The following is a 57671-nucleotide window of genomic DNA, read 5'->3' as shown; positions in this document are numbered from 1 at the left end:
TTTATGTCACCGCTGAAAATCTTTGAATATATGTCGGCAGGGAAAGCTATAATTGTTAGTGATATGCCGGTGCTGAAGGAAGTTTTATCTCCAAAACAGGCCATTCTTGTTGACCCGGAAGACTCACAAGCCTGGATTGAAGCGTTGGACCGATTGGAAAGCAATCCGGCTCTCAGAAAAGAACTTGGTTCGGCAGCTCTTGAAACTTTTATGAAAAAATATACCTGGGATCAGCGTGCCAGGGAGATTGTAGAGTGGTGTTCATCCCGCCTGAATTGATTAGTTTGGCATTAAAGATGCTTTTTAGATCGGGCTCTTTGATGTAGGATGTTTTAAAGACGAGACAGATGAGAGTGTTAATTGTAATAGAAAGCCTGAGAGACGGGGGCAAACAAAGGCAGGTGGAAGAGTTGGTTAGAGTATTGGCTCTCAACCCGAAATACCGGATTTTGGTGTTTATCCTGAAAGATGAAATTCATTTCAACAGGTTACTGGATATGGATCGGGTGGAGGTTAAATATCTTCATCGGGCGCATAAAAAGGATCCGTTGGTGTTTGCCAGGTTTTACAAAGAAGCATCAAAATTCCGACCTGATGTAATTAATAGTTGGGGGGGGCTGCCCAGTATGGTGGCGCTTCCATTTCGAATTTTGAAGGGTGTGCCGCTGGTTAATGAGATGGTGCAGAATTCGAGACTTCCGGTCTTTTCCACACAGTGGTTCCGGGCAAAAATCTCGTTTCTGTTTTCCAACGTCATCATCGGGAATTCTCAAATTGGGATGGAGGTTTATAAAGTACCCAAAGCAAAAGGAAGGTTGATTCGTAACGGAATGAATATCGACAGGATAAAAAAACTGAATAATCATGCCCTGGTGAGACGGGAATATCATGTGTCTGCCGATAAAAAGATAGTGGGAATGGTTGCAACTATTGACTGGCGTAAGAATTTTCCTATGTATCTCAGGGCAGGAATTGCCTTGTTGGAAAAGCGCCGTGATGTGGTTTTTTTTGTAGTGGGAGATGGACAGGATCGGGCTAAGCTGGGAGAAATGATTCCGGACGAATTGAAGCATTTCTTTGTGTTTACGGGTCGAATCAATGATGTGGAGCAGGTGGTTAATATTTTTGATGTGGCGGTACTGGCATCTTTTGGAGAAGGAACCTCCAACAGCCTCCTGGAATATATGGTTCTGAGAAAGCCTGTGGTGGCCACCGATGTTTTTGGAATTAATGAGGTGGTTAGGGAGGGGGTTACGGGGCATCTGGTGCCGCAGGATGATTTCATCAGGATGGGAGACAAAATAAGTGAATTGCTTGATAATCCCGGACTGGCGCGGAAAATGGGGGAAAATGGTTATGAGTATGTGATTAAAGAGTGTTCTATCGAAAAACTGGTGTCGGAACATGAGGTTGTATTCAGAGAAGTAACAGGAAAAGCTTAATAGGATGATGGTGAAAACGTATTGGAAAAATATAGTTGTATTTCTTTTTCTGGCAGTTATTCCAGTTGCTTCAAGTGGCCAGAATATCTTTCCTGGAGCCGAGGGGATGGGAACTCAATCACCGGGGGCCTATGGCGGAAGCGAACTGCCACAAATTGTGGTTGTGGATAACCTGCACGATTCAGGCTCCGGCTCACTCCGGCATGCCCTTAATCGCCCATTCCCAAGGATTGTTGTGTTTGAAGTCTCAGGAGATATTTTTCTGGAGAGTCCTATTGTGGTTAGGGTTCCTTTTTTGCATGTTGCCGGTCAGACTGCTCCGGGGAAGGGAATTGCGGTATGGGGACATCCTTTTGTAATTGGAACCCATGATGTGTTGATTCAGGATATGCGTTTTCGATTGGGCTCAGGGCACCAGAAACAATCCGATTGTGCAACCGTACGGGGAACTTCTTTGCGCACTTTCAATGTGGTTTTCGACCATTGCTCTTTTGCTTTTGGCCTTGATGAAACGCTTACCATTCTGAATGCCGGACCGGGGATTACCATCAGCAACTCAATAGTGGGTTATTCACTTGATGGGTTGGAGCATTCCTGTGGTCTCCTGGTGCTTAATTCTTTCAATGTGAGTCTGATACGAAATGTGCTGGCTTTCAATGGCGACCGGAACCCTACCATACGCGGGGATTCGCGCAAGGTGGAGGTTATCAATAATCTGATATACAATTCTGAATCACACGCCATATACCTAGGAAGCAGAGGCCCACGAAATTATCCTGTGGATGTTATCCTGAAGAGCAACCATTATATTACAGGCCCCGATAATATGAATCGTTTCCTGCTGTCGGTGCATGAGCAAGTGGCTGATTCACTAAATGTTTTCTGGTCCGACAATACCACATTGCATAAAGGCCGTTTGCAGAGAAGTTATGATTTGCAGCTTTTTGATAAGTCCAATCGGTTTACACCGGTCAGCCAGACTCCATTCACCAGTTCAGTCGATCTTGTTATTTGCTCTGATGTTCTGGAAGATAGCTTGTTGTCCTCCTCGGGGGCCCGCCCACGGAATCGGGATGCGGTGGATAGCCTTTTGGTATCCAATATCAGACAAAGAGAAGGGAATATAATTAAGGATGAGGAAGAACTGGGAATTCCGATGACTCTCCCTAATGAAACAAAAGGATTTGAAATACCGGACGATCCACATCTGAAGGATGCAAATGATTTTACCAGGTTGCAGAACCATCTTCAGAAGATGCTGGAAGATAAAAGTAACCCATTCGCAAGGGAGAAATAGCTGAAAGCTGAAAGATGGGAAATAGAAGTTCGCGGCCGGCAGTAGCAATTAACCGCGGAACGGTGACAGCACGGCAGAAGAAAGATTTAACGTAAAAATAAGCTGTGGAGCTGCGGCAGATGTTAGTTGCTCGAAGCTGGAAGGGAAATTAAAGTCCATTTTGCGACATACCCGAAAGACAAATAGAATATACAAGGGTTATGTTTTCAGGGGGCTGGAATTTCACCTGGATAAAAGATAAGATAGAGAGGTTATTTGGTTGCCCAATAGAAAATCACAGACTCAGTTCACAATCATTTAAGCGGCAAAACCATGCAAAAAGAGATAGTCATAGCGTTCGAAAATTCTTCCGTTGCTCCATGGTTTGCAACGGCTCTGAAATTTTATGCCCGAAACAGGAGTGTGAAAATTTTCCTGTTGCTGATGAGCCCAAAGAGACGAGGACAGTCCTGGGTGGAAAAAATATTTTTTCGCCGTTTTTTTACGATTTTTGGATATGAAAATATTGCAGAATCCTTTGATACGTTGGAGGAAAACATAGATATTCCGCTACTGGGATTTGTGTCAGGCAGGTCGCAAAATTTTCTTACAGCAACTCTTGGTCCGGAGAAATGTTTTTTTGTGGCAAAGGGGAATTTGTTTACTTCGCCTGGTTTCCGGGGCTTTTGGCATTATATTGTTCAGTTCTTCTCGTTCGGACGTCCATTGGTTTTTGAGGATGCGGAAAAGAAATGTTTTTATCATGCCTGGTTTCAAACCAGGGCATTCAGGTTTTCCCGAAACGTAAAATATCTGTGTTTCAATATTGAGAAGATCCTCGACTATATGGTCTTTGGCACTCCTCTGGGGTATCCCGTTTCCGACCGGCAATTTCCGAAAATGAATCTCTTGAAGAAATTTGCGGCTTATCCTTTCTGGGAGTTTTATCACAAAGGGAGGAATAAACTCTTCAAACCCCGCTGGCATCTGGTTCAAACAACCGTTGGTGCTTTACGGGACAACAAAAGGTTAAAAGGAAAATATCTGGATTCACTGGACGATGGGGGGTGGGCAGATCCGTTCCTGATATCGCACGAGGGAAAAATATTCCTTTTTGCCGAGCATATTGTTAATGGGAAAGGACAGCTTGCAATTTCGCAATACAATCCGCAATTGCACAGAATTGAAGGTAAGCCTGTCACCATTCTGAAAACAGATACACATTTGTCGTATCCCTTTGTTTTTCGGGTGAAAGATGACTGGTATATGATGCCCGAGAGCAGTGAAGCCAGGGAACTGGTTATTTACAAGGCAACTGATTTTCCTTATAAATGGGAGCGCTTCAGAGAGGTTTTTAAAGATGGTGACTGGCTGGATACTACACCTTTTTATTATCATGAGAAATGGTGGATTTTTTCAAATCATAAACCTTCGGAGAATGCTTCCACCTATCAGGAGTTATATCTTTTTTATTGTGATGATATTCTTCAGGACCAATGGATTTCACATCCCCAAAATCCTGTTGTTTCGGATAACCGGTGTGCCCGTCCGGCGGGGCCGCTGTTTGTTCGTGATGAAAAACTTTACCGGCCCGGACAAAACTGCTCCCGAATTTACGGGGGAAGGGTGAGTCTGTGCGAAGTAATAAAACTTACAGAAACAGAGTACCAGGAGCACTGTGCAGAGGAAATTTATTTCCCGTGGTACAGTCGAAAGACTTCCTTTCACACGCTAAATATCATGGGTGATTTGGTAATGGGAGATTGTAAATTTTAACCGAACCGGACTGATTTTTTTCTATGGTAGTAGCAGTATTTATTAGACAATTGAGTTTAGGTGGGGCCGAGAAGCAAAGTTTGTTGCTTACTCGTGAGTTACGAAAGCATTTTCCTGCTTTTCTGGTGGTTTGGACAAATAAAATTGTCGCCCCCGAATATCAGCGGCTTATTGAGGAGGATAAATTGCCTGTTGTTTTTCTTAAAGGTTCATCAATAAGCAAGTTTATTCAGTTTTTTAGGTTGATGAGGAGTGAAAAGGTTTCACATCTTTTTAATTTTTTATTAATAAATAATTTTGCAGGCGGTTTGGCCGGACGTCTGGCTGGGGTAAGAAAAATATTTGGTGGCATCCGGAATTGCGACATTGTTCCGTCCAAATTGCGTTGGCAGAAGTTTCTACACAATCACGTTTCGCATCACACCATTTTTAATAATCATGCAGGGGCAGAAAATCTGGCTCTTCGTGGTTTCAGAAAAGAGAAGATGCTGGTTATTCACAATGGAATTGATGTGAATGGTATGGCCCATAAGGAGGGTGGAAATGCTAAACTCACAATACTGACCGCTTCGAGATTCCTGCCTCAAAAAGACCATTATACCGCTCTTTTGGCTATCAAGGAACTGGCGCAAAAGAACAGTGGCTTTCGGTATGTATTGGCTGGATATGGGGCTCAGGAGGAAGAAATCAGGCAATGGATAAAGGTATTGGACATTCAGGACTATGTGGAATTGCTTATTGCACCTGATAAGCTTCCGGAAATTTTTCATAAGGCATCGGTTTATCTTAGCACTTCCTTACGGGAGGGACTTTCCAATTCTCTGATGGAGGCACTGGCAGCTGAGCTTCCCGTGGTGGCTACCAACGTGGGCGACAACAAATATCTGGTGGAGGAAGGAAAAAATGGTTTCCTGACCAATGTGGGCGATGTAAAGGCTATTGCTGATGCTCTCGCCCGGTTGCTGGATGACAAGGAGCTAAGACTGAAAATGGGCCGTTATGGATATGAAAAGTTGAAAGCAGAATTTTCAACATGCTCTTTTATTAGTCATTATCTGAGTCTCCTTGAAACAGGCCGTTAGAAGAAATCTAAACGCCAAGTAATACAACGCTGAAGCGACGGATTCCAAAAGACGCAAAGATTTTATCGGTAAGGAGTTGAAATTAATAATTGATGCCTTGCAAGTAGGGGATAGTCAGCCGCTTTAAGCCCTGTCCTCCGCGATTAAATAAACTATTTGAACGAAGTTATGGTTAAAAACAAAAAAAGCGAAAAACCCAGAATAGCAGTTATCGGATTGAAGGGACTACCTGCATACGGTGGTTCAGCAAGGGCAGGGGAAAATATGATGTACTTTCTGAAAGACAGTTTTCATTTTGTGGTGTTCAATACCGATACACATACCTCTCGGAAATCGGGTGTTTACGGTGGCATTGAGCAGATAGTTTTTAAAAGGTTTTTTATTTCCCGACTCAATGCCATGTACTATTATTTTGTTTCTACTTTTTATTGTTTGTTTAAAGGCGATTTTGATGTCGTGCATGTTTTTCACGTTGATGCGGCTTTTATTGTTCCTATGCTGAGGTTGCGTTACCGGGTGGTTTCGGGACATCGGGCCCGTCCGCAATTTGCTGCCAAATGGCCTTACCTGGTGAGGCAGTATTTTGTTTTCATGGAGTGGCTCTTTTTTAAAATGCCTGCCGATGTGGTTACTTCTGTTAGTAAACCGGTTGCGGAGCTGTTTCGTGATCGTACCAGCCGGGAAATATTATTTATCCCCAACGGAATCGTTTTCGACAATGAGCCTTTGCCCGAAATTGCTGAAAAAGATTATGTATTGTTTGCCTCCGGACGTGTTATTGCTTCCAAAGGTGTTCATGTGATGCTGGAGGCCTTGATTAAACTTAATTATCGTGGGCGTGTGCTGATTATTGGCAACAGGGAACATTCTCCCGACTATTCCAGGAAGCTTGGAAAAATGGCCCGGACTCTTGATGTTCGTTTATTGATATCATTAAGGATAAAGCTCTTCTAATGGCCTATCTGAAGAATGCCAGGATGTTTATTTTCCCCAGTTATCATGAAGGAATGTCCAATATGTTATTGGAGGCTGTGTCGGCTCAGGTACCTGTAATCTGCAGCGATATACCCGAAAATACTCAGGTGTTTGAGGAAGGCGAGGTGTTGTTCTTTGAAGTAGGCAATGCCGACAGATTATCGGACAGGATAAGTTATCTGCTTGATAATAAAGAAGAGGGAGATAAAATAGCACAACGGGGCTATCAGCGATTGTTGCGCGATTATGACTGGAAGATAATTGCCGGAAGGTTTGCTGACATCTATTACTGGCTGATTGAAAATAAAAAACCCCTGAAGCGCCGTAATGATGCACTCCAGGGGTAATCTTCAGTTTTACTATTTCAACAATTCGGTATTGTTTACAGGGCGTAATCTCCTGCAAGTTCGTTTAAATACATCTCCAGATTGGTATAATAGGGAGAAAGTGTGTAAGCAACGGCATCGTTACTCGAATCAGGATTCAAATCTTTGCTGATTTCCCACTTGTCGGGGATGCCGTCTCCATCACTGTCGGCAGGAACAGTGCCCTGGAATTGTGATGGATAACCACCCCTGTCTCTGGGTGAGTCAACAAAGTCTCCTGAATGAGTGCGTGTTTCGTTTATGATTCTTCCATCAACATCATCCACTATGGGAACTCTTGTGCCCACGTTATTCAGTACATAACCTTCCACTTCACTAATGCTCTTGATGTTGGAATACTCTGATTCCCATCCGGCAGGTGCTTTAGTCATCATGAAGCCAGCAAAGAAATCTGGATTATCAAGGAAAGAGGTACTAACCTTTTTAAGTGGGTTGATGTTTCCACCATCGTCCAGATAGTTTTGGTCGATAAAGAAGGTTGAACCATCCACCAGATACCAGTTCCCGGTACGATACAATGGTACGTCAGAACTAACACGTCCTTTACGATACATGTTTCCGTAAATGACTGCATCGTTGATGGGGATTTGGTCTTTAAATATCTGAGTATGTGTTCCATATCCGGGACGCATGGGTCCCCAGTTGTAGATCAGGTTATTGACCACATGGACATTTCTTGTGTTGCTTGAAATAAGTGGATTCCGACCGTAATTGTGAGCGAAAAGGTTATTTACAATCGAAATGTTGTCCAGGTCATTAAGCATCAAAAGTCCTTTGGAATGCTCACCTTCTTCATGAAGACTGTTGGATAGTGCTTCTGCAACGATACAGTTTTGCATGGTAAGGTTATTGGTGCCTGTCGAAAAAGAAACGTTTTCATCAATTCCCCATGTAAAAGAAACATGGTCGAGCATAATATTGTGACAATTTCTGTCTTTGTAAATGAAAAGTGCATCTCTATCGGTAGGAGGTGTCCCGTTTTGATCATCTCCCGGCCTGATTCTGATGTGACGAATAATTACATCGTGAGTTTCAATCTGAATGCCCGAGTTTTTCAGGGTTATGCCTGAGCCGGGAGCCGACTGGCCCGCAATGGTGATGTACGGGTCTTTGATTTTTACCCATGTATCCAGTTCGATAATTCCTGATACTTTGAATAATACGGTTCGTGGTCCGGTGGCTACCTCTAACGCGTAGCGTAAGGTACCGGGGGCACTGCTGTCATCCAGAGAAGTCACGTATATTGCCCGACCTTCACGTCCACCTCTGGTGAAGCGACCGTATCCTTCTGCGGATGGAAAAGCTTTGGTTTCAGAAAAAGCGGGTACCATATAGCTATCGTCAGAAGTGCTTGTAGTATCCTGTGGTGTTTCCTCTTGTTCTTCTTCCTGTTTTTGAGTTTCTTGTTCAATACTTTCTTTTGTCATCGGATCAGTCACCGGAGTGATATTTTCCAGTTCGCAACTCCATATTAACCCAATTACCCCAATGGACACAATGGTCCTGTTCAAAAAGTTGTTCTTCATGGCCTTTTTTAAGTTTTTGATAATTCAATTGGGGTTTATTACGGAGAAGTACGAAAAATGTTATTTCGTCAATTATAATATTAGGAGAAATGTGTGTGATATATTTTTGAGAGGCGTGAAGGTATTGACCTTGGAAGAAGTTTGTTAAAAATGGTTAAAAATACTTGTCTTATAAAATGAGCTATTCGTCAAAAAGCACTGATTTTTACAAAAATAGAGCATTTTGTTTTATAGCATTTCCGGCATTCGTTAAATTTTATTTTGTCTTTCATTATCTCTGATTGGTCAAAAATTACTGGACAATTATACCTCAGAACCTTACTTTTCAGGCATTGTAAGTATGAAAAAAAGAAAAGTCATGAAGAAAAGATTGAAACTGCTTTTTAGTATATTATTTGTTATGATTGTATTTTCTAATTGTCAAAATTCTAATTCCGGTGATATGAAAGACCAAAACAAACAAAGCGTGATATTTCTGCATCATAGCACAGGGAAAACCGTTTGGCAGGGAGGCAATAACTTTGTTACAAAGGTGAAAGGAAAACTTGGGATGAAAAGTGCTGTGGAGAAGTGGTTTAACCGATACAATAAGGAAAATCAAACATCCTATGAAATAAAAGATTTGGAGTTTCCAAAAAAGCAACCTTATGGATGGAAAAACTATCCGTTCGATTATTATAATATCTGGGTGAAGAACGGAGACCAGGATTTTTATATGGGGGAGCCAACTCTTAAAACGCTAACACCGGAATATGATCTGATTGTTTTGAAACATTGCTTTCCGGTGAGTCGGATTGTTTTTGACGGCGAGGTTTCGGTTGATGAGGAAATAAAAAGATTTGAGAATTATAAACTTCAATATCAGGCTTTGAAAGCAGAGATGTTGAAGTATCCGGATACAAAGTTTTTGTTGTGGACCCCATCGGCTCTTACCAAAGAAAGTACAACACCTGAATCAGCAGAGGCTGCAACATCCTTTTCAAAATGGGTAGCTGAAGAATGGGATCAATCCGGAGACAATATTTTTATCTGGGATTTTAGGTTGTTGGAAACGGAGGGGGGAAATTTTCTTTTGCCAAAGAATTCGGTTGGACCTAAAGATTCACACCCGTCACACGCATTTGCACGTCGGGTTTCTCCTCTTTTTTGTAAAAGGATGGTGGATGTGCTGGAAAACAGAGGCGATCAGGAAAGTACCACAGGGGAATAAAAGGTGGGGGTTAGGATGAAGTCATCAATGAGTGTAGAATAAAAAGTTATATCTTTTGTCATAACTAAGGCTTAAATTAGTGAAGAGTCTGACATTTAAGATGCTTTTTTTAAAGGACTCATCAATCTCTCCAAATTCAAATGTATGCAAACCAAAGCAACATCAGAATGAAGTTATTAGTGAAACTAATTCTCAGACTTTCAAGAATTCTGCCTTCAAGTTCATTGCGGATATGGATGTTGAGAAAAGTGGGGGTTAAAATTGGGAAAAATTGCAGGCTGTTTAAAGCCGATTGGGGTACAGAACCCTATTTGATAGCCCTGGGAGATCATGTGGCCGTGTCCAACAACGTTCGATTTTTGACTCATGATGGAGCCGTCTGGGTATTTCGACCCGAATACCCCAATCTTGATATATTTGGCTCTATTAAGGTAGGCAATAATGTGTGCCTGGGCTTTAATGTCCTGTTGTTGCCCAACACCGAAATTGGCGATAACTCTATTGTGGCTGCCGGAGCTGTGGTAAAGGGGAAGATACCTCCCAATTCAGTGGTGATGGGCAATCCTGCTAAAGTTGTAATCTCAATTGATGTGCAAAAACGTCTGATGCTCATGAGCCGCTTTAAGTTTGATTCTAAAGGAATGACATATAAACAAAAGAAAAAGATGCTTTCCGGCTTTTTTTGGCCGAAAAATAGCCAGGGCTGAAAAGTTCTGTTGTCACTATTTAGAACCATTTCATGTAAATATTTGGTTCTCCTGACAAATAAGGCTGGAAAATGATGGCCACTCCCTTTAACTTGCTTTTAATATTAATGCTTTTTAATTCTCAATTATCCACTTTTATTATGTCTATGAAGGAAGAAATAAGGGACTACATTGCTGAAACATCTTTTACCGATGCCCAACAGATCAAAGAGGAGACGATGCTTTTTGAGGAAGGAATTTTTGATTCTATGGGATTGCTCAATCTGATTGCTTTTCTGGAAGAAAAATATGGTGTCAGAACGGAGGATACCGATCTAATGGAAGAAAATTTTCAAAACCTTAATGCGATAGAAAATTATGTGATACAAAAAAAACGGTAGTGTATGTGTGGAATCGTTGGTTTTTCCGGAGATGCAGGGGGGAATGACCGGGGGGCTTCTGTTCTGAACAGAATGTTGTCACGGATAAGGCACCGGGGGCCTGATGAAGCCGGTGTCTTTTTGTCACGCGACATAAACCTGGGGAGCGTGCGCCTGAGTATTATCGACCTGGTTTCCGGACAACAACCTTTGTGTGATGATTCCGGACGTTACTGGATTACTTTTAACGGTGAGATTTTTAATTATCAGGAACTCCGGATCCAGCTGGAGCAGTTGGGATGTCATTTTAGAACCCATAGTGATACGGAGGTATTGCTTTTGGCCTACCGTGAATTTGGAGCTGATTGCCTGAATAAACTTAATGGTCAGTTTGCTTTTGCCATCTGGGACACCCAGAAACAAAGCCTTTTTTTAGCACGCGACAGGGTCGGTATTCGTCCCTTGTTTTATACCATCCACGATCAACATCTGGTCTTTGCTTCCGAAATTAAGGCGCTATTCGAGTTCCCCGGAGTTCAACGACACCTGGATTTCTATTCTTTGCAGCAGGTTTTTACTTTTTGGACAACTTTATCACCACGGACAGCATTTGAAGGGGTGCACGAGTTGCCTCCCGGTCATTTTATGTTTTTTGAAAAAGGCCATGTCCAATTGAAAAAATACTGGTCTCCTGCTTTTCCGGGATCAGAGGAACGTTTTAAGGGAACAATGGATGAAGCAGGAGAACAACTGGAATTTTTGCTGACAGATGCTGTAAAACTACGCTTGCGTGCCGATGTACCTGTTGGATCTTATTTGAGTGGCGGACTGGATTCCTCAGTGATTGCTTTGTTGATTCGGGCAAATGCACCAAAAGAGTTGTTGCAAACTTTTTCTATTGGTTTTTCCGATAAAGATTACGATGAGGGTGCTTATCAGGATAGCATGATTGATTTGTTGAAAACCCGCCATCATAGAACTTCTTGTTCTTCTGATGATATTGCAAAGGACTTTCCAGCGACGGTTTGGCATACGGAAATGCCTTTGTTGCGAACCGCTCCATTACCTATGATGCTTCTTTCCCGTCTGGTTCGTGAAAATAATATTAAGGTGGTAATGACCGGGGAAGGTGCTGATGAAATGTTGGGGGGATACAATATTTTCAAAGAGATGCAGGTTCGTCGATTCTGGGCCCGGGATTCGGGGTCGTCTCTGAGGCCATTATTATTGGGGCGTCTTTATCCTTATTTGCCCCAGCTGAAGAAGATGTCTCCAAATGCCCTGAAGTTGTTTTTCGGATATCGCTTACAGGATACCAGTTCAGTTCTTTATTCTCACCTTCTTCGCTGGAACAATACTTCTAAAATACGGAAACTGATGCGCCCCGGCCTTGAAGATGGGCTACGTTTGGTTGAAAAACTTGAGCAGGAGTTGGCTCCACTGTTGAGCAATCAGACAGACCTGGCTAAAGCCCAATATCTGGAATCAACCATTTTCATGTCCGGTTATCTGTTGTCGTCCCAGGGCGACCGGATGGCCATGGGCAATAGTGTGGAGGGACGCTACCCGTTCCTGGATTACAGAGTAATGGAATTTTGCCATTCGTTACCCGACAACTACAAACTGAATGGATTGAAAGAGAAGGTTCTGCTCAAACACCAATTTGGAAACCGACTGCCCCGGCACGTTGTCGAAAGAGCCAAACAGGCTTACAGAGCGCCCCTTGCAGCTCCTTTTTTGCAATCTTCTAATACTTACGATTATGTTTCGGAGTTGTTGTCTGCTGATGTTTGTAGAGCAGCCAGTGTTTTCGATGAGCGTAGTGTGCAAATGTTGACTGCCAGACTGATGCAGGGAAATAATCATTCCGAAGCCGACCAGATGGCTTTGGTGGCTGTGCTCTCTACTCATTTGTTGTGGAAACAATTTGTCGATGATTTTAAACCGCTGAAAGCCAAGGATATTGTTAATGCCGAAGTGCGCAACTTGCAAACCATAAAATCCTGATAAAATGGGTCAAACTAAAGTTTTTTCCAAACAAATACTGAAGATAAAGAAGCCCGAAGTTCTTCTAGATAAGATATGTGATAAACTCAAAAACGATGTTTTTCAACGTTTTCGTCGGCAGGGAGGAGTGGTTGGCATCAGTGGCGGAATTGATTCTTCGGTAACTCTGGCTATTGCAACTCGTGCATTTGGCGCGGGAAAAGTTTTGGGTGTTTTGTTGCCCGAGCATGATTCCAGTCCCGATAGTAAAAACCTGGCTCTTGAACTGGCCGGTAAATATGGGGTGAAAACCGTTGAAGAGAATATCAGTAAAGCCCTGGATGGTTTTGGCTGCTATCGGCGACGCGATGAGGCTGTGAAAAGTATCGTTCCGGAATACAACCCTTTAACGGATAAGATGAAGATTGTTATTCCAAAAGAAATTTTAGAAAAGAAGTTGCCTCCCGTATTTTATGTAACCGTAATTTTTGCCAATGGCAATCAGGTATCCAAACGGCTGAGTCCATCAGCCTATCTGCAAATTGTGGCGGCTTCAAATTTTAAACAACGAAGCAGAATGTCCATGCTCTATTATCACGCCGAAGCAAATCATTATGCGGTTATTGGAACACCCAACAAACATGAAGTGAAACAGGGTTTCTTTGTAAAATTCGGGGATGGGGGAGCCGATGTGATGCCTATTGGAAGTTTGTATAAATCCCAGGTGTATCAATTGGCCCGATATCTTGAAGTTCCGCAAAGTATTATTGACCGCACACCCACCACCGATACTTATACCGCCGAACAGACACAGGAAGAATTTTTCTACCAGATGTCCTTTGAGAAAATGGATTTGCTGTGGTATGGATGGGAAAACGGGTATTCTGCTGAAGAGGTAGCTTTGACATTGAGTATGACTGAGGATGATGTGTTGAACAACTATGCCAACTTTGAGCGTAAAGTGAAAACAACCGATTACCTGAGAAGTTCACCTTTACACGATTATGACTTTCTGGACTGAGGATGGGCAGATGCGGTAAGTCCTGTGAATCTCTGAACTCTATATTTACGGGACATAACAAGGGTTTTTACATGAGTTGTGAGTTCCATCCGATCTTAACAATCCAATTTTATAACGATGAATGCTGTCGATTATTTTTTCCATAAAACCTACTTCCTTGAAAAAGAGGTGCTTGTTTCCTCCCGGGAGAAAAAAAGCTACAGGGAACTTTCAAGCATGGTTAACGCCCTCTCGCTTTGGTTGAGGGAGAATTATGAGCAGGGAACTCCGGTTTTGCTGCTGTCTCCCAATAATGTCTTTTTTGTCGTTGCTTATCTGGCCATTATGAAGGCAGGATGTGTTTGTGTTCCCGTTAATCCGATTGTTGAATCGGCCGGGTTTCTGTTTGTTACAGAAAAAACTAAAGCCTCCATTGCGTTTTTGCATTCTACGGTGGCAGCACGACTGAAACCTGAGATTGCGTATTTGGATGAACAGAAAACCGAACAACTTCTGAATTCCCTGGAGCAGGGAACTTATTTGCCCGGGCCGGAATTGGAGACAAATGCACTGGCACAGATTATTTTTACTTCCGGTTCTACCTCGGTGCCCAAAGGGGTCATGTTAACTCACGAAAACTTGATTGCTAATACCACCTCCATCCTGGATTATCTTCATCTTACCGAAGATGACACTATGCTGGTGGTGTTGCCGTTTTTTTATTGTTACGGTTTGTCTTTGCTGCATACGCATTTGAAAGTAGGAGGAACCCTTGCTTTGAACAATAATTTTATGTTTCTGGGAAATGTTTTGAAAGACCTGCAGAAGTATCGTTGCACTGGCTTTGCAGGCGTTCCAAGCCATTTTCAGATTTTGTTGAGGAAATCAGACTCTTTTCGCAACGGTCATTTTCCCGATCTCAGATATGTAACCCAGGCAGGGGGAAAATTACACAAGGCATTTATTCTGGAGTTTACAGAACTCTTCCCGGATATAGCGTTTTTTGTGATGTACGGGCAAACAGAGGCAACGGCACGCTTGTCGTATTTGCCACCCGAATTCTTGCCGGAGAAAGCCGGCTCCATCGGAAAAGGGATTCCCGGTGTCGAGTTGAAAGTGGTGGATGATAAAGGTTCTCCGGTGAAGCCCGGACAAACCGGTGAGATTATTGCTTCGGGGAAGAATGTGATGAGGGGATATTATGAGGATATGGAAGCTACAAGAGCCACGTTGAAGGATGGCTGGTTACATACCGGCGACTTGGGCAATATCGACGAAGATGGTTTTATCTATCTGACAGCCAGGAAGAAGGAGATAGTGAAGGTGGGCGGCAAAAGGGTGAGTCCCAAAGAGGTAGAAGAGGTTATCGTGAGTATGCCCGGAGTGATTGATTGCACCGTACAGGGAGTGGAGCATGCGGTTCTGGGGGAGGCATTGAAGGCCACGGTGGTGACCAGGTCGCAAAATGCAGTCTCAGTAGAGGAGGTAAAGGCCTTTTGTTCAGGCAGACTGGCTGCTTTTAAAATTCCGGAAGAAATTATCTTTAAAGATCACATGGATGTCAGTTCCACAGGAAAAAAAGTGAAGGGGAATCTGTGATAATTCCGTCAATGATTCCTGGTCATTCCTCAAATCCAACGGGCGTGAACGGTGTTTTGACTAATCCAAGTAGAATTGATTCTAAAGACCTAATTCTTGTTGTTAGAGGAGATTTTTATCCTAAATTACGTCATTTTTTTTATTCTGTTGGTGTAACATTGCTGGACAAACATTTTGATGCATTGTAAATTGCTTCTGTACAAAAAGGGGAGGTTAAGATTCGTTTAGTACTGTAAAATGTGAATGACATTTAAATCTATCAAGGGCCATGAAATTAAAAAATACTGAACTTCTTTCAAGGGCGACTATTGACTGTATTCCAAAGGAACAGCTTAGTCTCCGTACTCCTTTTGTCAAACCCAGTATTGATAAAAACAAAGAAACCCTGCTGAAAAAAACCAGTGTCGAGGTTTATCAGTTTTTTGTGAATCACCTGGTTCCCGAACGCCATAACGTTAGTCTTATTAACACCAATACCAGAGAGGGCGTCAATACATTTGTCAAAGAGAACACCAGGTCTATAATTAATCTTAGAAAACTGAACGATGTTCGTTATGTAAATAAGTTTCTGATTCATATCAATAAGTCGATGCCTGATGCTGGTTTTTTTATTGGTTGTGTTGAGCCTGTTAAAAACCTTAAAGCCCGAAAAAAGGAAAAATTTAAATGGTCATTTTTATTCTCTTCCTATTGGACGTTGATATTTCTTTTTCATCGCATTATGCCAAAGATAAAATATCTTCAGAAGGTATATTTTTTTCTAACCAAGGGTAAGTATCGGTATCTTACAATGGGAGAGACGCTTGGACGTGTGGTTAGTTGTGGCTTTGAGATAATTGAATATAGGGAGATTGAGGGGTTGTTGTATTTCGCTGTTATGAAGACCAGTGATCCTGTGCCAAATATGAAACCCAGTTTTGGACCATTGTTTCCAATGAACAGGTTAGGGAAAAACGGCAAAATGATCAAGGTGTATAAACTAAGGACCATGCACCCGTTTTCTGAGTTTTTACAGGATTACATTACAAAACTTAATGGTTACAACGAGACAGGAAAGCCGGCTAACGATTTCCGTGTTGCATCCTGGGGAAGGTTCTATCGCAAATACTGGCTGGACGAATTACCTCAGTTGCTGAATGTCCTTAAAGGTGAATTGAATATTGTAGGTGTTAGGCCTTTGAGTCCTACGCGCTTCAATGAATTGCCCGAAGATATTCAACAGCAACGTATCCGCTTTAAGCCAGGATGTATTCCTCCTTATGTTGCACTTTTGATGCCAGACGCACAGGGGAATATTGAAGCCGAAAGAATTTACCTGGCCGAAAAAATGAAAAGCCCCTTCCTTACAGATGTGAAATATCTGTTTATGGCGCTTTACAATATTTTTTCAGGAAAGATTAAAAGCTCATAGTTGATTTTCTTGTAATGATTTATTAGCTTGTCCGTCAGAGGCTAATGCATAATTGGGTTTTTGTATTCCATAAGTGGCTCACCTCCCTGAGGGAGTTGTCACTTTTTGTTATGCACAAAACCCTTTTTTTATGACACTAAAGGAACTTGTAAAACGAACCCCATTTTTGTTCTTTGCATTTTTTCTTGGATTGGGTATCTGGCTTGCTCGTTTTTTAGGGGAGCAGTTTTTACCATTTTCCTGGATTCCGGTGGCTGTTGTCTCAATTCTTTTTCTCTACATTCTTTATACTTCACGTTTTTTCATCCGGTATAGAAGTCGTTGGCTGCCGGGTGCGTGCTTTTACCTGTTGCTTCTTTTAACAGGGGTTTATTTGGCTGTTTTTTATCGTCCCATTCGCATAAAAAATAGTTTCCGGGTAGAATGTACTGCCCGTGTTATAGAGGCCAATACCACCTATTCAGGGTTTCACAGTTATACTGTAGAGCCCCGGAGGTTAAAAGCGGATACGATTGTTTCTGACTTTCGCACAATGAAATGGCGGTTAATTGTGGAGCCCTCCGATTCACTCCTGATGCCATTGGCCAGACCCGGAAATCTGGTGAAATTATGCACCTCAATTTCCGGTCATGAAAAACCCTCAAATCCGGATACTTTCGATTATGGAAAATACCTCTTTCGTCAGGGCATTTCAGGATGGGGGTTTGTTGAGAAAGAGCAATTTCGCCTTGTGAAAAAAAGCAGGCTACAGGGCATCAGAGGCTACATGAACGAGATGCGTGGCAAAACCATGGAAATATATCGGAAGAATGGGATTGTCGGTGAAGAGCTACAGGTATTGTCAGCCCTGACGCTTGGGGAGCGTGGAATGCTCGATGATGAAATAAAAAACTGGTTTATTCATTCCGGAGCCATTCATGTGCTTGCGGTATCGGGTCTTCACACGGGAATAATATTTCTTCTGGTCAACTGGTTGCTCGATTTGTTTTTACCCAAAAGAAATAGAGTGAGAGTGGTCATTGTTGTGGGGGTGCTTGTGTTTTATGCGTTGCTTACCGGTGGGGCACCATCCGTATTCAGAGCGGTGGTAATGCTTTCCGTAATCCAGATTGGAGGGTATTCTCAAAAAACCAGCAACGTTTACAATTTGTTGGGTGTTTCTGCTTTTATCATTCTTTTGGTTCATCCAATGTCGTTGTACCATATAGGCTTTTGGTTATCTCATTTGGCTGTGGCAGGGATTGTAACCTTCTACCCTGTTTTTGTAAAGGTTTATTCTGATAGAAATCTTTTTGTGAGGTGTTTGGGAGATCTGGCAGCAGTTTCGTTGTCGGCACAGATAGGAACTTTACCCCTGTCACTGTTTACTTTCCGGGCTTTTCCCACCTGGTTTTTGTTATCCAATTTTTTTGTGTTACCGCTAGTGGCTCCCATTCTTGTGCTGGCCAAGCTTTTGGTGGTGTTTTCGGAATTCCGGTTTTTATCACTTATGCTGGCAGGAGTGCTGAACGATTTGTTGGGCTTTATGCTGGGGGTGGTGGAGTGGCTTGATTCTTTACCCTATTCCTATGCGAGGGGGTTATGGATTAATGAATTGTCGGTTTGGGTTTTATATCTTGGAATTATTGCTTTTATGATTTGGTACCATACCCGGCTTCGTTCCCTGCTTAAAGGAACTCTTTTTCTGATGCTCATTTTTATGATTATTGTTCATCTGGACTATTTTCGAAAATCCCAGACCACTGCTTTTGTGGTTTTTGATGTGAAACGCCAAAATGTTTTTGGTATGATAGAATCGGGACAGGGAATAATTATTGCTGATACAACAACTACTGACCGACAGATTGATTTTGCCTGTAGTGGTTTTTTTGCAAGGAATTCTTTTAATTTAAAACGAATGATTCTTTCAGATTGTTGGAATGAAAAAGCCGAAGCAATGGTTTGTTCTGTCGGAAACAGACAATTTCTGGTTTTGGGAAATGTTAATGTGAACAAGCTGGAGTTTCAAACCAAACCTCAATTTGAAAGTGTTGTTTTTTCAGGAAACGTGAAAGGCAATGTGGCAGAGTTCTTGTCTCAAATCAACAGCAAACTGCTGGTTGTGGCCAAAACTTGTCCACCCTGGTGCATAAAAAACTGGCAGGATGAGGTAGATAAATCAAAGGTGGAAGTTCATCTTATTGCCGAAAAAGGAGCCTACTTATTTAACTGACAGGTGATTTTTGGCGTATTGAAAAGGAAATAAAGCAATTTCCGCAATCAACCGTGTGATTAATTCTAAATTCCATCTTTTATCTTATATATTTGTTCTCTGGAAAGAAAATGTCTTTTCAAAGTAGTAAAGGAGTGACCTAGGGGGTATAGCCCTAAATAGAGTTAACGGACAGACAAACAAATTATAAAATGAAGATTCTGATTGCCGGTGCCGGTGAGGTTGGTACACATTTGGCAAGGCTTTTTTCCAATGCCGACCATGATGTAATCCTGCTTGATGATGATGAAGTCAAGTTGAGACGATTGAGTCGAATTTTGGATGTGATGCCGGTTAAAGGCTCGGTAACTTCCATCAGCGATTTGGTGGAAGCGAAGGTGAAATCTGCCGATCTTTTTATTGCGGTTCCACCTTACGAGGAAGTGAGCATTTTGTCTGCCATGCTGGCTAAAAAGCTGGGTGCTAAAACTACTATTGCCCGCATCAATAATTATGAATACCTCGTACCCGAAAACAAAGAGTATTTTAAGCAGTTGGGCGTAGATGAAATGGTTTATCCAGAGCATCTTGGTTCTCAGGAAATTATTGCTTCTCTTAAGCAGGTGGGTACCCGCCAGTTATTTGAGTTCTCTGATGGCCGGTTGTTGTTACTGGCACTTAAAATTCGGGATAATGCACCTATTGTAAATCTTACTCTTTCGGAAGCTGCCGATTTGCATAAAGTGAACGATTATTATACCGTTGCCATTTACCGCGACGGAAAGACCATTATTCCACGTGGAGACAATCGCTTTAAGCATGGTGACCTTACCTATGTGATTACAACACGCCCCGGAATTCCTCAGGTTCTTGCCGATGCAGGAAAACAGCAATTCGAAATTCATAATGTGATGATTCTTGGTGGAAGCCGTATTGGAAAAAAAGTTGCCAAAGAATTGGAACATCATTACAAAATTAAATTGATTGAACTTAACCGCGAGAAAACGATGCGTCTTGCTGACTTTCTTGAAAACACCCAGGTGGTGAGCGGTGATGGACGAAGCCTTGAGTTATTGAAAGAAGAAGGTATCCACAAAACGGATGCTTTTGTTGCGGTTACCGATAATTCGGAGGTTAATATTCTGGCTTGTCAAATGGCCAAAAAAATGGGGGTTCGCAAAACAGTGGCCGAGGTGGAAAATATGGATTACATCGATTTGGCCGAGAATATTGGAATTGGAACCCTAATCAATAAAAAACTTATTGCTGCCAGTTATATTTACCGTTACACGATGAAGGCAAGTGTGTCGCACGTGAAGTGTCTGACTGCAACCGATGCTGAGGTGCTCGAACTTACGGCACAGCCTAATTCCAAAATTACCCGTGGAGCATTGAAAGATATAGATTTGCCCAAAGATATGAATGTGGGAGGTGTAACACGCGGGAAGGAAGTTTTTATTGCCAATGGAGATACCCGTATTCAGCCAGGCGATAAAGTGGTGGTTTTCGCATTGCCGTCAGGACTGAAAAAAGTGGAGAAGATGTTTTCTTAACCTGGATTATTCATGAGTTTTCGTTACGAGATGTTTAAATACCAATGAATTCAGGCAACCGCAGAGAAAATTGATGAAGGAAACGAGCATGGCAACGATTATCGCAAGAGAACATGTATAAGATTTTGCATGCGAGTTACCTCCGGCCATAATAAGTAAATTTTTACGGATGAAATAGTGGACTATTTTCAAGTCAGTTTTATTGAGGACACCTGAATTTAGCAGGTAGTTGAGTATCGTACTAGAATTATTTATGAATAATTAAGGTTAAATACCGGAGCGTTGAATTTCCCGGACCTGGAACATCTTTAGAATTTTTTCCCCGGGCGACATTGGTTTTCTTTTAATTGACTAAAATTGCAATTTCCCCCAAATTTTATACTTGTATGATTTTGTTGGTTTCCTGGGGCTGTCAGGGCCTGGAAACTCAATTCGTGACCACTTTGCTTTCACCAATGAATCGGGCAAAAGGCTCCGGTTTTTAGGTGCTAAAATACCTTTATCAGGGTTCATAACAAATACTACTATATTTTTCTTAGTCCACTAAGTTGGTGGTGATTGATCTCTCTAATGGTTCTTATTCTAGGGTTCCGACTCTGGGAATTATCTCTGAGGTAAATGGTTCTCTTCCTGAAAAAAATGGATACCATTTTTTTTTGATGTTTCATGTATCAGATCTTCCTGTTTGTCACAAATTGTTTGACTTTTATTTTATATCAGAGGAACTTATGTTTCGTAAATTTTGGTTTGTGGAACTGCTCTTTATGAGATTGTTAATGAGATTGGTGTTGAAAAATATCTTGTGTAAGGAATAATCTCATTAGAATCCCGAAGTCCAAATTGACCTTTTGAGTATTGTTGAGTGTTTTTGATTGAACTTTTTCGCTTGTCAGTCTGGGAAAATGTGACTGACCAGGCGAAGCCGTAGAATCAATGAATGGAATTATTATTATTTTAGATATTGGTTTTAGTGAAATTTTCTCATCTGCATAGATAAAAGAATGAGAAATTTTTTTGGCCGGTTAGATTATCTTATATGAAAAATCCCTTCGAGACAGGTTATTATTGTGAACAGGATTTAAAAGAGATTGGTTTTAAATCCATTGGCAAAAATGTAAGAATTGCCAGAAATTGTACCATTATGGGCCTGGAGAATATTTCTATCGGGAATAATGTAATTATTGATGCCTATTGCACCATTGTTGCCGTAAAAGAAGGATTTTTGGATGTTGGTTCTTATGTTCACATTGGAGGGTATTGTCTTTTATCGGCTGGAGATGGGATCGTATTTCACGATTTTAGCGGTTTGTCTCAGGGAGTTAAGGTTTATAGCAGAACGGATGATTACAGTGGAAATTTTCTTACCAACCCCACTGTCCCTGAACAGTACATCGGGTTGAAAAGAGGTTTGGTCGAGATTATGCCTTATGTGGTGGTTGGCGCTCAATCGGTAATTCTACCCGGTGTAAATATTGGTGAGGGTTCCTCGGTGGGCGCCCTGACCTTGGTTAGCCGATCTTTGCCCGAATGGGGGATATTTTTAGGAAATCCCTTGCGGCGAATAGGTGATAGATCAAAAGATTTACTGAAGTTTAGGAATCAATTGTTGGGGTCTCATAAGGGGCTTTAATTTTTTGAGTATAATACACTACTGCAATAGTTCGTTAAGCTTTTGTAATTACCTAAGTCTTAATTTCTTATAAATTCTCAGGCGTTTAACTTAATAGTCAGATTATCAATACCATAGGATTTCTCTTGAATTTTATATCTAAAAATCTAACGATCTATTGCTACTGAGTACTTATTAATTATCAAAAAGATGACCCAGGTTTAATGAATCAGCTGAAAACGGGAGCAGTTTTATCTTATGTTTTAATTTTTGTTACTACAATCGTAGGCCTTGTTTTAACCCCGTTTATTGTAAAGTCTTTGGGGAAAGCTGAATACGGTCTTTACACAATGATTGGGGCCTTGGTTGGCTACATGACCGTTTTGGATTTTGGGTTGACCAATACCATTGTTCGGTTTGTTGCAAAATATAGAGCCGATAGGGATATAAGAGGAGAGGAAGATTTCCTTGCCCATAGTTTTATTCTCTACAGTTTAATTGGCGTAATCATTGTTTTTGGAGGGCTGATTGTCTTTTTTAACCTTGAAAATCTGTATGGTGATACCCTGTCGACATCACAGATGAGCAAGGCTCGTAAGATGTTTATTATTCTGATTTTTAATCTTGCGGTATCTTTGCCGGGTGGTGCATTCCAGGGAATTTGTAGTGGATATGAAGAATTTGTTTTTCCGCGACTTGCAAATATCATTCGGTATATATTGAGAAGTTTATTGGTTTTTGCACTGTTGCTATATGGGGGAGATGCATTGGGAATTATTTTGGTGGATACAGGAATGAATATAATGTATATCTGGATCACCGCAATTATTGCTTTTAAAAAATTGAAAGTAAGAATTTATCTTCATGAATTCCGGTTTTCCTTATTAAAAGCAATTTTAAGTTTCTCCGTTTGGATATTTGTGTTTTCTCTGGTAAACCAGTTGCGTTGGCAGGCAGGACAGCTTGTTTTGGGTGTTTCTTTTTCAACTAGTGTAGTGGCTATTTATGCCGTGGCAATAACCCTGGGGGGGTATTATGGTGCTTTCTCATCAGCAATTGCTTCTGTTTTTTTACCCCGGGCCACACAAATGGTTACGTTTAATGCTTCTTCACGCGAATTAACAGATATGTTTATTCGGGTTTCAAGGGTTATACTTTTCGTGATTTTGTATGTTTTCGGAGGATTTGTTTTGGTAGGCAGGAGTTTTGTGAACTTGTGGGTCGGCAATGATTTTGCAGAGGTTTATTATTACGTGCTTATCATGATGTTTGGTCTGACTTTTATTTTGAGTCAGGGGTTTGCAAGCAATATTCTGGAAGCCAAAAATAAACTTAAGTTTAGGGGGATTTTAATATTGGTCATGACTTTGGCCGGGCTTACCGTCGGAGCGTTCTTGGTAAAGGATTATAAGGGATTGGGGATGATTATGGGAACTGTGATTTTTATGCTGCTTGAGCGGATCGTAATGACCTGGTACTATCAGAAAAAGATTCATTTGCAAATGTTTCGCTATTATAAAAATGTAGCTCCCTTGTTTCTTGGGGTTTTTGTCATTGTATCCGTTATTTATTGGGTTTTTTATTTTAAGGATTTTTCTGGTGATTTTTCAAGGTTAATAGTAGTTTCTGTTGTTTATACTCTTGTTTATGTAGCCTTGTTTTGGAGACTTTCAACAGAACGGGAAAAAAAAATGATTACCGGGGGACTAAAAGAAATGAAAAATAAAGCTTTGTCATGAAAAGACCGAAAATTTCACTGATTGTTCCTGTATACAATGTCAGTAAAACGATAGTTAAATGTTTAAGTTCTATAGAAAACCAGACATTTGATGATTTTGAGGTGATAATAGTTGATGATGGATCTACTGATAATTCCGGTGATTTGTGTAGAAGATTTGTGGAGAAGGATAAGCGGTTTTTCCTTATTGAAAAAGGAAACGAAGGTGTGTCATCTGCACGAAATGTTGCAATAAAAAAGGCTTTTGGCCATTATATTGGTTTTGTGGATAGTGATGATTATATCGACAAACACTTTTGTGAGATATTATTTAAAATTATCACAGAGAATAATGTTGATGTATTGAATTTTGGTTATACCCGTATTGATGGTGAGCGTAAAGTTGTCAGTTATTCGTCATTTCCTAAGAATCGAATTATTAGGGAGCCAGAAATTCTGGATTTTATGGAAACTTCTATGTTAAATAATGACTTGTGGTATCCCTGGCGTAATTTTGTCAAAAGAGAATTTATAGAGAAAAATTTTATCAGATTTGACGAAAACCAACGAATTGGTGATGACAGTCTGTTTAATTTAAAATGTTTCGTTTTCTCAAAGTCTTTTTATTCAATTAAAGAGCCACTTTATTTTTATGTAAACAATCCTATATCTTTGACCCAAGCAAAATTTAAACCAGGTTTGCTGGCACAATATGAAATGCAGTTTCGAGCCCGGTTGGCATTTCATAAGGAACATGAGGTCTTGAAATCAGAAGGCTTTTATCGGGGAATTTCTACCAATTATATCGAGCATTCGCTTTTTATGATGCTCGAGAATCTTAAAAATTCTGAAACAGGCATGGGGCGTGTGGAAATCAATGAAATAAGGGAGTCAGAAATTTTTGATTTTTCGTTTAACCATTATACATCTTCTGGCAGAGTAACAATGAAAATGAGGATTATAATTCTTTTATTTAAACTTCGGCTTTTTAGGATGCTTACATTAGTTTACAATTTTTCATTACTGCCCGAGAAAACTTTGTTTCTGAAAAAAGATTGATTCGTTTCACCCTCAATCCGGTAAACCTTCAGTTTGCCTGTCATTGCCCACGCAGTGAAGCAATCTCAGTTTTCTCTCGGGTGCCAGAGATGATTTTTAATAAATCTTGCTTGTCCCTAATATTGTAAGGGTATTGTTTTTTCTGCATAGATAATATCGATTACATTGAAACCACTTGTTTCCATAATTCTTCCGGTCTATAATGTTGAAAAATACATTGGTAAGAGCATTAACTCTGTCTTAAATCAGGCGTTTACAGATTTTGAATTGATTGTAATTGATGATGGCTCTCCTGATGGTAGTATTAATATAGCCCGGCAGATAAATGACCCTCGTATTACTATCTTTCAAAAAGAGAATGGCGGATTGTCGGATGCCCGCAATTATGGTTTGGAACGTGCACAAGGCAAGTATGTTTATTTTATGGATAGCGACGACTGGATTGAGCCTGCATTACTTCAGACTTGTGTGGAGGAACTTGAAAATGAGAAAGCTGACGTCCTTGTTTTTGGTTACATCTTGGATAATGAGTCTGCTGATGGGAAATTAATTTCTTCCCAGAATATTATTCCAGACACGGAACTTCTTAGGAAAGGTGATAACAATATTCTCAGTACTCATTTAATTGGAATCTTGGGATACGCCTGGAATAAAATGTATAAAAGGACTTTTCTGGTTAATAATGATATATATTTTGAAAAAGGAACATCGCTGATAGAGGATATTCTTTTTAATGTTCAGATTTTTGAAAATGTTGAAAGATTGCATTTTCTCAGTGAGCCCCTATATCATTATATCAACCGACCTGTTGCTACGCTGATTAAACAGTTTTATTTTAATTCATTTGAGTTGAAGCTCCGAAAATGTCTCGTTGTAAAGTCTTTTCTTGATGGATGGAATGTGCAGAATAAAAAAGAACTATTGGGGTTTTGTATTGTGCAGGGAATCCGTTATTGCATTCACAATATGTATTCATTTAAAAATGATTTATGTTATCAGGATAGACTGACTTATATACAGAGGATGTTGAATGATTCTTTTTCCATGCATTTTGTGTCTTACTATAAGCCGGAAGGACTTAAGGACCTGATTTACAAATTTATTATTGTTGGTCGGTGTTACAGATTGTTGGCGCTTTTAGCTTCACGAATTAAGTAGTTTCCTATTTCCCAGAGAAAGGATGTTTATATCTCGTTTTTTTAGTTATCGGTTCAAATTTCGGATGGTCGTTCGAATTCAAAAGTATAGAAAACTGAGTTATTTTGCAGGGATTGAGTTAGACCCAAAACAAAAATATGCCTTCTTTTTTCTTGCAGCAGATTATGGAAATTTAGGAGATGTTGCAATCACTTTTGCCCAGAAAAAATTCATTCAGGAGAACTCTGTTTTCCGGGTTATTGAAATCCCTATCAGCAAAAGTCCGGAAGGTCTGTGGTTTGTAAGTAGAAATATAAAAACCGACGATATTGTCACAACTGTTGGTGGCGGAAATATGGGCGATTTATATGATCAGATTGAATATATCCGGCAGTTGGTTGTTAAATTTTTCCCGGACAACAGGATAATTTCTTTCCCACAAACATTCCATTTTTCAGAAACTTCAAAAGGACAGATGGCCTTGAGATGTGCATGTGAAGTCTATAATTCACATAAAGACCTTCACATTTTTGCAAGGGAGAACGTCTCTTATCAGCTAATGAAGAAATATTTAAAAAAAGCAACTATTTATTTGACCCCTGATATTGTATTCTCTTTGGGTCAAGAGTCATCGCAAAAAAAAAGAAATGGAGCTGTTTTTTGTTTGAGAAATGATAAAGAAAAGAAGTTGTCAGAAAAGCAGTTTATGTTCCTAAATGAAAAAGTGAAGGCCCGGTTTGAAAAAGTATCTTTCCATGATACGGATATCAATAACGATAGTATAGGTCTTCAGGAACAGGAATATGAATTAAAAAAGCTTTTGGATGTTTTTCGTTCTGCAGAGTTAGTCGTAACAGACCGGTTGCATGGTATGATTTTCTGCTATATAACGAATACTCCTTGTCTGGTTCTTCAGAACAATAATCATAAAATTTTGGGGTCATATCAATGGATTAAGGATGATTCAGGGATAGAGTTGTTGACAGAAATTATAGAAGAGGGAATAATTGAGAAGATAAATTCCTTGAAACCTGAGGTTAAAACAAATTCTAACATGATTGAGAAATTTAAGTCTATCAATAACTTATTGTATTGAAAATGAAAAAGGTTCTACATGTTGTGAGCAAAATGGATCGGGCTGGTGCTGAGAGTATGATTATGAATTTGTACCGTGCTGTTAACAAGAGTGCTGTTCAGTTCGATTTTATTGTATTTACGAAGGAAGCTGGGGGGTTTGATTCTGAAATAGTTTCTTTGGGCGGTAGGTTGCATCGAATTATTGCACCTAACCCGATAAAAAGGATGTTTGCGTTAAAAGAATTTCTTCTGGCACATCCTGAATATAAGATATTGCATTGTCATATGTTATTGAGTAATGCATTTCATGTTTTGGCTGCAAAATGGGCCAATGTCCCAGTTCGGATATCACATTCGCACAGTACACAAAACAAGTCAAAAGGGAAAATCATTGATTTTTTATACCAAACGTTTAGTCGAATTGTTATTAGAAATGCTTCAACTCATTTTATTGGATGCGGTAAGGCAGCTGCCAATTTTTTATTCCCCGGGCAGCAAAATGTTTTCATGTTGCCAAACTCAGTTGACACAGGGTTAATGGCAAATATCGGGAATACAAAGAATGAATATTGGTTTAATGAGTTTAATATTGGGCGACAATTCTTGAAAATAATTCAGGTTGGAAGATTGGAGCCAGTCAAGAATTTTTCATTTTCAATTCAATTGGCTAAGTATATGAAGGAACAGGGTTTTTCTTTTCGGATGATGTTAGTGGGGCAAGGAAAATTGTTTGATAATTTAGCACAGGAAATTGAATCTTTTGGATTGAAAGAGTATGTTTACTTATTGGGTTCTAGAGACGATGTTCCTTACCTGATGGCTGGAGCAGATGTGATGCTGATGCCTTCTCTGCATGAAGGATTTCCGGTGGTTCTAGTTGAATCTCAAGCAGTAGGCTTGCCTGCCTTAATTGCAAGTACTATATCTAAAGAGGTGGATTTGAAGATGGGAATGATTCAATTTTTGGGTCTTGATGAAGAATTGAGTAAATGGGCTGAGAGTTTGCGCGAATTGAGTGTTGTGAAAATCATGAGCGATTCGAACCGTTTAAAAGTTCTAAAGGATAAAGGGTTTGATATTTTATCGAATGCCAAAACTATGACTAGTTTGTATGAGCATCCGGAGTTATATGGGAAGCTTAGCCCCCAATGATTTAAACATCTCTTTTTTTTATTCTGCCAGGTGACAATAGTCCGCTAAGTTTTTGTAATCACCTAAGACTTAATCGCTTAAAAAAACCTCGTGAGTTTGCCCTAATGTTCATATTAAAGGATTTCTCTTGAATCTTATATCTAAAAATCTAACGATCTATTGAGGTGATTACCTTCAAGGAAAAAGATCAGACATTGCTACAAAGAATGTTTTTCGGTGCCAATCAGAATTTTCAAATAGGAAAACCAATATGGTAGTTCAGAATAATCCTTTGGTTACAATAGGTATACCTTTTTATAATTCTGAGAAGTATTTGGAATTCGCTATTTGCTCTGTTTTAAACCAAACATACCACAATTGGGAACTATTTCTTATGGATGACGGAAGTGAAGATAAATCATTATCTATCGCCAGGTCATTCGAAACCGATCCCCGCGTTTCTGTAATTTCTGATGGTGAAAATAAAGGTTTACCTTCAAGATTGAATGAACTTTCGGCGTTGACCAATGGCCTCTATTATGTACGTATGGATGCCGACGATATTATGTTTCCCAGCCGCATTCAAGTCCAATTAAGATTTCTCCAACAGAATCCTGATGTTGACGTTGTAGGCAGTAATGCGATTTCCATTGATAGTCAAAACCGGGTAATCGGAATGCGAAAAAGCAATCCGGCGAATTCACTTAATCAGAAATATGTGTTGAAGAATGGGTGTTTCATTCATCCAACTGTAATGGGAAAATCTTCTTGGTTTAAGCAAAATCAGTATGATGTTTTACTCAGAAGAGCCCAGGATTTCGACTTGTGGGTAAGGACGGTGAATAAAAGTGTTTTTTCCACACTGGATGATAGTTTGTTGTTTTATCGTGAAGGAAATATTCCCACTTTAAAAAAATACTGGATTGGAAAAAGGTTTGAATCAAGGATTGTGCATAAATATAGGGATGCTTTGGGGAATGCTGAATATGTGACTTTTCAAATGAGAAATATTTTGAAGGTAAGTTTGTATTTATTGTTTTATTCCTTGGGAAGGATAGACCATTTGATCCACAGGCGTTCATTGTCTTTGTCTAATGATCAGGCAGATGATTTTCGTGAAATATTAAATTTGAGTCTGAAAAGTTAGTTGTTTTGATGGGGTTAAAAAGTTATTTTTCGGGGTTCTCTTCCTGGGATTATATATTCTTTCATGAAGATATTTTGTTGATATTTATCCTTATAGGTGGTACAATTGTGTTTTTTTATCACCAAACGGAAAAAAGAGCTGTAATAAACAGCCTTTTGCTTTTGATTTATGTATTTGTAAATATCCTCTTGTGGGGTAGCCGTGCCTCAAATATTGGAACTGACACCTATAATTATTATCACTTCTTTTTTTACCCCAGCCAGAGATTGGTTGGATTTACTGCTGTCTTTGAGTTATTTTATCTGGAGCCATTATTTAAAGTTTTAGTGTTTCTTTCTTCCAGATTTCAAAGCTATGCTATATTTTTGTTTACTGTTTCCATTATTATCAACTTTTCTTTGTATTTTTTTGTTAGAAAGGTGACTCGGAATGACAAGTATGGCAGCAGTCTCATATTATTTTTAACGATTGCTTCCATGTTTTCATTTTCTTCTATCCAGTTCAATATTATCAGGAATGGGATAAGCATCGGTTTTTTTTTAATTGGGTTTTCATATCTTTTTGATAAACACTGGGGTAAATTTATTCTCTTCTCGACTATTGCCTTTCTATTTCATCATTCTATTCTAATGCCGGTATTACTGGCGTCTGTCGCAATGTTAAAAAGAATACCCCTTTGGGCTTATCTGGTATATTATTTTGTTGCTGTTGGAATATCTCTGGGGGGGTATGGTATCCATTCTATCCCATTTTGGCAGGATTTGGGTCTGGATAAGCTTGCCGGATATATTTCTTTAACCGAAACCAGGTACCGTGTTGGTTTTCGATGGGATTTTTTTCTTTATAATACCTTTTTTTTGGTGGTTTTCCTTGTTTTGCGGCGAAATGGAAGCCAGGTCTATTTGGGATTGTTAAAATATTTTGTTTTGACATCAGGTTTGTTCTTCTTAAGTTTTTACATCCCCTTCTCCGATAGAATAGGTGTTTACAGTTGGATTGCAGTACCGGTATTGTTGTTTGTGGGGTCCTCAGTGCGATTTAAAGAGTATCGTATAGTTGCAGCTGCTATCACTTTGCTTGGCTTTTATGCGATTAACCGTTTTTTGTTGTTTTATATGTATATGTAGTTGTATCTTTTTTTAATACAGTGGTTTAATGTTTTTAAAGAGCAGATTGAGTGCGCTATTTTGGCAAATTTAAACCCATTACTTTTCAGTTTTAACGTTTTACGGTTATGGAAAAAAAAGTTCTTTTTGTTGCATCAGTCGCATCGCATATTAAAGCTTTTCATTTGCCCTATCTGGAATGGTTTCAGGAGCATGGATATGAGACACATGTTGCCTGTTCGGGAGATGAATCCCTGCCTTATGTTAATCAGCAATGGCATGTGGATTTTGTTAGATCTCCATACTCTTTTGGACACTTTAAAGCATTTTCTCAGTTGAAGAAAGTTCTTGACAATGAAGGATTTGAGTTGATTACTTGTCATACCCCTATGGCAAGTGTGTTGACCCGACTTGCTGCTATTCAAGCCAGGGCAAGAGGTACAAAATTAATTTATGTTGCTCACGGCTTTCATTTTTTTAAAGGTGCTTCTATTGTTAATTGGTTGTTTTATTATCCAATAGAGATACTATTGTCCGGATTTACAGATAATATTGTGTCTATTAATTCTGAAGATTTTGAAAGAATAAAAAGTAAAGGGAGTTCCAGGTGTAATTATTCCCTATTGCCCGGGATCGGTGTTAAAGGCGATGATTTTTTTAAGGTTTCTGCGGAGGACAAATTTGAGCTTCGAAGAAAGAAAGGAGTTGATAAATCAATCTTTTTATTGGTTTATGCAGCTGAGTTCATTCCAAGAAAAAACCATAAATTTATTATTGAAGCGGTTCAGGAAAACAGGTCTGAATTCGAAGGTATTAAAATATTTTTTGCAGGTAAGGGTTTGATGCAGAGACAATTGGAAGACATGGTTGACGAGCGTGAGCTTAACCACATAATTGAATTTATTGGTTTTAGAAAGGATATTGACGAAATATACAAAATGGCTGATCTCGGGATTTCTTCAAGCAAACAGGAGGGGCTTGGATTAAATTTGGTGGAGGAAATGATGTGTGGGTTGCCGGTAGTTGCAACTGTTGACCGTGGGCACAAAGAGATTATTGAACATGGTATTAATGGGTTTCTGTTTGAGCAAAACAATTATAACCAATTTGTGCAATTTATTATGAAAACAAGAAATGATTCGGTCGCTTATGAGCGTCTATCGGCTGAGGCTATAAGAACATCTTCGAGATTTGAACTACGCAAGAGTATGAGCGCGATGAGTGATATTTATCGGAGGTATTTGACTATACCCCAGGAGACTTTTGTGTAGACTATTTGGCATCTTGTGCCGTTAGGTTAACTTGTTATTTTTGTTTTCGTGGAAAATGTATCTGTACCTAATTAAGTATAAGCCATGTGTTGATTTTATTGCTTCATTTGAACGTATTCTCCTTGTTGAATTATTTGTTGCTTGTTTTTACCATTTCTTTGTCTAAGTAGTAGTTAATGAATGGCGTAAAGAAAAAAGAGATTGGCTCAGTATTCCATGCTGCTAAATTCTCGCCCGATGATGGTTTATCATTACCTGAAAAGGCATATTACTACGGATGCGGGAGATATGCTATAAATGCGCTATTACAATACCACATTGACAAGAAAGAGTGGTTCAGGTTATTTATTCCCGAATATTTCTGTTACGATGTAATTGATTCAATAAAGGAAACGGGAATTCAGGTAGTCCTGTATCCTGATTTCCCTCTTGCCGATGACTTAGAAGTGATTAAAAAGATACATTTTTACCCAGGAGATGTATTATTACGGATGAATTATTTTGGCTGGAGAACATTTAGAGATAATACCAATTTGAATGTTGTTGTAATTGAAGATCATTCGCACGCTTTGGATTCGGAATGGGCGAAGCGCAGTAATGCCGACTGGTGTTTTGCTTCATTAAGGAAAAGTATTCCAATTCCGGATGGAGGAATTCTCTGGTCTCCTAAAAACTATTTATCGAGGATTTCAGAACCTGAAATTTCCGCCCCACATGCAAAATTATCTAATCAACGATTCCGTGGGATGGAGCTGAAAAGTAATTACCTTGAGTCCGGGGACCCTTTTTTAAAAGAGGAATTTCTAGAAATTTTTAACAGTACTGAAAGTGAAACTGGAAAAGGTGAAATATCTGCTATTTCAGCCATCTCCCGCAAAATACTTAAAAGTATTCCTTCATATTTGAACCAAAGGAAAATTGAGAATGTACAATTCCTTTTACAACACCTGACTCCTAATCGGTGCAAAGTGCTACAACCTGATGGGCAATTGTCCGATTTCTCCCTGATTCTTTTCTTTGATGACACAACCTGTCGCGATTGGGTTCGAGAAGAATTAATCAAAGAGAATATTTATCCCGGCATTCTCTGGGAGGTGCGGGATGATAATATTAGTATGCGGGTTAAAGATTTCTCAAGAAGGATGCTCTCCTTGCCAATAGATTTTCGCTATTCCCGCGAAGATTTATTGTGGATGAGTAAAGTAGTTAATTCAAAAATGATTCAATTGTAAATTCGCCTTCCCTTTACTGTTTCTGAGATTATTAATTTATTTTTTGAAGGATGTACGTACGTTTTATAAAACCCTGCATTGATTTCTTTTGTGCACTGTTTTTTTTGATTCTTTTTTCTCCGGTATTTCTCTTCGTTTACTTGTTTATTCTAATCACCTGTCGGATAAACCCGGTATTTCTTCAGGTTCGCCCCGGATTTAAGGGGAAGCCATTTACCATCTATAAGTTCAAGACAATGACAGATGATAAGGATGAAAATGGAGAGTTGCTGCCTGATGAACTGCGTTTGACTGGCGTTGGGAAAATAATACGGAAAATGTCTTTGGATGAATTGCCCCAGTTAATAAATGTATTAAAAGGCGATTTGAGTCTGGTTGGTCCACGTCCTTTGATTATGGCCTATTTGCCCTTATACAACAAAGAACAGGCGAGGCGGCATGATGTTAAGCCCGGGATTACCGGTTGGGCGCAGGTTAATGGTAGGGATGCAATTACCTGGGATGAAAAGTTCAAACTGGATATCTATTATGTTGACAATCTGAGTTTTTTGCTGGATATTAAAATCCTTTTAAAAACAGGGGGTAATGTGTTGGCAGGGAGGGATGAGAGCCCTGTAAATTCTGCAACAATGGAAATGTGGTATGGCAACAGAAGATAACAAATTTATATTGTACGGTGGCAGCGGACATGCCAAGGTTATCGCCGAATGCATTAAGGCGAATGAAGGTTGCGTTGTCGGAATTTTTGATGACAACCCGAATTTAGATTGTTTTGGAGAAATTCCTTTTTTTGGAACTTATAACCCGGAGAATCATACTAATCCGATGATTGTATCAATCGGAGACAATAAAATCCGGAAAAAAATTGTGGAGAAAGTTAAGAAAGAGTTTGGACGTATTCAGCATCCTTCAGCTTGTGTCTCCCCATCTGTGAAAATTGGCGAAGGCACAGTGGTTTTTCATAACTCAATTATTCAGGTTGACAGTCTCATCGGAAGGCATGTCATTATTAATTCAGGTGCTTCGGTAGATCACGAATGTGAGGTTGGAGATTTTGTACATATATCCCCCCATGCTACTTTGTGTGGGAATGTTAAGGTAGCAGAAGGTACTCAGATTGGTGCCGGAGCAGTTATCCTGCCTGGAATTACCATTGGACACGGTGCAACCATTGGAGCCGGGGCGGTTATTATCCGGGATGTTCCTGATTTTGCCATTGTTGTAGGCAATCCCGGTCGTATTATCCGTTATTATGAGCCGGCGCACAATAAATTTTGGCCATTTGGCTCTGTTTGATATTTCCTAACCCGGATTTTACGAACGTATGATTTGTTTTATCAGCAGCAAAATGGTTGTATGAATTATAGTCCGGTTTTAAAGCAAGCAACAATCGAAACAGATATTTTGCAAATGAAGGTTCTATCTGCCGAAATAGAAGCGGATTATCTTGAGTGGTTGGCTATTTGGGAAGACTGGGATGGGAAAGAGATATTTGCGCATCCTGATTATTTGAGGTTATATAGTGATAATTCCAGGGCAAGGTGCGCTGTTTCGAAATCTGATGCAGGTGTGCTGATCTATCCGTTTTGCTTGAGGGAGATTTCCTTTGATTGTAATTGTGCAGAAGTGCCAAAAGCCTGTTATGATATTATTTCTCCCTACGGTTATGGTGGTTACTTTTTCATTGGAATAGGGGATTTTAAAGAGTTGGTTCTTGAATTTAATGCAGCCTTCAGTCAGTGGGCTGTCTCTCAGGAGATTGTTAGTGAGTTTGTTCGGTTTGATTTGTTTGGAAAAGGGTGGAAGCACTATTTCGGTGAAGTTGTTCACAATAACGACAATGTTGTTTGTGATCTTACCAGGGGGAAACAGCAAATCTGGTTGGACTATAAACAGAAAGTCAGAAACAATGTGCGTAAGGCGAACAATTCCGGACTGCAGTTGCAACTTGATTTTGCAGGAGACAGAGTGGTTGAATTTATGGAAATTTATTATGGGACCATGGATCGCAGGCAGGCGAAGAGAAAGTATTATTTTGATCGTCAGTTTTTTGATCGCATTCATAAAAAGTTAGCTGGGCATTTTGTTTATGTTTATGCCTGTCTGGAAGGAAAAATTCTTTCTGCAGATTTGGTACTCATTTCTGATTATAACTTGTATTCATTTCTTTCAGCTACTGATGGGGATTCATTTGGCTATCGGCCCAATGATTTTGTGAAGCACAATATTATATGTTGGGGGATAGAACAAAGTAAATTGGCTTATATACTGGGTGGTGGCTATAACTTGTCTGATAGTCTGTTTGAATACAAGAAGGCCTTTGCGCCAACCGGGATATTTCCTTTTTTCATCGGGAAGAAAATATTTAATCAGGAGTTGTACGATTTATTGGTAAGGATTAGAGTATCAGAATGCCAGGATGATTGTGGTGTGGTTAATCAGGTTCCTGGTTTTTTCCCTCAATACAGAGGTCCTTCAGATGAATCTGAATATTACTGGTGAATTGGAGATTTTCTTAAAATAAAAAATCTATGCATACTAAAATCTGGTTATCGTCTCCCCACATGGGAGGCAATGAAATGCGATATGTCCAGGAGGCTTTTGAGTCCAATTGGGTGGCTCCATTGGGCCCTAATGTTGACGAATTTGAGAAAAGTATTGCTAAATACCTGAATGTAGGAGGTGCTTCGGCCTTAAGTGCCGGAACTGCAGCTTTACATTTGGCCTTGATTTTACTGGGGGTGAAGTCTGGAGACGAGGTTTTGGTGCAAAGTTTTACCTTTTCAGCTTCGGTCAATCCAATATGTTACCTCGGAGCTACACCTGTTTTTGTGGATTCGGAGGAAGATACCTGGAATATGTGCCCAAAAGCCCTGGAGAAAGCAATTGAAAGCCGGCTTGCGAAAGGAATGAAGCCGAAAGCAATCATCCCCGTTCATTTGTATGGTATGCCTGCCCGGATGGAAGAAATTTGTGCCATAGCTAAACATTATTCCATTCCCATTATCGAGGATGCTGCTGAGGCGTTGGGGGCTTCCTATAAAAACAAAAAAATAGGAAGTTTTGGGGACTTTGGTGTCCTTTCATTTAATGGGAATAAAATAATTACTACATCAGGCGGAGGTGCCCTGGTGTCTGATGCTCCGGAGTTGATTCGTAAATCCCGTTTTCTGGCTACCCAGGCCCGAGATGAGGCGCCTCATTATCAGCACAGCCAGTTAGGGTATAACTACAGGATGAGTAATGTTTTGGCGGGTATAGGTCGGGGCCAAATGGAGGTTCTTGATGAGCGCGTTAAAAAGAGGCGCAGGATCAATGCCTGGTACCGGGAAGTACTTCAGGATGTTCCCGGGGTTTCATTTCAGACAGAGCCGGGAGATGAGTATTTCTCCAATTTTTGGTTGACTGCTATTTTGGTTGATCCCGAAGATAGTAACGGAATTACCTGTGAAACTTTGCGGCTTGCTCTATTGAAAGAGAATATTGAATCACGACCGTTATGGAAACCAATGCATCTGCAACCTGTTTTTCAGCGATTTCCTTTCTTTGGTACCGGGGTTTCAGAGCGTTTTTTTGAACAGGGACTGTGCCTTCCCTCCGGCAGTAATTTAAGTGATGAGGATCTGGAGTTTATTAAGCGTGTACTGCTGAAAATTTTTCATCTGAAAAATAAAGCTATTCTGACTTAAAGTATAAAATGCAGCAAAACTAAAAAAAAAAGTTTTGAGTTTTTTATGCCCATTTGAATTTTTTTCGAATGGGTTTTTTTTGCGTTATTTTCTTGGCCAGTAAATAAGAATGATTCACCGTTTGTCAAAGGTTTTACATTGTTTGTCTTCAATAAATGCCGGTTCGTGTAATAAAAAGTAATTTAAATGAATAACATTTTTGAATTTTTTACGTCTAAAGGAATAATAAAACAGATAGAATCTGATGATGATTATATGTCGAAGGGTGATTCGCTGAAGTGAAAAAGCGCAGTGAAGAGAAGATCTGGAAGAGAAGTTTTTTTATTATTAATTAATATGAGGTAAAGAATTATGAAGGGTTTGATTTATTTAATTGTAATTGCGATTTTTACGCTTGTGGCGTGTGATGGGGAGAATTTAATTCCCAGTTCAGACTATCCGGCGAATCAGGAAATGCCGGAAAATGAGGATAGTTCAGAAGTACCAGTTAATACCGATGAAGACAGCATTTCAAAGGTTGTCCTACCTTATGATGAAATTCCGGAAGAAGAATATACCATTGATTTGCAATATTGGGATATTCCAAGTGACGGTACCCAACCTGTAAAAACAACCGATAATCTTCAAGCTGCCATCGATTGGGCTGTTGGCGAGGGTTATGGGATTATTCGATTACCTGCAGGTCATTTTATTGTGGGAAAAGATGAAAATGGAGCATTTCATCGAGGAATTAAGTTGAAAAGTAATATGGCTTTTTTCATGGATAAAGATGCATTGATTGAAATGGTGCCTAATAATAAAGGAAATTACTACACCGTTGCTGTTTCTGAACAGAGAAATGTTGTGATATCAGGTGGAACTATACTGGGTGATAGGTATGACCATACTTATACAGAGGGGCATACTCATGGCGGCGGTCATTGTATTGCAATTACTCATGAGAGTGAAAACGTCACGGTTGAAAATATGAGACTAAGCGAAGCAACTGGAGATGGTATTTTGCTACAGGGATACGCAGGAGAAGGCTCTTCGGTGAAGAGTATTGTTATCAGGGAAAATGATATATTTGACAACCGCAGGCAGGGTATTTCTATTGTGGGTGGCATAGATGTTTTAGTTGAAGATAATGAGATTCACCATACACATGGGACTGCACCTCAGTTTGGAATTGATATTGAGAGTGAAATATATCATAGTGAAAATATTACCATCAGGAATAATTATTTTCATCATAACAAAGGAGGGCATATTATTAATTTTGACGCCTGGGATCTTGTTATAGAAGACAATATAATGGAAGATGGAGAGGGGTTTGACCATTGGAGGTCAGTAATCTATTGGAATAATACTGCTCCAATTATTAGGAACAATGAAATTACTTTTAATATACCTTCAAAAGGTGTTGGTATTGCTATGTATCCTAATAAGTATTCAAAGACAAATCCGGATACAACCTTAATAAGCGGGAATGTCTTAAATGGATGTGGATTCTATATGTATGAGGGAACAGACCACAAGATTATTGATAATTCTATAACATCAGGTTCTATAGGATTAACTGACATGAGAAATGTGACACTTAAAGACAATTATGTAGAAATTGATGGAAGTTGCGGGGGTATGTCATTAAGCAATGTTCGGGGGATTGCTTTCGATAATTTCTTGAATGGCATACTTATTCATCTGCCTTTGGATACTGAGATTCCTTTTGACGGAAGGGCTTGTGAATATAAAGTTGAATAGATTTTTGCTTAGTCAGACGGAATGTTGCCAGAGGTTTAATGAATAGTGTTGCTTTTTTCCTTACATAATTAGATTTAGGGGAAATGATTTTTCACTATCTGAAACAAAAGAGGTTAACCACGAATGGTTAATCTCTTTTTTTATTATTCAAAATTTGTTTCCACCAATTCCCGATCTAACTCACAATAAAGACTGTTTTCTGATTTATACTCAGGTACAAGTTCCTTCATTCTTGCAACCAGGAGTTTATCGTTTTCGTTCTTCAGGGCTTTAAGCATTTCTTCAACTTTCTGGTTAACGGAATCGTATTCATATCGAATCACTTTCCCAATCATGATTTTTTCATGGTGAGTGGGAAGAGTATTTTCCCGACAGGCCAATAGTTCTTCGTATAATTTTTCTCCTGGCCTTAAGCCAGTGAAGATAATTTTTATGTCTTCATCAATTTTAAGCCCTGAAAGTCGAATCATAGCCTTGGCAAGGTCGTAGATTTTTACGGGTTCTCCCATGTCAAAAACAAGTATTTCGCCACCTTTACCCATGAAACCGGCTTCCAGGACCAGCTGGCATGCCTCGGGAATGGTCATGAAGAAGCGGGTTATGTCTTTATGCGTTACCGTCAACGGGCCTCCTTTTATTATTTGCTTTTTAAATAATGGCACTACAGATCCGTTGGAGCCCAGTACATTCCCAAACCGTGTTGTGATAAAAGCGGGTTTTAAACTTTTAAGTTGAGACAGTGCCTGAATATATATCTCACATATTCTTTTTGAGGTTCCCATTACATTTGTCGGGTTGACGGCTTTATCGGTCGAGACCATTACAAATTTTTCCACCTCGAATTGGATGGCCAGGTCGGCTAAAATTTTGGTGCCTCCAATATTAACCCTGATGGCTTCGTAAGGAAAGGCTTCCATTAAGGGAACATGTTTGTAGGCAGCAGCGTTAAAAATGATTTGTGGCCGAAACGAATCAAATACTTCCTTCATACGATGAAAATTGGTTACATCGGCCAGGATAACTTCGAAAGGTTTGTCAACATGGTTAAGAATTAACTCTTGCTGCAAGTCATAAATAGATGATTCAGCAATATCGAGCATGATGACTTTTTTTACAGGAAACCTGAGTAATTGTCTAACTATTTCGGAACCGATAGAACCAGCCGCACCTGTAACAAGAATGACTTTGCCTTCCAATCCCTCCATGATTCGTTGCTGATTGAGTTTTATTTCTTCACGTCCAAGAATATCTTCAATTTTAATGTCTCTTATCTGGTTCTGATTGGATAAGCCATCAATCCAGTTTCTGACAGTTGGCATTACTTTGAGTTTCCAGCCTCTGTTGAGGCAACTTGTTGAGATTTCCTGTTTGCGTTTAACGCTTATATCGTTAATGGCCAGTATGATAACTTTAACGTCTTTTTTTTCGGCGACTGAAAGGGCTTTTTTCCAGCTCATCACCGGACGGTTTTGGAGTCTGATATTCCATTTGCCCGGATCGTCATCTATAAATCCAACAACATTATAACGGGTTTCTTTGTCATTGTTTATAGCTTCCATGGAAATCTGACCCATTTCTCCTGCGCCATAAATAAAAGCATCGACGGTGGCGTGTTTTTTAGTGATTAACGAAAAGATTTCTTTTACCAGGATTCGAAAGGTTAATGTAAAAATTACCGTCAACAGGAAGTGGAGAATTATGATATGTCGGGATATTCTAAAACTACTAAGTTCGTTCTGAAAGAATAATTCGTTGACTGCAAACAGCATTAAAACACCCCCAAAGCAGGATTCAAAAATTTTTCTAAACTCATAGTATCCACTGTGGCGGATAATGCCTTTGTATGAGTTGGAAATTAAATAGGCAATTAAGTAAAAAAGAATTACCCAAATGCTCTTTGTGAGAATCCCCTTGATTTCCAGAGAAAAACTGGTGTCGGGCAAAGTCAGGTAGGCAAGAATAAAGGTGTTGCCCACTATTGCCAAATCAATGACAAGAATCCACCAGGGAGACAAGAGCCTGGATTTGAATGATTTTAATAATAGAAACTTCATGGCCGATATAAATTAAACTGATTCAGAAATAATTTCACCGTTGACTTAGAAAGTACATGTAATTAATGCTTGAAGGTTCTGTAAGAATTTGTTATACAATTTAAAACACAATATTCAGAATGTCATTTTTCCTGAAAAAATTATGAGAAAATTGTGATGAAAGTGCATTTTTTTAAGTTAAACAGTAGTAAAATGTGGAGTAAAAAAGGTGGAAAATTGATGTTTTTTTGTAGGAATAAATGGCTGAGTTTTACTGGTAATTTTCAGGAAAAATATTTTTTAATTCTATTGCTTTTGAGTCCGGAAAAAAAAGCTTAAATGCCGAGGAAAAAATGGTTAAAAACACAGGCCGAAAGCCTGGTAGCCATTCGACAGGGGAATTCGTTCTGAGGTTAAAATCCATTTGTATGTCTTTCGTCCTGCCCATTTCACGGCATCGCGGGCAAATAGTTGGGATGGTGCGTTAACTATTTGCCCGTGGCTATTGTTTTCAGGCCTTAAGTCTGTTGGTTCCTATCTTCGTTAAGTAGAAATATAAAAACTTGCGAATGGGGTGACAACAAAATGTGTTCGAAAACTTTCGCCGTTAGGTTTTTTTAAACTACTCCTTGTTATAATATTTGCTGTGATAGGTATAATTATTATAGGCATGTTTTTTTGCGGGGTAATCATTCAAAAGCAGGCATAAATTTTTAATGTTTTTTATTTTATAATCCTTAAGTAATGATTTGAGCATTGGAATTGGCGTTGTGTTGTGCCGGGTTACCAGTATATTAATATCAGTAATTTTGCTCAATAGCAAAGCATCAGATACCAACCCAATTGGCGGCGAATCAATTATAATTACATCGTATAATTTTCTCATTTCACCTATCAAAAGCTCTGTCTGATGGCTGCTTATCAGTTCAGCCGGATTTGGCGGTATTTTGCCGGAGGGAATTACATCCAGCTGATATTCTTCACTGGACTGAATTAATTTGTGTATATCCTTCGCATCTTGCTGTGCCAGATAAGTACTTACTCCGTATTTATTGCCGTTGACGTTGAATAGTTTCCCAATAGCCGGTTTTCGCATATCAAAGTCAATAATGAGAGTTCTTTTTCCCAACTGTGTGTAAGATATAGCCAGGTTAGATGCTGTTAAACTCTTTCCTTCTTCTGCAATTCCTGAAGTAACCAAGATACATTTGGACTCTTGCTGCAAAGGAAAAAATTCTATTGCCGTCCGGATATTTTTAATTGATTCCGAAAACAAGGTGTTTGAGTTGTTTTTGTTGATAACTTCACTGGAGGAAACTCTTGGGGTAACTCCAATGAAGGGCAATTTGCTAATACTTTCCAAATCTTCTTTGTCCTGGATTTTGTTGTTGGAAATAGCAATAAAGAAAATCACCATGAGAGGAATAATAAGGCCCAAAAGCAAAATCATAATGATCAGAAATAGCAGATTTGGCTTTGTTTGTTTGATGACGTCTGCTCTTTCAATAATCTCATTATCAGGGATGTTTGAAGCCTTTGCCAGTTGAGCTTCCGATCTTCTCTCCATCAGATATGAGTGTAGTTGATCGGTTGTCTGGAATTTTTGCTCAATGTCCAGCGATACCTGTTCTTTTTTGGGGAGTCTTCTTATTTCGTTGCTCAATGCCATGAGCCTTTGGTTGATCTCCGCCATATCTTTTTGCGTAGCAGCGACATTGCTTCGTGCCTGCTGAAGAATATTCTGTTTCTGTGCTTCAATTTGCCTGTTTATCCGGGCAATCGCCGGGTTGCTCTCCTTGGAATTAAATTGCAGACTTTGTTTTTCGGCATTCAAAGCAGACAGGTCAGCAATCATTTGCTCCATGGTCAGGTTTTCGATGCCTTTGGCAGATGGAGAGAGCAGGTTTAGAATGTTTTCATTGTTTTCAAGGAAAGATACCAGGTATTGGTAGTAATCCAATTGGCGTTCAATTATGTTTCTTTCCAGTTCCAGCGTTTCTGTCCTGGTTATAATCATTTGTCCCTGCATGGAGATGTCCACCATTTCGTTTCTGGATCTGAAGTTCTCCAGCATGTTCTTGGTTCTGTTTAACGAATCTCCAACATTGATTAGTTGTCCTTCGATAAAATGGATGATGTTGTTCGCTATTTGGTTTTTTTTCTCAAGGGTGTATGAAACAGAATTTTGAGCCAGTTCGTTGATGAAATCTTTCCCTTTTTGAATATTATTTTCATGAACGGAGATTTCAAAAACAGAGGCTCCAGGCTTAACGTCAGAAATGATAATTGCTTCCTGATAATTCTGAATCAACTCCTGCAAAGGGGTTATCTGAAAGGAAAATGTTCTGTTTTCAAGGCTTCCCGGCTCTATGTTGCTTTTGGGAATTATAGAAAATTTTAAGCCGTTTGATTCTAATTGGTCAAACAATTTATAGCGACCTAAAGACTTTTTCTCACCCTTTCTGTAAAGTTGAAATTGATCGTTTGATTCAAATTTTAGACTATATTTTACTTCGGGCAACGCCATTCCACCGGTATCCAATTTTACATAAAACGGACTATCATTATAAATTTCCGATTCCTTGAATGTACCTGCTTCATAGTAGCTGATGGTGAATTCTAAATCTCTCAGGCTTTTTTCTATTTGTTTCGACGAGCTTAGAATGATTAATTGGTTTTCAAGATTGCTTATCGTTCCAAGGTTAATACCCGGCAAGGCTGTTTCTTCTGCTCCGATGGGTGTTAGTTGTTGCTGGGACTCTTTAATGAGCAATTGTGCACTTATTTTATATTGAGCTGGTGTTGACTTGTATAAGAAAATAGCCAATGCCATTGAAAGAATCAAAAATAACGGTAAATAGTACCAATAATTTAGTATCCTGTAGTAAACCTTTCTGAGGTTGAGAGGCTTTTCATTAAAGTTGGTTTCTTCGTCGAACATAACAAGAACAATTGAAGATTTCAATTATCAAAATTGGTGATATAGAAGGTGTATAGCAACAGCGAAGTGTTGATGAAAGTAAATACAAGATTCAGGGGCATTGAGCTTAAATTAACCGATTTTAATCGTCTTGGCTCAACGTAAATGATATCTCCTGGTCTTAAATTGTAATAGCTGGAAAGGAGCAATTCATCGTCCAGGGTGTTCATAATTACCATCTCAATTTCACTACCTTCTTTTCGAATCAGACGCACTCTTTTTTTGTTGGCAAAATCGGTTGCATCTCCTGCAAGACTTAGTGCTTCGAGGATGTTGATTTGTTCATCGTAGAGGAGGTATCGTCCGGGGGCCCGAACTTCTCCCAGAACGGTAATATTGTCGTTTAAGAGCTTTACTGTCACGCTGCTTTCTTCTATGAATTTGGAAACAACATTTTGAATTTTTTCATGAACTTCGTCCAGTGTCAGATTGGCAACATGGACTTTTCCAACGAAGGGGAAATTGATGGTTCCATCTTCTGATACCCTGTAGCCAACGAGGCTTGCCGCCATTGGATTGTCAATGCGGGTGGTGACATTGGTCTCATTGTTCAAAAAAGAAGAGGTTCGTTCATCCAGACTGTTAATCTGTATGTATAAATTGTCATTGGGTTTAATCAGATATGGTGTTTGGTCGGAAAGATATCTGGATTCAATCTCAGAAAGATCTTTTGCAATTTCTCCTTGCAGATAGATGGATTTCTTAAGTGGAACACACGAGGTAAATACCAAAAGGATAAGGAGAAATCTGAATTTTGAAAGACTGACTAACATAGCTGAGAGTTACAGGGTTATTAATCATGTTTAAAATCATACTAATAACAAATATAAGCAGAAGATGGCAAATGTTATCAATGAAAATTGTATGTTAATCAAAAAGTTATGAAAAAATAGTTTCGGTCCGGGATTTCCTGGTTAACCATAATTTGATGTAGGTTGTAGTGAACTAAGTTAACTAATTATATGAGGCTTTTTTGTTCATTTACCACATGGAAGTATTATGAATAGATGGTGTTGTATCAAGTATAAAACAATATGCCATGTACTGCTAATTTTCTTTTTCCTGAAAAAATGCTATGGCTATGCTCCCTAAAATTCCAGTTCTCCTTTTCCCTGGCGTAAAATTTCAAATTCTTCATCAGAGGTGCAGTCCACGATGGTGGAGCCCTCATTTCCCCCATTTCCCCCATCAATTACAATATCTACCAGGTTCTGGTATTTTTCATGAATCAATTCCGGATCGGTGGTGTATTCCAGTATTTCATCATCATCTTTAATGGAAGTACTTAGAATAGGGTTGCCCAATTCTTTGATGATCTCAATAATAATCGGGTTGTCGGGGATTCTAAGTCCAATGGTTTTCTTGTTGCTTTTAAAGAATTTTGGGACACTGTTGTTTGCCTGTAGGATAAAAGTAAAGGGGCCCGGAAGGTTTTTCTTGACCAGCTTAAAGGTGGCACTCCCCAATGGCTTTGTGTAGTCTGACAGGTGACTCAAATCATGACAAATGAATGAAAGGTGATCTTTTTTAGGATTAATACCTTTGATTCGGGCAATCTTTTCCAGCGCCTTGATGTTGTTTATATCACACCCCATTCCGTAAACCGTATCGGTCGGATAAATTACGATTCCTCCGCTTCGAAGTACGTCAACCACCTTTTGAATTTCGCGTGGATTGGGATTTTCGGGATATATTTTTACCAGCATAGCTTCAGAAAATATTTGTTCTTAAGCAAATATAAGAATAGATAATTTGTGAAGATAGATACATGGGCAGATTTTTGCATGAAAAAGCCCGATTCAATCGAATCAGGCTTCGAATTGAGCGGGAAACGGGACTCAAACCCGCGACCCTCAGCTTGGAAGGCTGATGCTCTATCAACTGAGCTATTCCCGCGAAAAACAGAAGAGAATTTAACATCACTGCTCCCTGTTTCTTCAGGGGCTTCTCTTCTTTAAATATGTGTTAAATCTAAAAAACCTGATCGAATTAACAATCAGGTTTTTTTGAGCGGGAAACGGGACTCAAACCCGCGACCCTCAGCTTGGAAGGCTGATGCTCTATCAACTGAGCTATTCCCGCGAAAAGTGGGGAGAGCAGGATTCGAACCTACGAAGGCTGAGCCAACAGATTTACAGTCTGCCCCGTTTGACCGCTTCGGTATCTCCCCGGTAATTATTTAATGGTGGTTACTGCTGCGCCAACAAATTTTTTCCGATGCTCCGGAATTCTATTTGACCGCTTTGGTATTCACCTCAGTATTATTAAAGAACGTTTACAGGCCTTGTAAAGCCTTACGTTTGGGACGACAAAGATAAATAAATTATCCTATCTGCAAACGAAAAAGCAAATTATTTTTGGAGCCAATAGAGGGATTCGAACCCCCGACCGGCTGATTACAAATCAGCTGCTCTGGCCAACTGAGCTATATTGGCAAAAAAGTGGGGAGAGCAGGATTCGAACCTACGAAGGCTGAGCCAACAGATTTACAGTCTGCCCCGTTTGACCGCTTCGGTATCTCCCCGGTAACTTATTTACAAGACCCGCAATTTCAAAGACCTTAATGGTGAGCCAATAGAGGGATTCGAACCCCCGACCGGCTGATTACAAATCAGCTGCTCTGGCCAACTGAGCTATATTGGCAGGGCGGGTAAGCTACCTATATCGCACCGCTACAACCACCTACCCTTGCTGCCGTCAGGCCCTGGGGGAATTCAGCGGGAGCTGGTCGTATAGGACTTACCCGGGGTGCAAAAGTAGAAATTTTACTATTGCCGGCAAATTTCCAGGTGAAAAAAAATTGCACTTCGCTGCAGGTTTTTAGCTAAGGTGTTTGAATTCAATTTGTTTTTGACTAAAAATAATTTTTGTTTTCCTCATTTAAGGTTTGTTTGGAGTGTGATTGGTTAACTGAAAAATAGGGTTGGGTAAAAGAAACTAATATTTAGTTGAGTGATAAGAGCCTTGAGAAATCTTGCTTAGAGTTAATGCCAATTCAGAAAATATTGGTTTATACCTGCTCTTTTAATGGGAGCCTTTTATCAAAGCAAAATCACAATTTGCTGAAGATGTGTGGACTGAATTTTTTTCTTAGCCTTTAGTCCTGTTGCAAAATGGACTTTGCTTTAGTCCTCAAAATTAATTGTTGGCCCCCATCCGGGGCTCCTGCCCACTTGTCCTTGTTGCCCCGGTTTATTCCACCTGGCCTCTTTCATGGGCCTGCCTTTTGTCTCTGCGACTTGAATACTTTTATCTAAGGAAACACGTAATCACACTGAAATCAATGTTTTTGTTGTGGGTTTGGTTATACCACAATCCTGATAATAAAACCCAAAATGCTTATATGCCTTATATGGTTCAAACCCTTTTTGTTATCTTATGTCTCTTACGTGATTTGTAAATACTTAAAACGTTCTAAGTTCCCGATCTTATTTAAGACAGCTATTATAGCGGAATAGCTTTGCTCGGCTTTGCGACTTGCTTGCAAGTATTTGGGTGATTTTTTCTGCTCCGGTATTAAATGATTACCTAAGTAAATGTCCATTTCAAGACATTTTGTGTATTTTAGCGGTGCATTAATTTTAATAAGTTACATTAACGATGGATGATTTGTCAACAGAAAATACACATAAGGATATACAGAAGCAGAAGGCCCGGTTTGTGTTGAATCAGGGCACTTTTATGGGTCTGGCGCTTTCCGCGGTGTTTTTGATTTTACAATTGACCGGCCTCGAAACCTCTTTCTTTAATAACGTGCTTACCTGGCTGGTTTACATTGGTTTTATACATGTTTCCATGGTTCGGTACCGGCAAAATCTTCAGGAGGGTTGGCTTGGTTACGGCCAGGGTGTCTGGCTGGGTACACGGATGGGAATGCTGGCCGGAATTATTTCTGGTGCCTGGATGTTTTTGTATATGAAGGTGATTAATCCGGCTTATACCGATGAACTGATTGTTCAGATGCAGGAGGCTTATTTGGCAATGGGGATGTCGGAAAATGAAGTGGCCCGGATGGAAGATATGTTTGCTTTGGTGGCGAATCCTGTTTTGATGATTTTCTCGGGGATTTTTGGAGTTGGCTTTACTTCATTGCTTTTTTCTTTGGTTATTGCCATCTTTCAACGTAGAAGACCGCAAGACCCATTTTCTAATGCCATGAAAACTATTGAGTAATGGAATTATCACTTGTTGTTCCTTTCTTTAATGAAGAAGAATCACTGCCGGAATTAATCCAGTGGATTGAGCGAGTATGTTCAAAAATGGAAATTGACTTTGAGGTTGTAGTGCTTGATGATGGCAGCACTGATGGTTCATGGCAGGTTGTCCGGGAATTGAAAGCGGAATATGATTTTTTGAAAGGACTCAGGTTTAGGCGAAATTACGGAAAATCGGCGGCTTTGAATAAAGGTTTTGAAGTTGTGCAGGGGGAAGTAGTTATTACAATGGATGCGGACCTGCAGGATAGTCCTGATGAGATTCCTGAGTTGTTCCGTTTGATTCGGGAAGATGGTTACGATTTGGTGAGTGGCTGGAAGAAGAAACGGCATGACCCCTTAAATAAAACGCTTCCCAGTAAACTGTTTAACCGAACCGCACGAATTATCTCAGGAATAAAACTTCATGATTTTAATTGTGGTCTGAAGGCTTACAGAAGAGAGGTGGTCAGGAATATTGAGGTATATGGTGAAATGCATCGCTACATTCCCATTTTGGCCAAACGTGCCGGTTTTTATAAAATCACTGAAAAAGTTGTGACCCATCGTGAGCGAAAATACGGTGTCACCAAATTTGGGATGGAACGATTTATGAAAGGTTTTTTGGATTTATTGTCGGTTATGTTTATCTCTAAATTTGGCAACAGACCCATGCATCTTTTCGGAGCGCTCGGATCTTTGATGTTTCTGATAGGAACCGGGCTGGCGATATGGCTGGGAGTGCACAAATTGTATAGTGTGGCGCATGGCATTGTAGTACCTCTGGTTACCAGCAATCCGTTTTTCTATATCGGATTGGTTTGCATGATTTTGGGAACTCAGCTTTTTGTTACCGGTTTCCTTGCTGAACTTGTCTCCCGCAATCGTCCGGACAGAAACGAGTATTCGGTGTCAGATAAAATCTAACCTGATTAATTCATGAGTTTTCGTTATGGGATATTCGAATATCATGAAATACAAGCAACCGCAAATTAAGTGGAGAAAGAGATAGGCAATTATTTTTAATCCGGTTTTTTGAGGACGATTGTATCTCCTGGATAGTTGGACATTGTAATAGATAATTTGTGAATTATTCAGGCTAAATTACATTACCCAACCAAAGCAATTCTCGAACATAAAACAGGCCTGATTATGTCCTTTTACAAATCTATTTCTCCATTTTACGATTACATCTTTCCGCCGGCTCCCCTGCAGGTAAATTTTATTAACCGGGTAGCCGGAAATATTGCCGGCAAACGAATTCTTGAGGCAGGATGCGGAACCGGAAATCTGGCCTTGCAATTGGTGGAGCAGGGAGCCATGGTTGAAGGGATTGACCTGGATCCGGAAATGATTGCTTTTGCACAGGAAAAAGCAGTGCGGAAGGAGAATGTTCGGTTTTCAGTGCTTGATGTATTGAAAATTAATGAAAAATGGGAAGCAAGTATTTTTGATGCAGTGGTTTCTTTCGGGAATACGCTCGTTCATCTAAATGATTTGGAGCAGGTCAGCCAATTATTTTTGAATGTTTGGGCGGTTTTAAAGCCCGGCTCAAGTGTGATTGTTCAAATCATAAACTACGATCGAATTTTTGACAAGCAGATTCAAGGACTGCCCACCATTGAGAATGATGAGATAAAATTTGAGCGGTTTTACGATTTCAACGATTCAGCAGCATCGATCGATTTCAGGACAATTTTGAAAGTTAAACAAAGCGGCGAGGAAATCTGTAATGTCGTTAAATTATTGCCTTTGCGTCGTCAGCAGCTAGAGACTTTGCTGAAAAACTGTGGTTTTGAGAATGTTCTTTTCTACGGGAATTTCAAAGGCGAAACCCTGTCCATGGATTCCGTACCGCTAATTGTTTCTGCTCAGAAATAATCTGTTCACACGTTATCTTGAATATTCTTTTTTATAAGCTCCACAACTTTGCGGTCAATCGGAAAAGTCATCTCTTCGGGGGTTAACTCCGATATTGGTATCCATCTGAAGGACTGGCTTCCGTTTATTTCCTTCTCAAAATTAAATTTTTCTTTTGAAGCCCGAATGCACAGATTATCAGGCAGTTCAAAGCGGTAATAAATACTGATGAGCTGAGTGTCTTTGAAGAACCTTGTCGATTGAAAAAAATCGGTAGTGTAAAAATGGTCGGTAATATCTACTTCAAGTTCCATTTCTTCCCGGCATTCCCGTTTCAGACATTCAATGGGGCCTTCTCCATATTCCAGACCGCCCCCCGGGAATTTTGTCATATACATATCCAGTACATACTCATCAGATACAAGAAGCTGATGGTTCCGGATGCAAATACCGTATACTCTGATGTTGAAGCAGTTTGAATTTCCCATATGAGCGAAAAAAAACCGGAGCCCTTCTCAAAAGATTGTAAACCGTGAGAAAGATTAAAACTAATTAATTATGGGCCCCGGTCCGTTTTATTTTCCTTTGCACAAATGTAATAACTTCCTCAGTATTTTGAGGCGAAAACCAGGTGATTTCTTCGTCCCTTCGGAACCAGGAAAGTTGCTTACGTGCATATCGTCGCGAATTCCGTTTTACTAACTCAATGGCTTTTTCACGGTTTATGATATTGTCAAAGAAATCAAAGAATTCTCTGTAACCTACTGTATTTAGGGAGTTGAGTGTTCTGTGGGCATACAGACCTCTGGCTTCGTTTTCCAGGCCATCCTGCATCATTTGGTCCACTCGTTGATTGATGCGTTGGTGAAGCAGGGAACGATCCATGTCCAACCCTATCTTAACAATGTGGAATGGACGTATTTTTTTTGTGTTGGTGCGTAGTGCTGAGTAGGGGCGACCGGTCATAAGGCAGATTTCCAATGCGTGAATTATCCGTTTGGGGTTTTTCAGATCCAACTGATTGTAAAAAACAGGATCCAGCAACTTTAATTGTCGTCGAATGTTTTCCAAGCCCTCTTTCCGAAAAGCTTCCTGTAAGTTGTCACGGAGTTCCGGGTCAATGGTGGGCAATTCATCTATACCGTTGCAGAATGCGTCGATATACATCATCGACCCTCCGGTAAGAATAACCACATCGTTTGCCTCAAAAAGTTTGTCGACCAGAGCCAGGGCCTCCTGTTCGTATTTGTAAGCACTGTAATAATCAAAGATGGAATGTGTTCCAATCAGATAGTGTGTTGCTTTTCGCAACTCTTCATTGGTAGGGGCTGCCGTTCCAATTTTCAACTCCTTGAAAATCTGTCGGGAATCGGCAGATATTATGGGACAGTCAAATTCCCGGGCGAGATCGATACTCAATCCGGTTTTACCTATGCCTGTTGGTCCCGTGACGACAATAACACTTTTTTTATAATTTAATACCATTCCTCCTCGTCGTAAGAATCCAGCTGCTCTCCGTGGTCTAAAAAGTCTTCGCTCTCCTCATTACCTAAAATTTCACTCAGGTCGATGTCGGTAAGGTCTCCACTTTCCATCGCAGAACTGTCCAGTTGTGCAGGAGGCGTTCCTTCTCGTCTGGTGCATTGAGGCTGGTCGATGTCACTATTTTTGATTTCAAAGAGTTCCAGAAACAGGGCCCGCTCTGCAAATTGGTCAAAAACATAGAGCAGGCGTTGTTTCTTTTCGGTGATAAGTTCACCCAGTTTTGTGGTATCCATTACCTTGATGTCCGGATTTTGTCCGTCTGTCATATCAATCAGCGTAACCTCCAGTTCTTTGTGCCAGTGCTGGTCAGTCAGGAAGAAAGAGGTGATTTGGCTTTTTTCATAATCCAGTTCTTCTACAATGAAGCGATGTAGATCAAAAAAAGTCGATTGACTGTTGATGGCAATCTCTCTTATGAATTCATCATTTTCACTGGATATGATGCGAAATTTATATAACATATAGAATAAATGGTTCGGTTAATCCTGATTATGATAATATCAATAATTACAACCTCTTTTCCAAGGACAAAATATAGCAAAAAGGGTTTAATTTGCCTTAAATCAGTGTTGTATGTTGTGGGTCGCAAACACCACCGGTAAGGAAAAACGCAAAACTAGCCGAATTGTTACAAAAAACAGGTATTTTTCTGCCTGAATTGGAAAAAACAGGTCTAAACAATAAAAAATAAAAGTATTTAGTATCAACTCAAAATCTTGTCTGGAATGTCAGGATTGAAATATTTTTTAATATGATTATGTCTCGCTTTTTCAGGCTTTCACTAGTGGTTATGGTATTTATTTGGGTCAATGGTCCGATCCACTCTCAGAATGTAAGTGTTTCTGAACCCTTAACTAATGATTCCCTGGCGGAAGCAGGTGGAATTGCCGGGCTAGGAGAAAAAGTGCTTGACCTGGTAACCTGGGAAAGAGGTGATGTGGTCTATACTTTTTATCCTTCCATTAGTGTCAGTCCCCGCAACGGATTTGTTTATGGTGTTATGCCGGCTATTAAGTGGAATAGTTCGCGCAAAGGAAAATTTAACACCATTGCTATAAATTTGGAACATTCCACCAAAGGTATGCTTCAGTTGCAGTTTGAACATGAGTGGTATTTTCACTCATCATGGCTGACCACAGGAGAGTCCTTCGTAAATAGTCGTGAAGATCAGTATTGGCTGGGTGGGACCGACGAGGAGTTTTATTTTGACCGAAAAGAGTTTCGGATCGAATGGGACTTTTTAAATAATTTACTTCCCTCCTTGTGGATTGGGGGTGGAATCCTTCTTAATAATAATCGGTTTGACACCTTCACCAGAAGGGTATTTGCGGAGGAACAATTTGTTGGATCCGATGGGGGGTGGATACTAGGCATCGGTCCCAAGCTGGTTTTTGACACAAGGCATCGAACCCTTTCTCCCCAAAGAGGATCCTGGCTTACGTTTTATCCTTTGTTTGCAGGGGTTGCCGGCGCAGGGGATTACAACTATCAAAGATATACTTTCGATGGACGGCAATATTTCTCCCTGAAAGAGGATGTCGCCACATTGGCTTTTCAGTTAGTGATGGATTATGCTCACGATGAGATTCCTTTTTTTGAAGAGCCTTATCTTGGGGGTAAAGAGCGTCTTCGGGGAATCGGACATCCGCTGAAAGAAACAGATAATGCTGTGTGGCTCGCTCGCGCCGAGGTACGACACCATTTGTGGTGGCGCTTTGGAGTGGTTGCATTTGCCGGAGCAGGCCAGGCGGGGAGTCATTTTAAGAAGCCTTTTTCTGATCTTATTTCATCGGTGGGGGGAGGACTACGCTTTAGAATGCTACCGGATGATCCTTTGAATGTACGTTTTGATTTTGGGGCGTCTTCAATCGGAACCACAGGTTTTTTTATATCTTTGAAAGAAGCTTTTTAGCCTGATCCTTAAAATCTTTTAAATGCCAATGAGAGCCTTTTCTGCTAGTCTGTTGATTCTTCTATTGGTTTTGGCGGGTTGCCAAACTCCTTTTCAGAAAGAGATGAAAAGGAAGTTGGTTGTGACAGACAGTCTCGTTTATGAGAATGTTCAGGCTGCGGAAGATTCTCTCCAAAAAATTGATCTCAAAGAGCTGAATAGCCAAAATAGTGCTTACTATCATTTGCTGAACACCATTGTTTGCAACAGGCTGGATAGAGGGTTTTCGAGCGACTCGGCTATCAATACTGCAGTAGAAGAATTCAGAAATCCTATCCCTGATCAAAACCTGGGCAGAGCCCTTATTTATCAGGGAGTAGTACGTTATCAGGTGAAGAATACTCCCGATTCTCTTGTTTATGTCCCATTAAAAGAAGTTGAAGCAATGATAGAAGTGTATCCGGACTTGATTCCGGTGCAGGAAGAGATAAAGCTTTGGTTTTATCTGGGCATTCTTCATTACATCAACCGAAATGATAATTTGGCCGAATCCTACCTGGATAGGGCTCTGGAAAGGGCCAATGAGATGAGAGATGTGGAAACCCTGGTGGTTACTTCTCTTGCAGTGTTTTGGAGGTATCTTTCCAGTGGAAATAATGAAAAAGCCATAAGCGTTTTGGACAGTCTTGAGAGTCTGACGGGGGTTTCTCCGGAACTTCGCTATGATATAATCAACGCAAGAGCTGCTTATTATCTTCTCCAGGGCGACTATGCAAATGCATTGAAGGGTTACCGTGATTTGGAGAATCAGATTACTGCCATGAAGGAAAAGCCCAGACTTTCAAATGTTTATTATTCAATATGCAGGGCTTATGCAGGATTAGGGGAAATTGATTCAGCGCTTGTTTATGCACACAAAGCGGTAGACCATTTTTCCGATTCAACCAGTGAGAATGGTGATTATCAACTGTTTTCTAATCTTGGCGGGTTGGCGTTGCATAAGAGAGATTTTAAATTGGCTGCCGAACAGTATAAAAATGCTATGGAATTTCTGGTGGAGAATACAGAAGAAAGAACCCAGAAGAAGATCCTGGAGCTGGAAAAGCAATATGATTTGTCGCAGGCCAGGGTTGAAACGCTAAGGCAGAAGCAGAAACTTCAAAGATATACTTTTGCATACAGTGCTGTATTTGTGCTGCTTCTGTTTATTTTTCTTATCCATTTTCTTAATTTAAAAAGAAGTCGGGTTGAGTTGGAAAATGAACGTCTGATGAGGATTTCTGCAGAGAAAGAGGTGGCCGGAAAAATGCGTGAAAGTCTTCAACGAAGGCATTTGCTAAGGTTTTACCAACTGATAACGCAGCGTGAAATGGTTGCCCAGCAGCGTTTTGATATGCTTTCTCAAAAATATATAAAGTCTGATTCATCGGCGTATCATGAACTTCAAACCGAGTTGGGTGCCTTGAAAGAGGAATTCTCAGGAATGATGTACAACCTGATGAATGATGATTTGTTCTACTCCAGTGTAGATATCCCGGCGGGTTTTTCTCTGACCAATACGGAGAAAGTGGTGCTGTTTTTGTTAAAATATGAAATTCCTTCTGCCGAGATTGCTACCGTTCTGGGTATTTCCAATAATAATCTTAGAGTCAGAAAGTCTAATCTGAAAAAAAGAATTCTTGAGAATTTGTATGATTATCCATCTCTTGATGATTTATTGTCCTTATTCTAAACGTTCTACTCTTAAACGGCTTTCGTTGCCTTTTGCTTGCAAGGATTTTAATGATATTATCTGGGAAGGAAACCCCCTACACTCTATCTCTTCCAACTGAAATGGGGACATTGCGAGGGAAATATCCTGTCCTGGGTTATCGGTTAAGTAATCTAAATCTCTACTTTTCAATTTTCTCAATAAAATATTTGGTTTTGACTTTTTTATATTATGGTTTTGCCATATGTGACCATTAATTAGGAACAGCGAATACTTTGACTATAATCTATGTTTTTTGCCTTGTAATATTTTGTTGATAAGTGAATTAGTCCGTTTATCCCACGAGTGTTTTGTCCATCCCCATTTATCCCAGAACTGTTAATGTCTGTTTGTTAAAACAATAGCAATCAGTCGGTTGTCTCCTTTAATGCCATTAAAATAAAAGCTGTATGTTAAAAACTATTGGTAGCGTGGTTGTTAACTGCTTACTTTGAAATATGATTAGTTGTTTAAACTTTATAATTATTAGACTATGCTACAGAAAAAAATGTTTTTACTAATTGTCTTTGTAATTTCTTTAACCTTTTCAGGTTTTGGCGTGGCACAAGCTGAAGGAGACAATGATGGAGGAGATGATACAGAGATACCGACCGATGAACCAATCGCGATTGAGTTGTTGAAGATTCGGGAAGTGATTTTGAGAGCATCTAGCTTCAATCAGCTGAAATCTCTCTCTTTGCCTGTTTATGTTCAAGCAGATGTGAGAGGAGAGGACATGGTGGTGGTTGTTGAAAATTATGAAGGCCCATTAGAAGTTGAAATATATGGTTTGTCCGGCAGTGGAAGTGTTGGTGAAGTTTATTCTGTAAGTGGATCCGGAGTTTATGGCTTAGATATTTCTCAGCTGACCGCCGGTTATTACAGGATAGAATTGCACCTGGGAATGACTACCTATGCTGGAAAGTTTTCCATAAAATGATAAACCCGACCCCGGATGTTTAATCCCCCAAAAGTCCCCCGTTGCCCCCGGGGGGCTTTTTACTACTAAATGGATGTTTATGAATTTAATAAAAGAACAAACCGGATTCTCGCCTGTGTTGAATGAAAAAGGTTTTTTTATCGATTACGATTGGAAAGCCAATTGTGTAGTTGGAATTTTTAAGGGAAAGGTAACAGTTGATGATATCATTGCATTTTGGGATGATTTAATGAAGAATGATGCTGTTCCTTCCGGGACGAAAGGTGTTGTTCTTGATTTCAGTGACGCTCGCCTGGCCTTTAAAGCTTCTGCATATATGAGAATTGTGGATTTTTTTGTTGAAAATATTTCTTTTGTAGGTCGGTATAAGATAGGTGTGATTGCCAATAATCCCCACAATATCGTTGTATTGATGTTGATTGCAAGGGAAAATTTTATGTATGAACTTAGACCTTTTACGACCCTGGGCGCATGCCTTGTGTGGATAAAAGGTTGAAAGAATTATATTTTTTATTGACTAATATATCACCCTTTAACCTTCATTTTATTCCCGTTCCCATTCTACCCAAACCCTCAATTCATTTTATTTTTATTTTGAGTTGAGAAAACAAAACCTCAGATGTTGTTTTGATGCAACTTCTGAGGTTTTTTTATACTGGTTGTTCCAAAACGCTTGAGGCAAAATGCGAAACTGACAGAACAGGGAGGTCCCTGGAAGGGGGCAATTTCATTAATCCCTTGTGGAAACCCGAGGCATCAACAACAAGTACAGCGGGTACCCGATTGCGGGCCAATAATTAATTGGCTGATGTTTTGATTGTTACAAAAAGTTGTCGTTTCGAACGCAGTAAAGCAATATCAACTCTTATAGCCGGACACCAATGAAAAAGTTTGAACAATTTCTAAAGCCTCTTGTTAAAGCATATAAAAAAAGTATACAAAAAAATTAGTTGATGTCCTTGTTGATAATAGTAAAAGAATTAACTTTGCATTAAAGCATACAAAAAAGAGAGGTAATGAAGATTTCAAAACGTGTTAATTATGGTCTTGTTTTTCTTTTGCAGTTGCATTATTTATGGCCGGAACACAGGGCTGTGAATGAATTGGCTGCTTCAGATAATCTTCCGCCGAAGTTTTTGGAAGGTATTGCTGCTGACTTTCGAAAAAGCGGACTGGTGGAAGTAAAACGGGGTGCGCAGGGCGGTTACCGGCTGGCACGTCCCTTAAAAGAGATTTCTCTACTTGAAGTTTTTCGATGTCTCGACCCTGAGTGGGAGAGACAAAATAATACTAGTAGCCGGGATGCCGTTTCGTCCAAGCAGGAAGCAATTTCTTTGTTCCTGAAGCAGACATCCGACTCTGTGAATAAGGTTTTCGGGGAACTATTTCTTGATGCACTCCCGGCTTTGAATACTCAGGACGAAGGATTAATGTATTACATATAGTTTTAAAAAATATAAAAATCAGATACTATGACAAAAATTGCTCAGAACATAATCGAACTGATAGGAAATACTCCTTTGGTTAAAGTTAATAAACTGGCTGAAGGTGCCCGGGCAGAGGTGGTTGCTAAGCTGGAGTCGTACAACCCCGGAGGGTCTGTTAAAGATCGACCCGCATTGTCAATGATAGAAGCGGCAGAGAAAGAGGGCGTTTTGGATGCGGATACTGTTATTGTGGAGCCTACCAGTGGGAATACCGGAGTTGGTTTGGCGCTTGTGGCTGCAGTAAAAGGCTATAAATTAATTTTAACCATGCCGGAAAGCATGAGTATTGAGCGTCGCAAACTTTTAAAGAAGTTTGGTGCCGAACTGGTTCTTACTCCTGCTCCTGATGGCATGAAAGGGGCGATTGCTAAAGCTCATGAACTTTCTGAAAAATATCCAAAGTCCTTTATTCCGCAACAGTTTAACAACAAAAATAACCCTGATGCGCATTACCGGACTACCGCCGAAGAAATACTGAATGATACCGATGGCAGGGTGGATGTGTTTGTTGCAGGGGTTGGAACAGGTGGAACCATCACAGGAGTGGGACATCACCTGAAGAAGAAAATTCCCGGAATAAAGATTGTGGCTGTGG

48 protein-coding genes, 6 tRNA genes and 1 other RNA gene (1 of these 55 running past the window's edge) are annotated in these 57671 nt (G+C 39.9%); 40 read left to right on the top strand and 15 right to left on the bottom strand.

Annotation, left to right across the window (positions count from 1 at the left end; translation table 11 throughout):
- From QZZ43_RS08495 to QZZ43_RS08465, 7 genes are all read left to right on the top strand, one after another.
- A protein-coding gene (locus QZZ43_RS08495) for a glycosyltransferase (RefSeq protein ID WP_291857915.1) crosses the window boundary here: on the top strand, positions 1–279 show its final stretch. The gene continues 840 nt to the left of window position 1, outside the view; the window shows 279 of its 1119 coding nt (coding positions 841–1119); its start codon lies off the left edge, out of view; it ends in the stop codon at positions 277–279.
- Positions 280–347: 68 nt separating this feature from the next.
- A complete protein-coding gene (locus QZZ43_RS08490) occupies positions 348–1442 on the top strand; it encodes a glycosyltransferase (RefSeq protein WP_291857913.1) in 1095 nt (364 codons plus the stop codon).
- 4 nt (positions 1443–1446) lie between these two features.
- Positions 1447–2739: a pectate lyase gene (locus QZZ43_RS08485; RefSeq protein ID WP_291857911.1), complete on the top strand. Its 1293-nt coding sequence runs from the start codon at positions 1447–1449 to the stop codon at positions 2737–2739.
- 312 nt (positions 2740–3051) lie between these two features.
- Entirely contained in the window at positions 3052–4494 is a 1443-nt protein-coding gene (locus QZZ43_RS08480; RefSeq protein WP_291857909.1) for a formyl transferase, read from the top strand.
- Between the two features lie 23 nt (positions 4495–4517).
- Positions 4518–5576, top strand: coding sequence for a glycosyltransferase (locus QZZ43_RS08475; RefSeq protein WP_291857907.1), 1059 nt, complete (start codon positions 4518–4520; stop codon positions 5574–5576).
- Positions 5577–5744: 168 nt separating this feature from the next.
- Positions 5745–6530, top strand: a complete 786-nt coding sequence (locus tag QZZ43_RS08470) for a glycosyltransferase (RefSeq protein ID WP_291857905.1) — start codon at positions 5745–5747, stop codon at positions 6528–6530.
- The gene (locus tag QZZ43_RS08465; protein WP_291857903.1) at positions 6530–6898 is read left to right on the top strand and encodes a glycosyltransferase; all 369 of its coding nucleotides are present in this window, start codon (positions 6530–6532) and stop codon (positions 6896–6898) included. Before QZZ43_RS08470 ends, QZZ43_RS08465 begins: the two co-directional genes overlap by 1 nt.
- A 35-nt stretch (positions 6899–6933) precedes the next feature.
- On the opposite strand, the gene QZZ43_RS08460 is transcribed toward QZZ43_RS08465, so the two are convergent.
- Positions 6934–8463: a pectate lyase gene (locus tag QZZ43_RS08460; RefSeq protein WP_291857901.1), complete on the bottom strand. Its 1530-nt coding sequence runs from the start codon at positions 8461–8463 to the stop codon at positions 6934–6936.
- 358 nt (positions 8464–8821) lie between these two features.
- Between QZZ43_RS08460 and QZZ43_RS08455 the strand changes: the two genes are divergently transcribed.
- The 24 genes from QZZ43_RS08455 to QZZ43_RS08340 all read left to right on the top strand — a co-directional run bounded on the left by QZZ43_RS08455 (position 8822) and on the right by QZZ43_RS08340 (position 38397).
- Positions 8822–9673, top strand: a complete 852-nt coding sequence (locus tag QZZ43_RS08455) for a hypothetical protein (protein ID WP_291857899.1) — start codon at positions 8822–8824, stop codon at positions 9671–9673.
- A 167-nt stretch (positions 9674–9840) separates the two neighbouring features.
- The gene (locus QZZ43_RS08450) at positions 9841–10380 is read left to right on the top strand and encodes an acyltransferase (protein ID WP_291857897.1); all 540 of its coding nucleotides are present in this window, start codon (positions 9841–9843) and stop codon (positions 10378–10380) included.
- 140 nt (positions 10381–10520) lie between these two features.
- On the top strand, positions 10521–10760 hold the full coding sequence (locus QZZ43_RS08445) for an acyl carrier protein (protein ID WP_291857895.1): 240 nt from the start codon (positions 10521–10523) through the stop codon (positions 10758–10760).
- Between the two features lie 3 nt (positions 10761–10763).
- Positions 10764–12746, top strand: a complete 1983-nt coding sequence (gene asnB, locus QZZ43_RS08440) for an asparagine synthase (glutamine-hydrolyzing) (RefSeq protein ID WP_291857893.1) — start codon at positions 10764–10766, stop codon at positions 12744–12746.
- Between the two features lie 4 nt (positions 12747–12750).
- On the top strand, positions 12751–13746 hold the full coding sequence (gene nadE, locus QZZ43_RS08435; RefSeq protein ID WP_291857891.1) for an NAD(+) synthase: 996 nt from the start codon (positions 12751–12753) through the stop codon (positions 13744–13746).
- Between the two features lie 117 nt (positions 13747–13863).
- Positions 13864–15324 (top strand): class I adenylate-forming enzyme family protein, encoded by a 1461-nt coding sequence (locus QZZ43_RS08430; RefSeq protein ID WP_291857890.1) that lies wholly within the window; start codon positions 13864–13866, stop codon positions 15322–15324.
- A 268-nt stretch (positions 15325–15592) separates the two neighbouring features.
- Positions 15593–16735, top strand: coding sequence for a sugar transferase (locus QZZ43_RS08425; protein ID WP_291857889.1), 1143 nt, complete (start codon positions 15593–15595; stop codon positions 16733–16735).
- 130 nt (positions 16736–16865) lie between these two features.
- Positions 16866–18947: a ComEC/Rec2 family competence protein gene (locus tag QZZ43_RS08420; protein ID WP_291857888.1), complete on the top strand. Its 2082-nt coding sequence runs from the start codon at positions 16866–16868 to the stop codon at positions 18945–18947.
- Positions 18948–19138: 191 nt separating this feature from the next.
- Positions 19139–20479, top strand: a complete 1341-nt coding sequence (gene trkA, locus QZZ43_RS08415; protein ID WP_291857887.1) for a Trk system potassium transporter TrkA — start codon at positions 19139–19141, stop codon at positions 20477–20479.
- Between the two features lie 1036 nt (positions 20480–21515).
- Positions 21516–22109 carry an acyltransferase gene (locus QZZ43_RS08410; RefSeq protein WP_291857885.1) on the top strand — a complete coding sequence of 198 codons (594 nt, stop codon included), beginning with the start codon at positions 21516–21518 and terminating at the stop codon, positions 22107–22109.
- 203 nt (positions 22110–22312) lie between these two features.
- Positions 22313–23827 carry an oligosaccharide flippase family protein gene (locus QZZ43_RS08405; RefSeq protein WP_291857883.1) on the top strand — a complete coding sequence of 505 codons (1515 nt, stop codon included), beginning with the start codon at positions 22313–22315 and terminating at the stop codon, positions 23825–23827.
- On the top strand, positions 23824–24864 hold the full coding sequence (locus tag QZZ43_RS08400) for a glycosyltransferase (RefSeq protein WP_291857881.1): 1041 nt from the start codon (positions 23824–23826) through the stop codon (positions 24862–24864). The genes QZZ43_RS08405 and QZZ43_RS08400 overlap by 4 nt, the downstream gene beginning before the upstream one ends.
- A 165-nt stretch (positions 24865–25029) precedes the next feature.
- Positions 25030–26022, top strand: coding sequence for a glycosyltransferase (locus tag QZZ43_RS08395; RefSeq protein ID WP_291857879.1), 993 nt, complete (start codon positions 25030–25032; stop codon positions 26020–26022).
- Positions 26023–26086: 64 nt separating this feature from the next.
- Positions 26087–27097 carry a polysaccharide pyruvyl transferase family protein gene (locus QZZ43_RS08390; RefSeq protein WP_291857877.1) on the top strand — a complete coding sequence of 337 codons (1011 nt, stop codon included), beginning with the start codon at positions 26087–26089 and terminating at the stop codon, positions 27095–27097.
- Between the two features lie 2 nt (positions 27098–27099).
- Entirely contained in the window at positions 27100–28230 is a 1131-nt protein-coding gene (locus QZZ43_RS08385) for a glycosyltransferase (RefSeq protein WP_291857875.1), read from the top strand.
- Between the two features lie 250 nt (positions 28231–28480).
- Positions 28481–29356: a glycosyltransferase family 2 protein gene (locus tag QZZ43_RS08380; RefSeq protein ID WP_291857873.1), complete on the top strand. Its 876-nt coding sequence runs from the start codon at positions 28481–28483 to the stop codon at positions 29354–29356.
- An 8-nt stretch (positions 29357–29364) separates the two neighbouring features.
- Positions 29365–30483 carry an EpsG family protein gene (locus tag QZZ43_RS08375; protein ID WP_291857871.1) on the top strand — a complete coding sequence of 373 codons (1119 nt, stop codon included), beginning with the start codon at positions 29365–29367 and terminating at the stop codon, positions 30481–30483.
- A gap of 107 nt (positions 30484–30590) precedes the next feature.
- Complete coding sequence (locus QZZ43_RS08370; RefSeq protein ID WP_291857869.1) at positions 30591–31733, top strand: glycosyltransferase; 1143 nt, start codon at positions 30591–30593, stop codon at positions 31731–31733.
- 176 nt (positions 31734–31909) lie between these two features.
- Positions 31910–32965 (top strand): hypothetical protein, encoded by a 1056-nt coding sequence (locus QZZ43_RS08365; protein WP_291857867.1) that lies wholly within the window; start codon positions 31910–31912, stop codon positions 32963–32965.
- A 50-nt stretch (positions 32966–33015) separates the two neighbouring features.
- Complete coding sequence (locus QZZ43_RS08360) at positions 33016–33624, top strand: sugar transferase (RefSeq protein ID WP_291857865.1); 609 nt, start codon at positions 33016–33018, stop codon at positions 33622–33624.
- Positions 33608–34261 carry an acetyltransferase gene (locus tag QZZ43_RS08355; RefSeq protein ID WP_291857863.1) on the top strand — a complete coding sequence of 218 codons (654 nt, stop codon included), beginning with the start codon at positions 33608–33610 and terminating at the stop codon, positions 34259–34261. The genes QZZ43_RS08360 and QZZ43_RS08355 overlap by 17 nt, the downstream gene beginning before the upstream one ends.
- A gap of 114 nt (positions 34262–34375) precedes the next feature.
- Positions 34376–35467, top strand: a complete 1092-nt coding sequence (locus tag QZZ43_RS08350) for a GNAT family N-acetyltransferase (protein WP_291857860.1) — start codon at positions 34376–34378, stop codon at positions 35465–35467.
- A gap of 29 nt (positions 35468–35496) precedes the next feature.
- On the top strand, positions 35497–36654 hold the full coding sequence (locus QZZ43_RS08345; RefSeq protein ID WP_291857858.1) for an aminotransferase class I/II-fold pyridoxal phosphate-dependent enzyme: 1158 nt from the start codon (positions 35497–35499) through the stop codon (positions 36652–36654).
- Positions 36655–37005: 351 nt separating this feature from the next.
- The gene (locus QZZ43_RS08340; RefSeq protein ID WP_291857856.1) at positions 37006–38397 is read left to right on the top strand and encodes a right-handed parallel beta-helix repeat-containing protein; all 1392 of its coding nucleotides are present in this window, start codon (positions 37006–37008) and stop codon (positions 38395–38397) included.
- Between the two features lie 143 nt (positions 38398–38540).
- Here the strand turns inward: QZZ43_RS08340 and QZZ43_RS08335 are convergent, their stop codons facing one another.
- The 11 genes from QZZ43_RS08335 to ffs all read right to left on the bottom strand — a co-directional run bounded on the left by QZZ43_RS08335 (position 38541) and on the right by ffs (position 46155).
- On the bottom strand, positions 38541–40451 hold the full coding sequence (locus QZZ43_RS08335) for a nucleoside-diphosphate sugar epimerase/dehydratase (RefSeq protein ID WP_291857854.1): 1911 nt from the start codon (positions 40449–40451) through the stop codon (positions 38541–38543).
- Positions 40452–41052: 601 nt separating this feature from the next.
- The gene (locus QZZ43_RS08330) at positions 41053–43371 is read right to left on the bottom strand and encodes an exopolysaccharide transport family protein (protein WP_291857851.1); all 2319 of its coding nucleotides are present in this window, start codon (positions 43369–43371) and stop codon (positions 41053–41055) included.
- Between the two features lie 20 nt (positions 43372–43391).
- A complete protein-coding gene (locus tag QZZ43_RS08325; RefSeq protein WP_291857849.1) occupies positions 43392–44183 on the bottom strand; it encodes a polysaccharide biosynthesis/export family protein in 792 nt (263 codons plus the stop codon).
- 315 nt (positions 44184–44498) lie between these two features.
- On the bottom strand, positions 44499–45116 hold the full coding sequence (locus QZZ43_RS08320) for an L-threonylcarbamoyladenylate synthase (RefSeq protein WP_291857847.1): 618 nt from the start codon (positions 45114–45116) through the stop codon (positions 44499–44501).
- Positions 45117–45233: 117 nt separating this feature from the next.
- Positions 45234–45306 (bottom strand) — tRNA-Gly (locus tag QZZ43_RS08315).
- A 113-nt stretch (positions 45307–45419) separates the two neighbouring features.
- A tRNA-Gly gene (locus QZZ43_RS08310) sits at positions 45420–45492 on the bottom strand.
- A gap of 6 nt (positions 45493–45498) precedes the next feature.
- Positions 45499–45580: transfer RNA gene (locus tag QZZ43_RS08305), tRNA-Tyr, on the bottom strand.
- A 188-nt stretch (positions 45581–45768) separates the two neighbouring features.
- Positions 45769–45845, bottom strand: a tRNA-Thr gene (locus QZZ43_RS08300).
- 7 nt (positions 45846–45852) lie between these two features.
- Positions 45853–45934: transfer RNA gene (locus QZZ43_RS08295), tRNA-Tyr, on the bottom strand.
- A gap of 45 nt (positions 45935–45979) precedes the next feature.
- Positions 45980–46053 (bottom strand) — tRNA-Thr (locus QZZ43_RS08290).
- A gap of 8 nt (positions 46054–46061) precedes the next feature.
- Positions 46062–46155, bottom strand: an RNA gene (ffs, locus tag QZZ43_RS08285) — signal recognition particle sRNA small type.
- 855 nt (positions 46156–47010) lie between these two features.
- Between ffs and QZZ43_RS08280 the strand changes: the two genes are divergently transcribed.
- From QZZ43_RS08280 to QZZ43_RS08270, 3 genes are all read left to right on the top strand, one after another.
- A complete protein-coding gene (locus QZZ43_RS08280) occupies positions 47011–47583 on the top strand; it encodes a DUF4199 domain-containing protein (protein ID WP_291857845.1) in 573 nt (190 codons plus the stop codon).
- Entirely contained in the window at positions 47583–48530 is a 948-nt protein-coding gene (locus QZZ43_RS08275) for a glycosyltransferase family 2 protein (protein WP_291857843.1), read from the top strand. Before QZZ43_RS08280 ends, QZZ43_RS08275 begins: the two co-directional genes overlap by 1 nt.
- A gap of 225 nt (positions 48531–48755) precedes the next feature.
- Positions 48756–49484 (top strand): bifunctional 2-polyprenyl-6-hydroxyphenol methylase/3-demethylubiquinol 3-O-methyltransferase UbiG, encoded by a 729-nt coding sequence (locus tag QZZ43_RS08270; RefSeq protein ID WP_291857841.1) that lies wholly within the window; start codon positions 48756–48758, stop codon positions 49482–49484.
- A 5-nt stretch (positions 49485–49489) separates the two neighbouring features.
- Here QZZ43_RS08270 and QZZ43_RS08265 read toward each other — a convergent pair whose 3' ends face one another.
- The 3 genes from QZZ43_RS08265 to QZZ43_RS08255 form a co-directional block, all read right to left on the bottom strand.
- Complete coding sequence (locus tag QZZ43_RS08265) at positions 49490–49951, bottom strand: NUDIX domain-containing protein (RefSeq protein WP_291857840.1); 462 nt, start codon at positions 49949–49951, stop codon at positions 49490–49492.
- 64 nt (positions 49952–50015) lie between these two features.
- The gene (gene miaA / locus QZZ43_RS08260) at positions 50016–50948 is read right to left on the bottom strand and encodes a tRNA (adenosine(37)-N6)-dimethylallyltransferase MiaA (protein ID WP_291857838.1); all 933 of its coding nucleotides are present in this window, start codon (positions 50946–50948) and stop codon (positions 50016–50018) included.
- Positions 50939–51469 carry a hypothetical protein gene (locus QZZ43_RS08255; protein ID WP_291857836.1) on the bottom strand — a complete coding sequence of 177 codons (531 nt, stop codon included), beginning with the start codon at positions 51467–51469 and terminating at the stop codon, positions 50939–50941. The genes miaA and QZZ43_RS08255 overlap by 10 nt, the downstream gene beginning before the upstream one ends.
- Before the next feature lie 290 nt (positions 51470–51759).
- Between QZZ43_RS08255 and QZZ43_RS08250 the strand changes: the two genes are divergently transcribed.
- The 6 genes from QZZ43_RS08250 to QZZ43_RS08225 all read left to right on the top strand — a co-directional run.
- Positions 51760–52920 carry a BamA/TamA family outer membrane protein gene (locus tag QZZ43_RS08250; RefSeq protein WP_291857835.1) on the top strand — a complete coding sequence of 387 codons (1161 nt, stop codon included), beginning with the start codon at positions 51760–51762 and terminating at the stop codon, positions 52918–52920.
- Positions 52921–52942: 22 nt separating this feature from the next.
- Entirely contained in the window at positions 52943–54631 is a 1689-nt protein-coding gene (locus tag QZZ43_RS08245; protein ID WP_291857834.1) for a hypothetical protein, read from the top strand.
- 526 nt (positions 54632–55157) lie between these two features.
- On the top strand, positions 55158–55589 hold the full coding sequence (locus QZZ43_RS08240; RefSeq protein WP_291857833.1) for a hypothetical protein: 432 nt from the start codon (positions 55158–55160) through the stop codon (positions 55587–55589).
- 79 nt (positions 55590–55668) lie between these two features.
- Entirely contained in the window at positions 55669–56085 is a 417-nt protein-coding gene (locus tag QZZ43_RS08235) for a hypothetical protein (protein WP_291857831.1), read from the top strand.
- Between the two features lie 520 nt (positions 56086–56605).
- A complete protein-coding gene (locus QZZ43_RS08230) occupies positions 56606–57034 on the top strand; it encodes an Rrf2 family transcriptional regulator (protein ID WP_291857829.1) in 429 nt (142 codons plus the stop codon).
- A gap of 27 nt (positions 57035–57061) precedes the next feature.
- Positions 57062–57671 (top strand): PLP-dependent cysteine synthase family protein (locus QZZ43_RS08225; protein ID WP_291857827.1); only part of this gene is annotated, 610 nt, incomplete at its 3' end.

The sequence above is a fragment of the Marinilabilia sp. genome (genome assembly GCF_016278715.1).
Lineage (GTDB): Bacteria > Bacteroidota > Bacteroidia > Bacteroidales > Marinilabiliaceae > Marinilabilia.
The sequence above is the reverse complement of the archived record's forward strand: the minus strand, read 5'-3'. Positions and strand labels throughout refer to the sequence as shown.

Coding starts and splice junctions, on each gene's coding strand:
- QZZ43_RS08400 (WP_291857881.1), top strand. CDS start 23,824: ATGAAAAGACCGAAAATTTCACTGATTGTTCCTGTATACAATGTCAGT.
- QZZ43_RS08405 (WP_291857883.1), top strand. CDS start 22,313: ATGAATCAGCTGAAAACGGGAGCAGTTTTATCTTATGTTTTAATTTTT.
- QZZ43_RS08370 (WP_291857869.1), top strand. CDS start 30,591: ATGGAAAAAAAAGTTCTTTTTGTTGCATCAGTCGCATCGCATATTAAA.
- QZZ43_RS08355 (WP_291857863.1), top strand. CDS start 33,608: ATGGCAACAGAAGATAACAAATTTATATTGTACGGTGGCAGCGGACAT.
- QZZ43_RS08420 (WP_291857888.1), top strand. CDS start 16,866: ATGACACTAAAGGAACTTGTAAAACGAACCCCATTTTTGTTCTTTGCA.
- QZZ43_RS08335 (WP_291857854.1), bottom strand. CDS start 40,451: ATGAAGTTTCTATTATTAAAATCATTCAAATCCAGGCTCTTGTCTCCC.
- QZZ43_RS08240 (WP_291857833.1), top strand. CDS start 55,158: ATGTTTTTACTAATTGTCTTTGTAATTTCTTTAACCTTTTCAGGTTTT.
- QZZ43_RS08430 (WP_291857890.1), top strand. CDS start 13,864: ATGAATGCTGTCGATTATTTTTTCCATAAAACCTACTTCCTTGAAAAA.
- QZZ43_RS08230 (WP_291857829.1), top strand. CDS start 56,606: ATGAAGATTTCAAAACGTGTTAATTATGGTCTTGTTTTTCTTTTGCAG.
- QZZ43_RS08350 (WP_291857860.1), top strand. CDS start 34,376: ATGAAGGTTCTATCTGCCGAAATAGAAGCGGATTATCTTGAGTGGTTG.
- QZZ43_RS08320 (WP_291857847.1), bottom strand. CDS start 45,116: ATGCTGGTAAAAATATATCCCGAAAATCCCAATCCACGCGAAATTCAA.
- QZZ43_RS08270 (WP_291857841.1), top strand. CDS start 48,756: ATGTCCTTTTACAAATCTATTTCTCCATTTTACGATTACATCTTTCCG.
- QZZ43_RS08255 (WP_291857836.1), bottom strand. CDS start 51,469: ATGTTATATAAATTTCGCATCATATCCAGTGAAAATGATGAATTCATA.
- QZZ43_RS08250 (WP_291857835.1), top strand. CDS start 51,760: ATGATTATGTCTCGCTTTTTCAGGCTTTCACTAGTGGTTATGGTATTT.
- QZZ43_RS08275 (WP_291857843.1), top strand. CDS start 47,583: ATGGAATTATCACTTGTTGTTCCTTTCTTTAATGAAGAAGAATCACTG.
- QZZ43_RS08445 (WP_291857895.1), top strand. CDS start 10,521: ATGTCTATGAAGGAAGAAATAAGGGACTACATTGCTGAAACATCTTTT.
- trkA (WP_291857887.1), top strand. CDS start 19,139: ATGAAGATTCTGATTGCCGGTGCCGGTGAGGTTGGTACACATTTGGCA.
- QZZ43_RS08340 (WP_291857856.1), top strand. CDS start 37,006: ATGAAGGGTTTGATTTATTTAATTGTAATTGCGATTTTTACGCTTGTG.
- QZZ43_RS08475 (WP_291857907.1), top strand. CDS start 4,518: ATGGTAGTAGCAGTATTTATTAGACAATTGAGTTTAGGTGGGGCCGAG.
- QZZ43_RS08375 (WP_291857871.1), top strand. CDS start 29,365: ATGGGGTTAAAAAGTTATTTTTCGGGGTTCTCTTCCTGGGATTATATA.
- QZZ43_RS08365 (WP_291857867.1), top strand. CDS start 31,910: ATGAATGGCGTAAAGAAAAAAGAGATTGGCTCAGTATTCCATGCTGCT.
- nadE (WP_291857891.1), top strand. CDS start 12,751: ATGGGTCAAACTAAAGTTTTTTCCAAACAAATACTGAAGATAAAGAAG.
- QZZ43_RS08390 (WP_291857877.1), top strand. CDS start 26,087: ATGGTCGTTCGAATTCAAAAGTATAGAAAACTGAGTTATTTTGCAGGG.
- QZZ43_RS08465 (WP_291857903.1), top strand. CDS start 6,530: ATGGCCTATCTGAAGAATGCCAGGATGTTTATTTTCCCCAGTTATCAT.
- QZZ43_RS08345 (WP_291857858.1), top strand. CDS start 35,497: ATGCATACTAAAATCTGGTTATCGTCTCCCCACATGGGAGGCAATGAA.
- QZZ43_RS08460 (WP_291857901.1), bottom strand. CDS start 8,463: ATGAAGAACAACTTTTTGAACAGGACCATTGTGTCCATTGGGGTAATT.
- QZZ43_RS08490 (WP_291857913.1), top strand. CDS start 348: ATGAGAGTGTTAATTGTAATAGAAAGCCTGAGAGACGGGGGCAAACAA.
- QZZ43_RS08385 (WP_291857875.1), top strand. CDS start 27,100: ATGAAAAAGGTTCTACATGTTGTGAGCAAAATGGATCGGGCTGGTGCT.
- QZZ43_RS08235 (WP_291857831.1), top strand. CDS start 55,669: ATGAATTTAATAAAAGAACAAACCGGATTCTCGCCTGTGTTGAATGAA.
- QZZ43_RS08380 (WP_291857873.1), top strand. CDS start 28,481: ATGGTAGTTCAGAATAATCCTTTGGTTACAATAGGTATACCTTTTTAT.
- QZZ43_RS08265 (WP_291857840.1), bottom strand. CDS start 49,951: ATGGGAAATTCAAACTGCTTCAACATCAGAGTATACGGTATTTGCATC.
- QZZ43_RS08485 (WP_291857911.1), top strand. CDS start 1,447: ATGATGGTGAAAACGTATTGGAAAAATATAGTTGTATTTCTTTTTCTG.
- QZZ43_RS08455 (WP_291857899.1), top strand. CDS start 8,822: ATGAAGAAAAGATTGAAACTGCTTTTTAGTATATTATTTGTTATGATT.
- QZZ43_RS08280 (WP_291857845.1), top strand. CDS start 47,011: ATGGATGATTTGTCAACAGAAAATACACATAAGGATATACAGAAGCAG.
- QZZ43_RS08360 (WP_291857865.1), top strand. CDS start 33,016: ATGTACGTACGTTTTATAAAACCCTGCATTGATTTCTTTTGTGCACTG.
- QZZ43_RS08425 (WP_291857889.1), top strand. CDS start 15,593: ATGAAATTAAAAAATACTGAACTTCTTTCAAGGGCGACTATTGACTGT.
- QZZ43_RS08410 (WP_291857885.1), top strand. CDS start 21,516: ATGAAAAATCCCTTCGAGACAGGTTATTATTGTGAACAGGATTTAAAA.
- QZZ43_RS08330 (WP_291857851.1), bottom strand. CDS start 43,371: ATGTTCGACGAAGAAACCAACTTTAATGAAAAGCCTCTCAACCTCAGA.
- miaA (WP_291857838.1), bottom strand. CDS start 50,948: ATGGTATTAAATTATAAAAAAAGTGTTATTGTCGTCACGGGACCAACA.
- QZZ43_RS08480 (WP_291857909.1), top strand. CDS start 3,052: ATGCAAAAAGAGATAGTCATAGCGTTCGAAAATTCTTCCGTTGCTCCA.
- QZZ43_RS08450 (WP_291857897.1), top strand. CDS start 9,841: ATGAAGTTATTAGTGAAACTAATTCTCAGACTTTCAAGAATTCTGCCT.
- asnB (WP_291857893.1), top strand. CDS start 10,764: ATGTGTGGAATCGTTGGTTTTTCCGGAGATGCAGGGGGGAATGACCGG.
- QZZ43_RS08245 (WP_291857834.1), top strand. CDS start 52,943: ATGCCAATGAGAGCCTTTTCTGCTAGTCTGTTGATTCTTCTATTGGTT.
- QZZ43_RS08325 (WP_291857849.1), bottom strand. CDS start 44,183: ATGTTAGTCAGTCTTTCAAAATTCAGATTTCTCCTTATCCTTTTGGTA.
- QZZ43_RS08470 (WP_291857905.1), top strand. CDS start 5,745: ATGGTTAAAAACAAAAAAAGCGAAAAACCCAGAATAGCAGTTATCGGA.